The 46,383-nt window shown below is 33.5% G+C and carries 42 protein-coding genes and 1 other RNA gene (1 of these 43 only partly in view); 18 read left to right on the top strand and 25 right to left on the bottom strand.

From position 1 onward, the window contains the following. The 3 genes from IR010_RS12415 to IR010_RS12405 form a co-directional block, all read left to right on the top strand. Positions 1-3,360, top strand: a 3,360-nt coding sequence (locus IR010_RS12415; RefSeq protein ID WP_194604213.1) for an Ig-like domain-containing protein, incomplete at its 5' end; no start/stop codon positions are given. Between the two features lie 58 nt (positions 3,361-3,418). Next, the gene (locus IR010_RS12410) at positions 3,419-4,330 is read left to right on the top strand and encodes a type IX secretion system membrane protein PorP/SprF (RefSeq protein WP_194569338.1); all 912 of its coding nucleotides are present in this window, start codon (positions 3,419-3,421) and stop codon (positions 4,328-4,330) included. A 2-nt stretch (positions 4,331-4,332) separates the two neighbouring features. Then, entirely contained in the window at positions 4,333-6,273 is a 1,941-nt protein-coding gene (locus tag IR010_RS12405) for an OmpA family protein (RefSeq protein ID WP_194604210.1), read from the top strand. A gap of 132 nt (positions 6,274-6,405) precedes the next feature. Here the strand turns inward: IR010_RS12405 and IR010_RS12400 are convergent, their stop codons facing one another. Further along, complete coding sequence (locus tag IR010_RS12400) at positions 6,406-7,476, bottom strand: serine hydrolase domain-containing protein (RefSeq protein ID WP_194604207.1); 1,071 nt, start codon at positions 7,474-7,476, stop codon at positions 6,406-6,408. A 212-nt stretch (positions 7,477-7,688) separates the two neighbouring features. Between IR010_RS12400 and IR010_RS12395 the strand changes: the two genes are divergently transcribed. Continuing rightward, a complete protein-coding gene (locus IR010_RS12395; protein WP_228515153.1) occupies positions 7,689-8,135 on the top strand; it encodes a YybH family protein in 447 nt (148 codons plus the stop codon). Positions 8,136-8,137: 2 nt separating this feature from the next. Here the strand turns inward: IR010_RS12395 and IR010_RS12390 are convergent, their stop codons facing one another. The 3 genes from IR010_RS12390 to IR010_RS12380 form a co-directional block, all read right to left on the bottom strand. Beyond that, positions 8,138-8,956 carry a helix-turn-helix transcriptional regulator gene (locus IR010_RS12390; RefSeq protein WP_194604189.1) on the bottom strand — a complete coding sequence of 273 codons (819 nt, stop codon included), beginning with the start codon at positions 8,954-8,956 and terminating at the stop codon, positions 8,138-8,140. A gap of 194 nt (positions 8,957-9,150) precedes the next feature. Next, positions 9,151-9,546, bottom strand: a transfer-messenger RNA (tmRNA) gene (gene ssrA / locus IR010_RS12385). Between the two features lie 67 nt (positions 9,547-9,613). Then, on the bottom strand, positions 9,614-10,816 hold the full coding sequence (locus tag IR010_RS12380) for a serine hydrolase domain-containing protein (protein ID WP_194604186.1): 1,203 nt from the start codon (positions 10,814-10,816) through the stop codon (positions 9,614-9,616). Positions 10,817-11,057: 241 nt separating this feature from the next. Between IR010_RS12380 and IR010_RS12375 the strand changes: the two genes are divergently transcribed. Next, a complete protein-coding gene (locus IR010_RS12375; protein WP_194604184.1) occupies positions 11,058-12,260 on the top strand; it encodes an NAD(P)-dependent oxidoreductase in 1,203 nt (400 codons plus the stop codon). A 145-nt stretch (positions 12,261-12,405) separates the two neighbouring features. Here the strand turns inward: IR010_RS12375 and fumC are convergent, their stop codons facing one another. The 3 genes from fumC to IR010_RS12360 form a co-directional block, all read right to left on the bottom strand. Further along, entirely contained in the window at positions 12,406-13,791 is a 1,386-nt protein-coding gene (gene fumC / locus IR010_RS12370) for a class II fumarate hydratase (RefSeq protein WP_194604181.1), read from the bottom strand. A gap of 662 nt (positions 13,792-14,453) precedes the next feature. Beyond that, positions 14,454-16,916: an outer membrane beta-barrel family protein gene (locus tag IR010_RS12365; protein ID WP_029272910.1), complete on the bottom strand. Its 2,463-nt coding sequence runs from the start codon at positions 16,914-16,916 to the stop codon at positions 14,454-14,456. A 94-nt stretch (positions 16,917-17,010) separates the two neighbouring features. Further along, on the bottom strand, positions 17,011-17,355 hold the full coding sequence (locus tag IR010_RS12360) for an arsenate reductase family protein (protein ID WP_194604178.1): 345 nt from the start codon (positions 17,353-17,355) through the stop codon (positions 17,011-17,013). A 113-nt stretch (positions 17,356-17,468) separates the two neighbouring features. Here IR010_RS12360 and IR010_RS12355 point away from each other — a divergent pair, with 113 nt between their 5' ends. Then, the gene (locus tag IR010_RS12355; protein ID WP_194604175.1) at positions 17,469-18,401 is read left to right on the top strand and encodes a CPBP family intramembrane glutamic endopeptidase; all 933 of its coding nucleotides are present in this window, start codon (positions 17,469-17,471) and stop codon (positions 18,399-18,401) included. A 7-nt stretch (positions 18,402-18,408) separates the two neighbouring features. Further along, entirely contained in the window at positions 18,409-19,449 is a 1,041-nt protein-coding gene (locus IR010_RS12350; RefSeq protein ID WP_194604172.1) for an AMP-binding protein, read from the top strand. A 94-nt stretch (positions 19,450-19,543) separates the two neighbouring features. On the opposite strand, the gene IR010_RS12345 is transcribed toward IR010_RS12350, so the two are convergent. From IR010_RS12345 to IR010_RS12330, 4 genes are all read right to left on the bottom strand, one after another. Next, positions 19,544-20,758, bottom strand: coding sequence for an RsmB/NOP family class I SAM-dependent RNA methyltransferase (locus tag IR010_RS12345; RefSeq protein ID WP_029272914.1), 1,215 nt, complete (start codon positions 20,756-20,758; stop codon positions 19,544-19,546). A 145-nt stretch (positions 20,759-20,903) separates the two neighbouring features. Continuing rightward, positions 20,904-22,877, bottom strand: a complete 1,974-nt coding sequence (locus tag IR010_RS12340) for a KUP/HAK/KT family potassium transporter (RefSeq protein WP_029272915.1) — start codon at positions 22,875-22,877, stop codon at positions 20,904-20,906. A gap of 134 nt (positions 22,878-23,011) precedes the next feature. Further along, positions 23,012-24,247, bottom strand: a complete 1,236-nt coding sequence (locus IR010_RS12335; RefSeq protein WP_194604169.1) for a hypothetical protein — start codon at positions 24,245-24,247, stop codon at positions 23,012-23,014. Positions 24,248-24,338: 91 nt separating this feature from the next. Further along, complete coding sequence (locus IR010_RS12330; protein WP_194604166.1) at positions 24,339-24,797, bottom strand: hypothetical protein; 459 nt, start codon at positions 24,795-24,797, stop codon at positions 24,339-24,341. A 116-nt stretch (positions 24,798-24,913) separates the two neighbouring features. On the opposite strand from IR010_RS12330, the gene IR010_RS12325 reads away from it, so the two are divergent. After that, positions 24,914-25,975 carry a WD40/YVTN/BNR-like repeat-containing protein gene (locus IR010_RS12325; protein ID WP_194604163.1) on the top strand — a complete coding sequence of 354 codons (1,062 nt, stop codon included), beginning with the start codon at positions 24,914-24,916 and terminating at the stop codon, positions 25,973-25,975. Positions 25,976-26,051: 76 nt separating this feature from the next. Here the strand turns inward: IR010_RS12325 and IR010_RS12320 are convergent, their stop codons facing one another. The 5 genes from IR010_RS12320 to IR010_RS20130 all read right to left on the bottom strand — a co-directional run bounded on the left by IR010_RS12320 (position 26,052) and on the right by IR010_RS20130 (position 29,156). After that, positions 26,052-26,510 (bottom strand): sensor of ECF-type sigma factor, encoded by a 459-nt coding sequence (locus tag IR010_RS12320; RefSeq protein WP_194569319.1) that lies wholly within the window; start codon positions 26,508-26,510, stop codon positions 26,052-26,054. Positions 26,511-26,526: 16 nt separating this feature from the next. Further along, positions 26,527-26,940 (bottom strand): hypothetical protein, encoded by a 414-nt coding sequence (locus IR010_RS12315; RefSeq protein ID WP_194604160.1) that lies wholly within the window; start codon positions 26,938-26,940, stop codon positions 26,527-26,529. A gap of 33 nt (positions 26,941-26,973) precedes the next feature. Continuing rightward, positions 26,974-27,516 carry an RNA polymerase sigma factor gene (locus IR010_RS12310; protein ID WP_029272921.1) on the bottom strand — a complete coding sequence of 181 codons (543 nt, stop codon included), beginning with the start codon at positions 27,514-27,516 and terminating at the stop codon, positions 26,974-26,976. Between the two features lie 56 nt (positions 27,517-27,572). After that, the gene (locus IR010_RS12305; RefSeq protein ID WP_194604158.1) at positions 27,573-28,778 is read right to left on the bottom strand and encodes an SRPBCC family protein; all 1,206 of its coding nucleotides are present in this window, start codon (positions 28,776-28,778) and stop codon (positions 27,573-27,575) included. A gap of 189 nt (positions 28,779-28,967) precedes the next feature. Beyond that, positions 28,968-29,156 (bottom strand): hypothetical protein, encoded by a 189-nt coding sequence (locus IR010_RS20130; RefSeq protein WP_029272923.1) that lies wholly within the window; start codon positions 29,154-29,156, stop codon positions 28,968-28,970. 81 nt (positions 29,157-29,237) lie between these two features. On the opposite strand from IR010_RS20130, the gene IR010_RS12300 reads away from it, so the two are divergent. Then, on the top strand, positions 29,238-29,618 hold the full coding sequence (locus IR010_RS12300; protein ID WP_194604155.1) for a nucleoside triphosphate pyrophosphohydrolase family protein: 381 nt from the start codon (positions 29,238-29,240) through the stop codon (positions 29,616-29,618). Positions 29,619-29,948: 330 nt separating this feature from the next. Here IR010_RS12300 and IR010_RS12295 read toward each other — a convergent pair whose 3' ends face one another. Next, positions 29,949-31,019: a branched-chain amino acid aminotransferase gene (locus IR010_RS12295; protein WP_029272925.1), complete on the bottom strand. Its 1,071-nt coding sequence runs from the start codon at positions 31,017-31,019 to the stop codon at positions 29,949-29,951. 307 nt (positions 31,020-31,326) lie between these two features. On the opposite strand from IR010_RS12295, the gene mnmD reads away from it, so the two are divergent. Continuing rightward, positions 31,327-31,992, top strand: a complete 666-nt coding sequence (gene mnmD / locus IR010_RS12290; protein ID WP_194604233.1) for a tRNA (5-methylaminomethyl-2-thiouridine)(34)-methyltransferase MnmD — start codon at positions 31,327-31,329, stop codon at positions 31,990-31,992. A gap of 166 nt (positions 31,993-32,158) precedes the next feature. Next, a complete protein-coding gene (locus IR010_RS12285) occupies positions 32,159-32,356 on the top strand; it encodes a hypothetical protein (protein WP_017496117.1) in 198 nt (65 codons plus the stop codon). A gap of 31 nt (positions 32,357-32,387) precedes the next feature. On the opposite strand, the gene IR010_RS12280 is transcribed toward IR010_RS12285, so the two are convergent. Beyond that, positions 32,388-33,329: a LysR substrate-binding domain-containing protein gene (locus tag IR010_RS12280; RefSeq protein ID WP_029272927.1), complete on the bottom strand. Its 942-nt coding sequence runs from the start codon at positions 33,327-33,329 to the stop codon at positions 32,388-32,390. Between the two features lie 109 nt (positions 33,330-33,438). Here IR010_RS12280 and IR010_RS12275 point away from each other — a divergent pair, with 109 nt between their 5' ends. The 4 genes from IR010_RS12275 (at position 33,439) to can (ending at position 36,820) form a co-directional block, all read left to right on the top strand. Continuing rightward, the gene (locus IR010_RS12275) at positions 33,439-33,918 is read left to right on the top strand and encodes a Dps family protein (protein WP_029272928.1); all 480 of its coding nucleotides are present in this window, start codon (positions 33,439-33,441) and stop codon (positions 33,916-33,918) included. 122 nt (positions 33,919-34,040) lie between these two features. Continuing rightward, positions 34,041-34,325, top strand: a complete 285-nt coding sequence (locus tag IR010_RS12270) for a hypothetical protein (RefSeq protein ID WP_029272929.1) — start codon at positions 34,041-34,043, stop codon at positions 34,323-34,325. Between the two features lie 81 nt (positions 34,326-34,406). Continuing rightward, the gene (locus IR010_RS12265) at positions 34,407-36,056 is read left to right on the top strand and encodes a SulP family inorganic anion transporter (RefSeq protein ID WP_194569313.1); all 1,650 of its coding nucleotides are present in this window, start codon (positions 34,407-34,409) and stop codon (positions 36,054-36,056) included. A gap of 125 nt (positions 36,057-36,181) precedes the next feature. Next, positions 36,182-36,820: a carbonate dehydratase gene (gene can / locus IR010_RS12260; protein WP_029272931.1), complete on the top strand. Its 639-nt coding sequence runs from the start codon at positions 36,182-36,184 to the stop codon at positions 36,818-36,820. Positions 36,821-36,853: 33 nt separating this feature from the next. Here the strand turns inward: can and IR010_RS12255 are convergent, their stop codons facing one another. Continuing rightward, positions 36,854-38,056 (bottom strand): LETM1-related biofilm-associated protein, encoded by a 1,203-nt coding sequence (locus IR010_RS12255; protein ID WP_029272932.1) that lies wholly within the window; start codon positions 38,054-38,056, stop codon positions 36,854-36,856. Positions 38,057-38,161: 105 nt separating this feature from the next. After that, on the bottom strand, positions 38,162-38,689 hold the full coding sequence (locus IR010_RS12250) for a superoxide dismutase family protein (RefSeq protein ID WP_029272933.1): 528 nt from the start codon (positions 38,687-38,689) through the stop codon (positions 38,162-38,164). Between the two features lie 213 nt (positions 38,690-38,902). Between IR010_RS12250 and IR010_RS12245 the strand changes: the two genes are divergently transcribed. From IR010_RS12245 to IR010_RS12235, 3 genes are read left to right on the top strand one after another with little or no spacing between them, the layout of a single operon-like run. Then, positions 38,903-39,337 (top strand): META domain-containing protein, encoded by a 435-nt coding sequence (locus IR010_RS12245; RefSeq protein WP_317174458.1) that lies wholly within the window; start codon positions 38,903-38,905, stop codon positions 39,335-39,337. A gap of 31 nt (positions 39,338-39,368) precedes the next feature. Then, on the top strand, positions 39,369-39,890 hold the full coding sequence (locus IR010_RS12240; protein ID WP_194604152.1) for a DUF4251 domain-containing protein: 522 nt from the start codon (positions 39,369-39,371) through the stop codon (positions 39,888-39,890). Between the two features lie 47 nt (positions 39,891-39,937). Next, positions 39,938-40,426 carry a hypothetical protein gene (locus IR010_RS12235; protein WP_194604149.1) on the top strand — a complete coding sequence of 163 codons (489 nt, stop codon included), beginning with the start codon at positions 39,938-39,940 and terminating at the stop codon, positions 40,424-40,426. A 69-nt stretch (positions 40,427-40,495) separates the two neighbouring features. Here the strand turns inward: IR010_RS12235 and IR010_RS12230 are convergent, their stop codons facing one another. From IR010_RS12230 to IR010_RS12210, 5 genes are all read right to left on the bottom strand, one after another. Beyond that, the gene (locus tag IR010_RS12230) at positions 40,496-41,590 is read right to left on the bottom strand and encodes a glycoside hydrolase family 18 protein (RefSeq protein ID WP_194604146.1); all 1,095 of its coding nucleotides are present in this window, start codon (positions 41,588-41,590) and stop codon (positions 40,496-40,498) included. A 270-nt stretch (positions 41,591-41,860) separates the two neighbouring features. Further along, positions 41,861-43,666 carry an acyl-CoA dehydrogenase family protein gene (locus IR010_RS12225; RefSeq protein ID WP_194569306.1) on the bottom strand — a complete coding sequence of 602 codons (1,806 nt, stop codon included), beginning with the start codon at positions 43,664-43,666 and terminating at the stop codon, positions 41,861-41,863. Positions 43,667-43,712: 46 nt separating this feature from the next. Continuing rightward, positions 43,713-44,063, bottom strand: a complete 351-nt coding sequence (locus tag IR010_RS12220) for a four helix bundle protein (RefSeq protein ID WP_134139938.1) — start codon at positions 44,061-44,063, stop codon at positions 43,713-43,715. Positions 44,064-44,192: 129 nt separating this feature from the next. Beyond that, positions 44,193-45,374, bottom strand: a complete 1,182-nt coding sequence (locus IR010_RS12215) for a thiolase family protein (RefSeq protein WP_194604143.1) — start codon at positions 45,372-45,374, stop codon at positions 44,193-44,195. Positions 45,375-45,464: 90 nt separating this feature from the next. After that, positions 45,465-46,383, bottom strand: the 3' end of a protein-coding gene (locus IR010_RS12210; protein WP_194569302.1) for a 3-hydroxyacyl-CoA dehydrogenase/enoyl-CoA hydratase family protein. Its footprint extends 1,472 nt past the window's final position; the window shows 919 of its 2,391 coding nt (coding positions 1,473-2,391); the start codon falls outside the window, past its right edge; it ends in the stop codon at positions 45,465-45,467.

The raw sequence follows: 46,383 nt of genomic DNA, 5'->3' as shown, positions 1-46,383 counted from the left end.
TTGGATCCTGCTACGGCTGGCATCCAGACTACTTTTTCAGTGACAGGAGAGGGAACTTATACAGTAAGCGCACTTGGAATTGTAACTTTTACGCCTGTTCTGAATTACAACGGAACAGCGACTCCAGTCAATTACACGGTAAGCGACAATGACGGAGCGGTATCAAATACTGCTGCAATTACCGTAACAGTTACGGCTGTAAATGATAATCCAGTTGCGGCAGCAGATTCTTATACAGCAGCTGAAGGCGGAACACTGAACGTTCCGGCATTGACAGGAGTTCTGGCAAATGACACGGATGCGGAAGGAAATGCGCTTACAGCGATTTTAGTTTCAGGCCCATCAAACGGAACCCTGACCTTAAACGCAGATGGATCATTCAGCTATACGCACGATGGAAGCGAGACCCTGACGGACAGCTTTACTTATAAAGTGAACGACGGAACAGCTGACGGAAACACGGTAACGGTTAATTTGACTGTTGCTCCGGTAAATGATGCTCCGGCTGCGGCAGCAGATTCTTATACAATAGCTGAAGGCGGAACGCTGAACGTTCCGGCATTGACAGGAGTTCTGGCAAATGACACAGATGCAGAAGGAAATGCGCTTACAGCGATTTTAGTTTCAGGCCCGTCAAACGGAACCCTGACTTTGAATGCTGATGGATCATTCAGCTATACGCACAATGGAAGCGAGACCCTGACGGACAGCTTCACTTATAAAGTAAACGACGGAACAGCTGACGGAAATACGGTAACGGTTAATTTGACTGTTGCTCCGGTAAACGATGCTCCGGCTGCGGCAGCAGATTCTTATACAACAGCTGAAGGCGGAACACTGAACGTTCCGGCATTGACAGGAGTTCTGGCAAATGACACGGATGCGGAAGGAAATGCGCTTACAGCGATTTTAGTTTCAGGCCCGTCAAACGGAACCCTGACTTTGAATGCTGACGGATCATTCAGCTATACGCACAATGGAAGCGAGACCCTGACGGACAGCTTCACTTATAAAGTAAACGACGGAACAGCTGACGGAAACACGGTAACGGTTAATTTGACTGTTGCTCCGGTAAACGATGCTCCGGTTGTAAACAATCAAAATAATCCAAATATACCATCAACAGCAGGAGCGACAGCAATAAATGCGCTTACAGCAACAGATGTAGACGGGACTATTGTAAGTTTTACAGTTTTAAGTTTACCTGCTAATGGAATTCTAGCTTTATCAGGAACTCCAATAACAGTAAATCAAATATTGACAGTTGCTGAAGCATCAATGTTAACGTATACTCCAAGTGGTACATTCACAGGAAACGATACTCTCACATTTACAGCGACAGATAATCTTGGAAGTTCAGCTTTAGCTGCTGCTTTCACCATTCCAGTTGGAAATAATGCTCCAATTGTAAATGATGCGACAGGTGGTAATATTCCATCACGATCAGGTGCAACAGCAATCAATGCTCTAACAGCAACGGATACAGATGGAAGTATAGCAAGTTATACTGTTTTAAGTTTGCCGGCTAATGGAATTTTATCACTAGCTGGTGTACCAGTATCAGTTAATCAAATATTGACACCTTTAGAAGCAGGTATGTTAACCTATGACCCTAGTGGAGCATTCTCAGGTAATGATACTTTTACTTTTACTGCAACTGATAATGCTGGTGATACTGATCTTACTCCAGGTACAATTACGATTGTTGTTGAAAAAGCTATTCTTAATCTAGCTGCAGATCAAATTGGCAATGTGGTGGGTATTGATAAGGTTGTAAGTGTTCTAAATGTATTTAGCAACGATACTTTAGATAATAATCCAATTGTGCCTTCTGATGTTAATTTAAATGTACTGACGCCAGACCCGACAGGTGTTTTGACATTAAAACCTGATGGAACTATAGAATTAGCACCAAATGCACCAGCTGGAACTTATACTTTGACATATGAAATTTGCGAAAAAGCGAATAGTTCAAATTGCAGTTCTGCTACAGTTTCGGTTTCAGTTGTAGCTCCAACTATGACAGTTACTGCAAGTGCATATTGCTCTAACAATACACCTTACGTTTCTTATAATGTTGTTGCAGATAACTTTACTCCAACAGGATTATTGACAATTAATTGGATTGACAGTGCAAATAATATTGTTGCAACACAAACAAATTTGCCATTAAGCGGCAATGTATTGTGGCCTGGAGCAACTGTTGATGCCAGCAATAACCCAACAGATTGGCCAGGATGGGGACTTGTAAATGGACAATGGACGCAAGGTAATGATGGGTTTGAGTTAACAAGACCAGCAGTTACAATGCAGTTTACGCTAAACCCAACTCGATCTGTAATAGTGAATTATCCTGCTCCAACAGCTGGTTGTAATGCAATGCCAACATTTGGAATTGCAGCAGGAAATGAAGATGATGTAATTCTTGCGGACGGAATTAATGGCGCATTAGCAATAGTAAATGTTTTAGCTAATGATAGATTAAATGGTGTTCCTGTTAAATCTTCAGATGTTATTTTAACTGGAACAAATATTCCAGCGGGAATGACCTTGAATACAGATGGAACAATTGATGTAGCACCAAATACAAAAGGCGGTAATTATACATTGACTTATCAAATCTGCGAAGTTGCCAATTCAAACAATTGCAGCACTGCAATAGTGAAAATATTTGTTGAAGTTCCTGCACTTGCAATCGTTAAAAAAGTAGTATTAAACGATACTAACGGAAATGGCTATGCAGAAGCAGGAGAGACTTTAACATATAGCTTCTCAATCAAAAATACAGGAAATGTTGACCTCGAAAACATATTGGTTGCAGATCCTTTGCCAGGAATTGTGATGAGCGGAAGCTCAATCAATTTAGCGGTTGGTCAAAACGATGATTCTTCGTTTACTGGAAATTATACATTAACTCAGGCAGATGTAAATGCTGGAAGTATAAGCAATCAGGCTACTGCATCTGGACTATCTAAAAGTGGTATCATAGTTTTTGATAAATCGGATTCTGATGATTTAGGAGGAGACAAACCGACTGTTTTAGAATTAAGCGGTTGTGTAATTAAAGTCTTTAACGCTGTTTCTGCAAATGGAGACAGTAAAAATGAGAGATTTTATATTCAAGGTTTAGAATGTTATCCTGAAAATACGGTTCAAATTTACAATCGTTGGGGTGTTCTAGTTTTCGAAAGAGATCATTACAATAATAATGATGTTGCTTTTAGAGGATTTTCAGAAGGCCGAGTGACCATTAAAGAATCGAACGGATTGCCAGAAGGAACGTATTATTATGTTCTTAAATATAAAGACGCTCAATCTAATCCGCATGAACAGGCCGGTTATTTATACTTGACCAAATAATATTCCACACTAATAAAATGGCTTAGTTACGGCTAAGCCATTATTAAAAATAAAAGAAATGAGAAAATTAGTTTTAGTTTTATTGTTTTGTTCAGCTGCAAGTTTTGCTCAGCAAGATGCGCAGTTTACACAATACATGTATAACACTATCAATATAAATCCTGCTTATGCTGGTTCACGTGGAGTAATGAGTGTTTTCGGATTGTACCGTACCCAATGGGTCGGACTTGACGGCGCACCTGAGACGAGCAGTTTTTCAGTAAATACACCCTTAAATAATAGTAATTTAGGACTTGGAGTTTCATTAGTGAATGACAAAATCGGACCCACAAATGAGAACAATATCTCTGCCGATTTATCATATTCTATTCCAACATCTGCAAATGCGCAACTTTCTTTTGGTATAAAAGGATCGGCCAATATTTTTAAACTGGATCCAACAAAATTATCTCAAGAAGATCAGGGAGATCCACAATTTCAGGATTTCGAAAATAAATTCACACCCAATGTAGGTGCCGGAATTTATTGGCATAGTGATAAAGCGTATGTTGGATTATCAGTTCCGAATTTTATTCAGACCAATCGTTATGATGATAATGATGTTGCTATTTTCAAAGAGCAAATAAATTATTATTTTATTGCAGGTTATGTATTCAATTTAGATCGTTATGAAATGGTAAAATTCAAACCAGCTTTATTGGCAAAAATGGTAGATGGTTCGCCATTGCAGGTTGATGCTTCTGCCAATTTTATGTTTAACGAAAAATTTGTTTTGGGAGTTGCATACAGATGGAGTGCCTCTGTAAGTGCAATGGCAGGATTTCAAATAACTGATGGCTTATATCTTGGTTATGCGTATGATCGTGAAACAACCAAGTTGGTAAACTACAGTTCAGGATCGCATGAAATATTTCTTCGTTTTGAATTCCTAAACAAGTACAGCCGTATCACTTCACCAAGATTCTTCTAACTATGAAAATTAAAAACTTACTATATACCCTCTTTTTTTGTCTTTCATTTTTTAATGCAATTGCTCAAAAAGCTGTATTAAATAAAGCGGAAAAAGATTATAATAAATACGCCTACATTGATGCAATTTCCATTTATGAGAAGGTTGCTGAAAGCGGTTATAAGGATGAGAAAATGTTTCAAAGATTAGGAAACGCTTATTATTTTAATGCTGAATTGACAAAAGCAGTAAAATGGTACGATGAACTTTTTTCTTTAAACAATCAGCAAGATTCTGAGTATTATTATAGATATGCTCAAGCTCTAAAATCTGTTGGCGATTATTCAAAAGCAGATAAAATGCTGGAGATTTTTAATGAAAAAATGAAGTCTGACAGCAGAGGTATCTTATTCGAAAATAATAAAAATTATTTAGAACAGATTAAGTTAAATTCGGGGAGATTTGAAATTTCAAGCGCCGGAATTAACTCTAAAGAATCTGATTACGGCAGTACAATGCTCAATGATAAATTGGTCTTCGCCTCTGCAAGAGATACAGGAAAAGTAAATAAAATAACATTTCGATGGACAAATAAATCTTTTACCAACTTGTATAGTGCGGTAGTGAAATCTGATGGAAGTTTAGAAGCTCCAAAACGATTTGACAAAAAGATCAATTCAAAGTTCAACGAATCGACTCCTGTTTTTACCAAGGACGGAAATACAATGTACTTTACCAGAAATAATTTTTTAGCTGGAAAAAAAGGAAAAAACGATAACAAAATCACCTTGCTGAAATTATACAAAGCAGAATTTGTAAAAGGCAAATGGAGAAATGTTGTCGAATTGCCTTTCAACAGCAATCAATACAGTGTTGCGCATCCTGCTTTGAGTGTTGACGAAAAGAAATTATATTTTGCATCAGATATGCCGGGAGGTCAAGGACAATCTGATTTATACAGCGTGAAGATTAATACTGACGGAACATTTGGAAAACCAGAAAATCTTGGCGTAGCGATTAATACCGAAGGAAGAGAAACTTTTCCTTTTGTTTCAGGTGATAATGAATTGTATTTTGCAACTGATGGCCGTCCGGGATTAGGAGGTCTTGACGTTTTTGTGGCGAAAATTAAAGACGATTCCAGTTTTGATTATGTACAAAATGTTGGAGAGCCGGTTAATACCAAATTCGATGATTTTGCTTTTATAATAAACAGTACAACTAGAAAAGGATTTTTCTCTTCAAACAAAGAAGGCGGCATTGGAAGTGATGATATTTACAGATTTCTTGAAACCAGAAAACTGGATTGCGAGAAAAAATTATCAGGTTTAGTAACAGATTCTCAAACGAATGAAGCATTAAGCGATGCAAAAGTAATTTTGCTTGACGATAAGTTTGCCCAAATTTCAGAAGCTTTAACAAATAAAGACGGAATGTATACTTTTGATGTAAAATGCAAGAAAACCTATCATGTAAGAGTTGGAAAACAAGATTATGAAACTAATGAAAGTGTGATTACCGTTGCACCGTCAAATGATAAATCGGAGCTGAATGTGAAGTTAGAAAAACAGATTAAACCAATTGAGGTTGGAACAGATTTGGCTAAGACATTAGATATTCCGATTATTTATTTTGATTTAGATCAAGCGATTATTCAAAAAGAAGCGGCTTTTGAGTTAGAGAAAGTTTTGGCTGTGATGAAACAATATCCAGAAATGAAAATAGATGTCCGTTCTCATACCGATAGCAGACAGACCGAAAATTACAATATGATTTTGTCTACTAAAAGAGCAAAAGCTACAATCGATTGGTTTGTAAAAAGAGGTATTTCTGCTGAAAGAATTTCAGGTAAAGGATACGGTGAAAGCCAATTAGTAAATAAATGTTCTGATAATGTAAATTGTACAGAAGCAGAGCATCAGTTAAATAGAAGAAGCGAGTTTGTAATTGTTTCAATGAAATAAAATATTGCTTCTTAATGACTGAAATCATTTAGCATGAATTAAACTTCATGTTAAGCAATGACTGAATAATTTAATTTGAAAAGCCTGTAGACTTTATTGTTTACAGGCTTTTGTCATATGCAAAAGTTTTTTTTAGTTTTTAGAATTCGGTAAAATGAATTTGGCTAAAATTTCAAAAGCCTGTTTCGCCTTAAAAGAGCCGTAATTGCCTTGCGTAAAAACAACGGTTAAATTTAAGTTTTCTATTATAAAAATATATTGGCCTCCGTTGCCTGATGCAAAAAGCACATTTTCCTCTAAATCCCTTGTCTTTATTGTTTCGCGATACCAGTAATAACCATAATAGGCAGGTTGTGGAATTCCAATCTTACTTTTACTGGATTTCATATATGAAAAATCAGGAATTGCAATATCGCATACCGTAGATTGTTCAATCCATTTTTTTGAAATAATCTGTTTTCCATTATAAACCCCTTTGTTATTTACCAGCTCTCCAATTTTTAGCATATCAAAAGGTCTTATATAAAACGAACCAGCGGTCATAGCGTTACCGCTCGGATCTACTGTCCATCGATAAGAAGAAATACCAAGAGGTTCAAAAAGGTATTTTTTCGCAAAATCCTTGACAGACATTTTAGTGGATTTTTTTAGAATTCCGCTTAAAATCATTGGATTAACAGAGGTGTAAGCCCAGACTTCACCAGGTTTGTTTTTCATCGGAAGATTCAGAGCATATTTCACCCAGTCTTTGCTTAAACTCATCTTGTCCTCACAATCTTTGGTATCATTAAATTCTTCACAATCAAAACCGGATTTCATCTCCAAAAGATTTTTTATAGTCAAAAGCTTCTTGAGCGGATGTGTTTTCAGCGATGGATATTCTGGAAAGAATTCATAAACTTTCTGGTTGATATCTTTTATAAATCCTTTATCAACCGCAATTCCAACCAAAAGACTGGTGATTGATTTAAAAGAAGAACGGGTGTCATGAAGTGAGTCTTTGGTGTAGCCGTTAAAATAATGTTCATACAGCAATTGATTGTCTTTTGCAATAAGAACACTATGAATTCCGGAGTAATAATTATTTACTATCGAATCTGTCATTTGATCCAAGCGAGAATGATATTTGACTTTCTCAGTCTGTCCAGATATTGTAAAGATGTTGAGTATTATTACTAAATAAGCAAAGTGAATTTTTTTCATATTTAAACCTATTTATTTAAGTGATAAAAATTTAATACTTCGAATTTGGCGAGACTATAATTAGAAATTATAGTTAGAGGATCTTTTTAAAGATTGAAAGTAGTGTAAAAATACTATAAAAAAGTAGATTGATAGAAGAATAAAGTTGTTCGTAATTTTACAATTTCCCGATCCCGATAATAAGTTACTTTGTTTGTATAAAAAAAATCAAAATGAAAAAAGTACTTATTTTAAACGGATTAATGATGTTTACCTTTTGGTGTAATGCTCAAACCGAATCTTCTGAATTAAAGGTTGCTAGAAACGCTATAGAAGCTAGCAATGAGATTTATGCAGATCTTGCCAATAAAAAAGACGGCTCTATTCTTACGAGGTATACTGAAGATGCCTGCCTGCTTCCTCCTAATACTGCACCAGTATGCGGAAGTGCGCAAATTGCCTCATTTTTTAAATCGGGACCTAAAGTACATGTTAAGTTTACTATTCAAAACTTGTATGGAGATGGAAAAACGTTTGTAACAGAAGAAAGTTATTACGAGATGACTGATCTAGAAGGTAAAAAACTCGACGATGGAAAAGTGATTGTCATCTGGAAGAATACAAAAGACGGCTGGAAGATGCACCGTGATATGTTTAGCAGCAACCATTCTGCAAAATAAATCTAAAAACCAATATTGACAGCCTGTTGAAAATCAGTATCATTTTTTATAAGCGAACTTCTGGAAGAAGAAGGAGTGATGCCTGTAAATTTTCTGAACTCTTTAATAAAATGTGCCTGGTCGTAATATCCGCAGTCGTAAGCAATCTCGGTCAAAGACTTTGAGGTATTAAGTACCAGTTGCAGACTCTTATTAAATCGCACTACAGAAGTAAAAGCTGCAGGGCTAATACCAACATTTGAAAGGTAAAGTTTTTGAATATATCTTTCTGATAGTCCCGAATGCTTTGCCAGTGCAGGTAAATTTAATTGTTCTTGCTCGAATAAAATCTGCTGATTGATTGCCTTAACTATTAATACTTTCTTTAATTGGCTTTCATTTTTTTTCAGTTGTTGGAGAAAGTAGGTTTCTAAGATATTGATTTTAGAATTGAGTTCTTTGCTCTCCATGATGCGACTGTACAATTCCCTGTTTTCATTCAATGCGACATCGTACATATCGGTGGCGTAGTTCGTAAATTCTGAAACGTGATCAGAGAAAAACAAGGCACTGGCATGAGAATAAATTCGCGCTATAAGTACCGAAGTGCCTTTTGCTACCGTAAGTCGGGTCGGAAGAGTAAGATGCCCAAGAAGTTCTATTTCTGGTGTGTCTTTTCGTTTTCCGTTGATAATAGTGGCAGCTGCGCCTTCAGAGATGTTGATGATAAAGTCTACATATCCGCTTGGATAAAATACTTCATTGTCAAGATTTTGGTTAATCGTAACAATAGTATAATTCTTGATATAAGGCGCTAAGCTGGCGCAAGGCAAAATTTCCATATAATTATATTTTATCGTAATTTGGAAATGAATCTACTGATTTTTAGCTCATTCTAAATTAAAAAAAAATGTAATAGAAATGGATATAAAATGAAAGCATTAGTTTAACGCCAATATCTCACAAGATTTATTGATAAAATGTCAACTAAATTAAAAAATAAAAAAGCCTGTAAACAATAAGTTTACAGGCTTTTTTGTGGAGTCGCCGGGAATCGAACCCGGGTCCAAACAAGCAACTAAAGAGCTTTCTACGCGTTTATTTCCTGATTGGATTTTCGATGTTAAGCTAGGTCAGGAACAACCACTCAACACTTATCTTCTTAATTTCGATATCCACCCGAAGCTCATGGAAATCTAGGTCTATTTTTACGGTTCTCCTGGACTGACCGCCACAAACCAAGGCTTTCAAGGAGAATCCAGCTTCCCTATCTGATAGGGACGTGGCTAATCTTACTATAATTCAGATTATGCAGCTAAAGCGTAGTTATTTTCGCCGTGTAAAATTGTAAGATCTTATATTTACGAGCAAGGTCTCAATGCTCGACGTGCTTACTTTTCAATTCGACTTGCTGTCAAAACCAGTCGACCCCAAAAATGAGTTTGCAAATTTATACTATTTGAAGTTAGTTTGGTAATAAAATTTTCAGAAAAATTTTGTTATTCCTCATCTTTAAAATTAAAAGGATAATCACCAAAAATTGGAGCCAATTTTCTAACTGCATAAGTCTTTGTAGTCATTTTATTTGATAAGGCAATAATGGTAACGTGTTCTTTCATCAATGGAATATAAGATGAAGTATTGCCGTGCCACCAGCCGTTATGGAAATAGTAATTTTGTCCAGTTTCCCAATTGATCATTCTAATTCCTAAACCGTAATTTTTTGTTCCCTTGCGTTCATTGCTGTAACCTGTATAAACTTGTTTTAGCAAAGCCGGTTTTAAAAAGTCAGGCGAATTTCTGGCTCTGTCAAATTTTAAAAGATCTCGAACAGTCGAAAAAACGTTTTTATCGCCGTAAACATTATCAAGATAATCAAAACCAATTTCTGCGCCATTTCCTTTGTATGAAGGAACGATTTTTTTTCTGTCTTTATCATCATCAAAAACATAGGTATGCGTCATTCCCAATGGTTTAAAAATCATTTGAGACATTGCTTCCTTATACGTCAAACCCGTAATTTTTTCAATGATAAGGGCAAGCATTGCATAATTGGTATTGCAGTAACCAAAACGAGTTCCGGTTGTAGACTCTAATCCAACATTTTTTGTGGCTAAAATTTCTAGAATGTCTTTATTAGTAAGCTGATTGTGTCTGTCCCAAACCGATTTGTCGTGATCTGTAAAATAAGCATAATTACGCATACCACTTCGATGACTTAACAGCATTCTAACCGTGCATTCTTCGTATGGGAATGTTTTTAAAATGGTATTTACTTTTTGATCTAGATCTAGTTTACCGGCATTAACCAATTTTAAAACTGCCGTAGCAGTTAAAACTTTACTGACAGAAGCAATTTGCACTGGAGTGTCAGCTGTTATTTTAGTGCCTTCATTTTTATTAGCATAACCATTGTAGCGTTCAAAAATAATTTGGCCGTTTCTAGCAACCAAAAAACTTCCGTTCATGCTGTTGTTTGGCCAGTTTTTATTATAAAAATGATTTATCCTGCCTATCACTGAATTTTTATAAGCTTCTGAAATTTTCTTTTCAGGACCTAAAGGTTTCATTTTAGGTAAAGTATCTTCGACTGTTGGAGCAGCAGCTGTTTTTGTTGTTTTGTCTTTGCCACATGAACTTAAAACTAGTAGAGTAAAAAGTATTTGTGGTATCTTTGTTTTTTTAAGGAAAATCATTTGCATCGTTCTTTAAAAACAAATATATCGAATTCAATTTTGTTGTTTTGTCAATTTTTAGTGACTTAAAAAGGTTGCTTTAACAAAATTTTAACTACTGTTTTTTTTATTTGGTTGTTTTTCAGCTTTTAACGGTTTTTAAAGATTCTAAAATGAAATTTAACAACAAAAATTTAACAAAATTTGTTATATTTGAAACAAATACGATTCAAAAAGTTATATTAATAATTGCTTTAAACTTATTTAAATGAAATTTGGAATTATAAAAGAAAGAAAAAATCCACCAGATCGACGCGTTGTATTTTCTCCAAATGAATTGGCTAAACTGAAACAACTTTATAATGATGCAGTTGTAGAAGTAGAAAGTTCAGATATCAGAATTTTTTCGGACACACAATATCAAAGTATGGGAATTACCGTTACCGAAGATGTTTCTGACTGTGATGTTTTATTTGGTGTGAAAGAAGTGCCAATTGAAAATTTAATTCCAAATAAAGCTTATTTTTTCTTTTCTCATACGATCAAAGAACAGCCTTATAACCGAAAATTACTTCAGGCAATTTTAGAAAAAAACATCGAGTTATACGATCATGAAACTATTGTTGATGCTGAAAATCGACGCTTAATAGGTTTTGGAAAATATGCTGGAATGGTTGGTGTTTATAACGGAATTCGTGCTTTCGGAATCAAATTTGAATTGTTTAAGTTGCCAAAAGCAGAAACTTTAGCAGGAAAAGATGCTATGATTATGCACTTAAAACGCATAACAATGCCAGCCTTAAAATTTGTTATTACAGGTACTGGAAAAGTAGGAAGCGGTGCCAAAGAAATTCTGGATGCTATTAAAATAAAAGAAATTACAGTAGACAATTATCTGACTAAAAAATATGCTCAAGCGGTTTATGTGCAGTTAGATGTTTTAGAATACAATAAAAGAACTGACGGACAAATTCTTGATTTTAAAGATTTTGTATCACATCCTGAAGAATATGTTTCGGATTTTGAAAAGTTTACCAAAGTTACAGATATTTATTTTGCAGGTCATTTTCATGCCAATGGCGCGCCGATGATTTTGACGAAAGAGATGTTGAATGCGGGCGACTGTAGGCTAAAAGTAGTAGCTGATATTTCTTGCGATGTAAACGGGCCAATTGCCTGTACTTTGCGTGCTTCGACAATTGCAGAACCTATATACGGTTATTTTCCTTTAGAAGATAGAGAAGTAGATGTTTTTCATCCGGCAGCGGTTGTGGTCATGGCAGTAGATAATTTGCCATGTGAAATTCCAAAAGATGCCAGCGAAGGTTTTGGAGAACAGTTTATGGAACATGTAATTCCAGCTTTCTTTAACGACGATAAAGATGGAATTCTGCAACGTGCAAAAATGACACAAAACGGAAAATTAACGGAAAGATTTAGTTATTTACAGGACTATGTAGACGGGAAATAAGAGTTTTTGTTTCAGGTTTCAAGTTTCACGTTATTAAAAAAGGGAGAAAAGTTTAAATTTTTTCCCTTTTTTACTAATAGTTCATTTCTATTCATTCAGTACCTCAAACCTGAAACCTGAAACCTGAAACCTGAAACCAAAAAAACTAAACCATTTCCTCCGGTTTCACCCAAGCATCAAAATCTTCTGGGGTTACGTATCCTAAACGAACGGCCTCCTCTTTAAGAGTTGTTCCGTTTTTGTGAGCGGTTTGGGCAATTTCAGCAGCTTTGTAATAGCCAATTTTTGTGTTTAAAGCCGTAACCAGCATTAACGAATTGTCTACTAACTCTTTGATGCGTTTATAGTTTGGTTCGATTCCTTGAGCACAATGTTCATCGAAAGAAACACAAGCATCGCCCAACAATCGAGCCGACTGCAAAAAGTTAGCCGCCATAACAGGTTTAAAAACGTTAAGTTCATAATGTCCCTGCATTCCTCCAACGGCAATTGCCATATCGTTTCCAATTACCTGCGCGCAAACCATTGTTAAGGCTTCACATTGTGTAGGATTTACTTTTCCGGGCATGATAGAAGATCCTGGTTCGTTTTCAGGAATGTGAATTTCACCAATTCCAGAACGCGGTCCAGAGGCTAACATTCTGATGTCATTCGCAATTTTATTTAAAGAAACCGCTAATTGTTTTAAAGCACCGTGTGTTTCTACGATGGCATCGTGTGCGGCTAAAGCTTCAAATTTGTTTTCAGCCGTTACAAACGGATGGTTGGTAAATTGAGCAATATATGCTGCAACTTTTACATCATAACCTTTAGGAGTATTAAGTCCGGTTCCAACAGCAGTTCCTCCTAAAGCAATTTCAGATAAATGTGCTAACGTATTTTTTAATGCTTTTAATCCGTATGCTAACTGCGCAACGTAACCTGAAATTTCTTGTCCTAAAGTCAAAGGTGTTGCATCCATAAGATGCGTGCGTCCAATTTTTACGACAGAAGCAAATTCAGTTGCTTTTGCAGTTAAGGTTGCGTGTAGTTTTTCGACTCCAGGAATTGTGGTTTCAACAATCATTTTGTAAGCTGCAATATGCATTCCGGTTGGGAAGGTATCGTTTGATGACTGAGATTTATTGACATCGTCATTTGCTTTAATAAATTGTTCGCCCTCGCCAATTTCAAAACCTTTAAGAACTTGAGCGCGATTTGCAATTACTTCATTTACATTCATGTTGCTTTGCGTACCTGAACCAGTTTGCCAGATTACAAGCGGAAATTGATCTGCTAGCTTTCCTTCTAAAATTTCGTCACAGACAGCAGCGATAGCATCTCTTTTTTCTATTGGCAAAACACCTAAATCATAATTTGCATAAGCAGCTGCTTTTTTTAGATAAGCAAAACCTTCAATGATTTCTTGTGGCATTGATCCCGAAGCACCAATTTTAAAATTATTTCTAGAACGTTCTGTTTGTGCACCCCAATATTTATCAGCTGGGACTTGAACTTCGCCCATGGTGTCTTTTTCTATTCTGTATTTCATTTTGTTGTTTGTAAAATGTTATTTGTAAAATGTAATGTTCTTTAAAATCGAAACTTCTTTTGAAAATGAATTCTAGCCCTGATGGAAGCGGCATCCTTTTTGTTTTTTCTTTAAAAACAAAAAGATACAGCGGACAGCAGGAATAAGCTCCTGAAAATTATTATTGTTTTCTGTGAGCTCTTTATTTAAAAGCATTTCAGCTTCTAAAAAAGCTTATTTAAAATGAGTATAAATATACGGATAAATGTTATTTAACGAAAATTGATTTGGATTTTATTGCTAAGAAAAAATATAAAACATACATTTGTGCTTACATTCAAAAATTCCGGAAAACATGTTTGAATTTTCACAGTACTTAGGCTTTTTACTTTTCTTGACCATACTAACTATAGGGTTTTGGTTGATGTTTTTCTTAGTAGGTTTCGTATCTTATTGGGTTACGGGTGCTAGCTGGGAAATGTTCAAAGAGAAAAGAGCAAAAAAGAGACAAGAAGAACAATCGATTTAATTTTAAATTGACTTCATAAAAAAAGGACCCGTGAAAACGAGTCCTTTTTTTTATTTCAAAATCTATAATCATATAAAGTCCAATAAAAAAAATCCAAATTCCAATTTGATTAAAAATTAGAATTTGGATTTTTGAAACTGATTTTTAGATTGTATTATCCAGGAAATTCTCCTCCGCCTTCATTATCATTTTTAGGCTGTGCATTTTTGTCTCTTTCGTTTTTAGCTTTATTGAAACGGTAAGTAAACGATAAATTGAATTGACGTTTACGGAACTGCATTTCACCGTAAGAAGTTTGGCTCTCAAGTGTTGTATCATTTTGAAGATATGTATATGATCTCATGATTCTTGAGTTGAAAATGTCACTGATGTTGAAAGCAATTGTTCCTTTGTCTTTCAATACATCTTTGCTTAATGCTGTATTCATACCAAACTGACCCAAGTTTTTACCTTGTGCGGTTTTTTGTTCCCCATTATAAACACCGCTTAACTGCCAATCGATTTTGTATGGTAAAGTTACTTTTGAGCTGATTCTGGCAAACCAAGAATTAGCTTGGTTGTCAAGATTTTGTACTACTAAATTACCATTTGTATCAGTGTAAGTGTTTTCTCCGGTAGTTTTTACGTTGTAAAGGTTGAAGTTACTGTTTAATTTCCACCATTTAAACGGTGTGTAGTTCAATGTAAATTCGAAACCAAATTTTTGCTCTTTTCCTAAGTTAATAGGTCTGCTCAAAATAACCGGAATTCCGTTTACTTCTTGGCCGTTTGGAGTTCTCACAAAACTGAAAACATCTTTTGTATCTTCAAAATAAGCCGAAGTTGTAAAAGTTACTTTGTCCCAACGTTTGATGTATCCGATATCGTATTTATCAGTTAAAGAAGGATCTAAGTCTGGATTTCCTTGAAAAATATTGACATTACTAGAATAGTTTACCGCAGGATTCATAAAACGTCCTCTTGGTCTTGTTAAACGCTTGCTGTAACTCGCTGTAAAATTGCTTTGATCTGAAATTTCATAACTAATAAAAGCGCTTGGAAACAAGTTGTTGTATTTTTTAGTATTGAAATCGTTAGTATCTAATAAATTAACTTGAATATTAGTGTCTTCCCAACGCAAACCAAATAAGTAAGAGAATTTGTTTACTTTAAAACCGTAAGAAGCGTAAAGTGCATTGATATTTTCTTTGTACTCTAAAGTATTAGATAAATTTGGATCTATTGCACCTTGTTCATCAGTAACAAAATATTCGTTATTTAAATCTCCAAAACTTCCTTTATACCCAGCTTCAAATTGGCTTCCTTTTCCTAAAGGCAACACATAATCAGCTTGCAATTGTACTTGTTTTTGTACTTGATTGTTTAAAGTAGTATTAAAGTTTGGCGAAGCCGTAATAATACTGTTGCTGTCGTCTGTATTTCTTGAAACCGATAAATCAGCAGTAAGTTTATGGCCCTTATCGTTGAAGTTTTTAATTAAGTTTGATGTATATTCTACATTTTCACTTCCTGTATCTCCATCATTTAAACGATATGAAGTTCCAGTTAAAGCATGAGCAGCATCAAAATTAGTATAATTAATTAAGTCTGTAGTATTCCCTGAATTTTTTTGGTAATTGATCGCATTTGTCCAAAAAGTAGTTGGAGTAATGGACCACTCTATACCAGCTCTTCCGTTAAATCCGTCAGATGTTCTTTTTGTATCACGATCTTCATCTAAATAACCTTTTGGAGAACCATCTGCATTAAAGTATGAAGTATTTGTTTTTCCACCGCCTTCATTAGTTCTGTAATTATAACCTGCAGTCGTAAAATAGTTTAGCTTTTCAGTTTTATAATTTAAATTGGCACTTAATCCGTAAGTTTCAGGAATACCTGTCGAAGCAATAAAAGTTCCGTTAATACCTTGATTTTTACCTTTTTTAAGAATAATATTGATTAATCCTGAACCTCCTTCAGCATCATAACGAGCTGATGGATTCGTAATAACTTCTACTTTATCAATTGCATCTGCAGGGAGCTGACGCAATGCTTCAGCAACATTAATCGCGTTTGAAGGTCTTCCGTCAATTAAAATTCGGATGTTATCACTTCCTCTTAAACTAACATTTCCTTCAGTATCAACAGAAACAGATGGAACGTTATCTAAAACATCGCTCACAGTTCCTCCTTTTACCATCATATCCTGACCAACGTTGTAAACTTTTTTATCAAGTTTTATTTCTACAGTCGATTTTTCTGCACGAACTACAACTTCGTTTAATTGTGCAGCATCTTCTGATAAATTTACAACTCCTAAATTAGTATCTTCAGAAATAGCTTTACCTTTAATTTCTGTTGCCTTAAAAGAAATAAATTCAACTTTTATATCATAAGTTCCTGGAGCAACAGCTACTTCAAATTCACCTTTTGGATTGGTGATGCCGCCCGCAATAACTTTAGTGTCATTTGGAGCCATTATCGAAATTGTAGCGTATTCAAGAGGTTGTTTAGTAACCTTTTCAAAAACTTTTCCTGTAACTTTAACCTTGTTTTTAGCAGGAGGTACTTGTTGTGCATAGTTGTAAAAACTTGTCAAAAAAAGTACAAGCAATACAGCAAATTTAATTTTTTTCATTGTTATTTTTGGTTTCATTTCTCTTTAGACGGCAAATGTAGCTTTTGGTTTAAAGAATGAAATCACAAAAAAATGTTAATTTACCTTTTTGTAATCAATCTAAGAAGGAAGAAACAAGATCTAAATCTCTTCCAATGATTGCTTTTCCGTCTTTTATAACAATAGGGCGCTCTATCAAAATGGGGTTATCTATCATAGCCTTAATGATTTGCTCATTAGTCAAAGTTTTTTCTTTGTATTTTTCGATCCAGATTTTTTCTTTAGTTCTAACTAATTGAATTGGTTCCAAATTTAATTTACCAAGTAAAGTTTTTAACTCTTCAAAAGTTGGTGTTTCTGTCAAATACGGAATAATTTCATATTCTTGTTTGGTCTGATCAATAAAAGCCAGACAATTTCTTGATTTTCCGCAACGAGGATTATGGTAAATTTGTATCATTTTATTATATTTAAGGTGTTATAAGATTGCTAAAATAAAAATTAGGTATTTTAGCAAGACCAAAAGTAAGATTTACTTATTAAACTGAATTCTCATTTTTAAATTTTATGTCTATGTTTTTAGAACAAGGAATTAAACCTCAAAATAAATTTTGGCTGTATCTTGTTGGATCTGTCTTAATAATACTTGCTTCTTTTATTGGTCAAATTCCTTTTTCCGGCGCTGTACTTTATTCTAGCTTTATAAGTAAAAAAGAAATTCCAACAAATAACGAAGCTGTTATGAAAATGTTCGAATCAAATCTAACTTTGTTTTTAGTTATGATTTCGTTTGCTTTTGCTTTTGCGGGTATTTATTTTGTTTTAAAATATCTTCATAATCAAACTCTTCTATCGGTTACTACGTCTAGAAAAAAAGTAGACTGGAATCGTATTTTATTTTCATTTGTTCTTTGGTCTATTTTTTCAGCTTTAAGCTTTGCAGCGGTTTATTTTAAATCTCCTGAAAATTTCATTTGGAATTTTAAATTAATCCCATTCTTGATTTTAGTCTTGATTGGATCAGTATTAATTCCGATACAAACCAGTACAGAAGAATATATTTTTAGAGGATATTTAATGCAGGGCTTCGCTAATTTGGCTAAAAACAGATGGTTTCCATTGTTAATGACTTCTCTAATATTTGGATCAATGCATATTTTTAACCCAGAAGTTGCTAAAATGGGCTATATCATTATGGTTTATTATATCGGAACAGGCTTGTTTTTGGGAGTTATTACCCTTATGGATGAAGGACTCGAATTGGCTTTAGGTTTTCATGCTGCCAATAATTTGGTCGGAGCTCTATTGGTTACTTCAGATTGGTCTGTTTTTCAAACACATTCGATTTTTAAAGATATGTCTGAACCTTCAGCGGGCTTAGATGTAATATTGCCTATTGTAGTCGTTTATCCTATTTTACTTTTTATTTTTAGTAAAAAATACAATTGGACCAATTGGAAAGAAAAATTAACTGGTGATATAAAAGTTTTAGAACCATTAAATTAATATGCTCATGTCTCAATTAACACATAAAAATGTACACAATTATTTTAAGCTAAATGGTTATCATTTAAATGCAGATGATTTATGCAGAGTAGGCTATAGCTTTATCAAAGAAGGGGATGTTTACGAGAGGGCAATTGGAGAGTTTTTCTTAGATTGGTTTGACGAGAAAGATTATATTGAAATGACAACTTCAGGAACAACGGGGCTTCCAAAATTAGTCAGGTTAGAAAAAAAAGCTATGATCCAGTCGGCACTGGCCACGGGAGATTTTTTTGGATTAGAGCCTGGCAATAAAGCTTTGTTGTGTTTGCCAACTCAATTTATCGCTGGTAAGATGATGCTGGTTCGAAGCTTAATTTTAGGATTAGATATTGATGTAGTGTCGCCTAGCACAGAACCTTTAGCTTTAAATACAACACAATATGATTTTGTTGCAATGGTTCCCTTGCAAGTTCAAAATTCGATTGAAAAATTAAAAAATGTAAAGAAATTAATTATCGGCGGAGCCAAAATAGATAGTGCTCTTGAAGAAAAACTTTTACCGTTAAAAACTGAGATTTACGAAACGTATGGCATGACTGAAACTATTACACATATCGCCGCTAAAAAAGTAGGGGAGCGTGCCTTTTCGATTTTGCCAAATGTGAGAATTACGAAAGACGACCGCGATTGTCTGGTAATTTTTGTTTCTTCAATTTCAGAAGAGGCCATTGTAACCAATGATTTAGTTGAACTAATTAATGACAATCAATTTGTATTTTTAGGAAGAATCGATAATGTGATTAATAGTGGAGGGGTAAAGCTGATTCCAGAACAAATAGAATCTAAATTGATAGGCAAAATAGCCAATAGATTTTTTGTTACTGGCGTTCCAGATTCTATTTTAGGAGAAAAACTGATTTTGGTTATTGAAGGCGAAAAACAAGATTTCGCACCTGATTTTTTTGACGTTTTAGGTAAATTCGAAAAGCCAAAAGAAATTGTTTTTGTTCCTAAATTTAAAGAAAATGAAAACGGAAAGTTACTCCGTAAATCGAGTTTAGTTTAACAAAAGCTCAAAATAAAAAATCCAAATTCCAACTGTAAAATTGGAATTTGGAATTTTTATTTTAATCCCGAAACTTCGGGATTGGAATTTATTTTTAAGCTTTTCTCTCCATAAGTGCCATATAAAATCCGTCGAAACCAGATTCAGAAGCTAATATTTTACGATCTTTTACAAAAGTAAATTGTTGTCCGATCTCAGTTTTTAAGAATTTTTCTACTTGCTCTTGATTTTCAGATGGTAAGACAGAACAAGTTGCGTATACTAATTTTCCGCCTGGTTTTACAATTTTAGAATAGCTCTCTAAAACTTCAGACTGAACTTTACGAATGTTGTCGATAAACTCAGGCTGTAATTTCCATTTAGCATCTGGATTTCTTTTTAGAACTCCCAAACCGCTGCATGGTGCGTCAATTAAAACTCTGTCTGCTTTTTCGTGTAATTTTTTGATCACTTTTGTTGTGTCAATAATACGATATTCAATATTAAAAGCGCCATTTCTTTTCGCTCTTAATTTTAATTGTTTCAGCTTGCTTTCGTATAAATCCATTGCGATCAATTGTCCTTTGTTTTCCATTAAAGAAGCAATATGCAATGTTTTTCCTCCAGCTCCGGCGCAAGTATCTACAACACGCATTCCTGGTTTTACATCAAGAAAACCTGCAACCAATTGTGAGTTTGCATCCTGAACTTCAAAAAGTCCTTGTTTAAAAGCATCTGTCAAAAACACATTTGCTCTTTCTTTTAAAACTAAAGCTTCAGGCTGATCTTTTAAATATTCTGTTTCAATATTCAAATCCATCAAAGTGTTTCTCAAGCTTTCTTTAGTTCCTTTAAGAGTATTCGTTCTTAAAATAACTTTTGCAGGCTGGTTTTGAGCTGCAATTTCTGTAGACCAAACTTTTTCTCCTAATTCTTTAACGCCTAATTCATCCATCCAGTCTGGAATAGATTCTTTTAGTGCTCTAATTTTTGAAAGCTCGTCAAAACGGCCTTTTATTTTTCTTTCTGGAGTTCCTTCCAATTGTCTCCAATCCGGAATAGGATATCCTCTTAAAACTGCCCAAACTGCGAACATTCTCCATAAATTATCTCTGTCGAAAGGTTCTTTAACTTCGGCAATTTCTGCGTATAATCGTTTCCAACGAACAATTTCGTATATGGTTTCAGCAACAAACTTCCTGTCAGAACTTCCCCAACGTTTGTCTTTTTTTAAGGCTCTAGCTACCACTTTGTCTGCATATTCGCCTTCATTGAAAATTGCGTTCAAAGAATCGATGGTAGTATAAACTAAATTTCTGTGTAATCTCATTTTAAATATTTGAGTTGCAAAGGTACTATTAATTGATTGAAAGTTAAATTTTTAATTTTGAATGTTATTTTGACTTTCGTTTAAAAAGAAAAAAAACACTCTGATAAAGTTAAAAGAGTGTTTTTTGAATGTATTTTGTAAAGGTTTATTTTATAATTCTGGTCAAACCAATATTTTCAGGAGCGTGAAGCACCATTGGGAATTTCTCGATTTTAACCGAACTGCTATCTAAACCAAAAGCTCTTTCTTCAGATAAGCTTAATTTTTTAATGAAGAAATAAGAGTTCATGATGATGTTTTCGTGCCATCTTAAGTCATTATCATTTGATAAGAATTTTTCAGACAATACAAATTTAAAGTCACCAATAATATTGTTTTTGTTTAATGATTCGTAACGGCTGGTAATATCTACTTCGCCACGTTTTACCATGTCGCGAATTACTTCTCTAAACATCAAATTGATTTTGGTTGGTTCTCTAAAACCTAAATTAAAATCGATTCTATAAATGTCGTCTTTCGCGATTTCTGTAACTTTATATTGTGTCTTATAAGGTTCAGTAAGAATGTTTACGTGAACAAACCAATAAATATCAGCTCTTTTTGGGCGTTTTTGTAAAATCGAATAAATTACTTTTTCCTCTAATTCATCAACACGATTTGCATTCGTCATATAAACCAAATGCGTTGCGTATTTAGGAATCGATAAATCTTCACTCAATTCCATCAATACCTTTTTATAGTCGTCAATTTTGATGATTTTAGTATAGCTCTTGTTGATTTTCTTAGCCAAATACCAGATCGTCATTATTGAAATTAAAAGCATTGCAATAATTAAGGTTACAAAACCACCGTCAATAAATTTTGTGATATTAGCAATAAGGAAACTAAATTCAATCAACAAATAAATAGTGATAAGCGGCACCATGAAATATAATTTCACGCGTTTCATAATCAAATAATAATTCAGCAAAATGGTTGTCATGATCATACACAAAATAATGGCAAGACCATAGGCATGTTCCATATTTCCGGATTCTTTGAAGTGTAATACAATCCCAACACAACCAAAAAATAATAACCAATTGATTGAAGGAATGTATAATTGCCCTTTTACTTCAGTAGGATATTTAATTTTTACTTTCGGCCAGAAATTCAAACGCATCGCTTCATTAATCAATGTAAATGAACCGCTGATAAGTGCTTGAGAAGCAATTACAGCTGCTAAAGTTGCTACGACAATTCCGAATGGCAAAAACCAATGAGGCATAATCAAATAGAATGGATTTCCGTTTTCACCGCCTAATTGCTGTAATGTGCTTCCTACGTGATGTGTTAAATAAGCGGCCTGACCAAAATAGTTTAAAACTAAAGTGGCTTTAACAAATATCCAGCTGATTCTGATGTTTTTTCTACCGCAGTGCCCCATATCAGAGTACAAAGCTTCAGCTCCAGTAGTACATAAAAATACTAATCCAAGAACAAAAAAGCCTTCAGGGTGAATTTGTAGTAAATGATATGCATAGTAAGGATTAATCGCCTTGATAACTTCAGGATGATGTGAAATCTGTATAGCTCCCAGTGTTCCTAACATGGCGAACCAAATTAACATCATTGGAGCAAAAAACTTCCCAACCAGTTTAGTTCCAAATTGTTGAATAGTGAATAAAACGAACAGAATTCCGATAACAATGCCGACGATTGTGTCAGTTTTCATTGTTGGATAAAAAGCTCTAATTCCTTCTACTGCAGATGATATTGAAATGGGAGGTGTTATAATTCCGTCGGCAAGAAGTGCACTTCCTCCAATAATGGCGGGCACAATGAGCCACTGAATCTTAGTTTTTTTAACTAAGGCGTATAAAGCAAAAATTCCACCCTCACCATGATTATCAGCACTTAGGGTAATAAGAACATATTTTATAGTGGTTTGTAATGTTAAAGTCCAGAAAACACACGAAATGCCTCCTAAAACAATGTCAGCATTAATGATATGTTCACCAAGTATGGCTTTCATTACATATAATGGGGAAGTACCTATATCTCCATAAATTATCCCTAATGTGATCAATAAACCCCCTATAGACAACTTACTATGTAAGTTTTTATGCGATGCGCTCATGTATATTTTTATAAAAGACGGTTGCAAATTTACTGTTTTAAAACAAATTAGCATCAATTATAATTAAAAAGATAAAAAAAAGCACAATCGTTAAATTGTGCTTTCGATTTTTATAAAGAAATGCGATTTTGATATTAACCTCTTCTTCCACCACCTCTTGAACCAGAACCGCTTTCTCTTTGTGGCTGACCGCCTCTAGATTCTTGGCTTGCTCTCGAAGCTTCAGATCTTTGTGTGTTCTGAGTGCTTTGTGGTCTCGAAGCAGAAGCTCTGTTTTCACTATTTCCTCTATTTTCAGAATACGTTCTTGATGGTTCTTGTCTAGTTGCAGCAGGTCTCTCTGTATTTGGTCTGTTTTCAGAATTTCCTCTTGAAGCATTTCCATTATTTTGGCTGTAATCTCTTCTAGGCTCTGTTCTAGGAGTGTTTTCAACTCTCACAGGATTACTTGCTGTAACACTATTATCTCTGCTTGCAGGACGATTTGTGTTATAGTTTCTATCGCCAGAAGAAGGTCTGTTTTCAGCATAATTTCTGTTAGATGTTCTGCCTTCTGTATTAGAAATTCTAGAATTGTTAGGTCTGTTTACGTTATAATTGTTTTGATTTCTGTTTGATTCTCTGCTGGCAACACGTCTCTGATCTAATTCGTATCTGTTGTTAACACTAGAATTTCTTTGAGCAAAACTATTGTTAGGACGCATTCTTTCATAACCATATGTACGTCTTGTTTCGTATAAAGCCGGAGCTCTGTAACTTCTTCTATGATCTACATAGTTGTAACGGTTGTTTACATTGATACAAACATTAATGTTGTTTCTATATCTGTAAATTGGGTAAGGTCTCCATGCATAATAATATGTCGGATAGTAATTCCAAGTCCAGCTAGAATAGTAAGGTCTGTAATTGGTGATCCAGAATGATGTGTAAATTACTGGAGTTACATTGTAAACAGGTTCATAGATATAATTAGCTCCGTATAAATATGTGTTTCCTACCACCTGAACATTTACTTTATTGTAGTTGTCTCTTTCAACATCTATTGTAGCAATGTCTTGATAAACATCTCTATCTAAAACAGCCTGAATAATTACTACGTGAGTTCTGTCTTCTACAGATTCAATTACACGTAGATAATCAACTTGATCATCACCGTTTAAATCAAGGTTAGAAATTTGAAATTTTGGATCATTTAAGCGTCTTTCAAAATCTTGAAGATTTGCAGATTCTCCAAAAATGGAAGCCACAGCTCTTAAATCTAAATTATCGCTTATGTCTGAATTTTTTGCGTATACTGTTGCTCCTGCTTGAGCTTGAGAAGAACTTATACCTAATGTTAATAGTGCGAGTAAAAGTAATTTCGTTTTCATGATATCTTTTATTAAGATTTGTATTTTGAATTATCCAATTATTGTGCCACAAAAAATAACTAATGATCTGTATTTTTTAATTTGTTGTATATCAATGATATAAAGGTTGTAATTCGTTTTTTATTATCACTATTTTATATATTATGTCTAAAATAGAAGATAGTACGGGTATGACGGCAACAGGATTAGATCTTTTTTTCTTAGGCTGAATCAGCAAATTCATACTTGCTACATCTTCATAAGTATTGGGTTCGATTTCAGATTGTATGATAACTTTAATCATGTTGCCTTCCATTTTTTGACTTACCCTTAAATAATCGACTTTTTCGTCATTGTTTAAATCTAAATTTGAAATTCGATATCCCGGATTATTTAATCTATTTTCAAAATCTTGAAGATTAGATGATTCTTCATAAATATTAGAAACTGCATCTAAATCTAAATTTTCTCTAACGTATGAATTTTTAGGAGATACAACGACTTTCGTTTGAGCATTGGCTTGAATTATACTTAAGAAAAATAAGCTTACAAAACCTATAATTATTTTCATATTTTACTTGTTAAAATTTATTTCAATTGTTCAAAAATCATACCATAAAAAAGAACAAAACTTGCATATATTTTATAATTAATTGTAATTTAGCACCGAATAAATTTTAACCTACTATGAGAAAAATAATGTTGTTTTTTGGTGCTGTTGTTTTATTTATGTCTTTTAAAACACTGAAAAACAGTGACAAGGCAAATATTGGTAATTGGTTTTCAACAGTGCAAATAGATACTTTATTTAAGGATAAAATCAGTATTCGCGCCATTTCAATTGATAAAAATAAAGTTTGGTATGGTGGGGATAATTCTCGCTTTGGCAGCTATGATTTAGATAAAAATCAGAAATTCGAAGAGCATATTTACCGTGATACGCTTAAATTAGAATTTAGAAGTATTGCTCAAACTTCAAATGATGTATTTTTATTAAGTGTAGGAAACCCTGCATTACTGTATCAAGTTTCTAAAAAAACGCAAAAAGTAAAATTAGTTTACAAAGAGATTAATTCAAAAGTTTTTTATGACAGCATGCAATTCTGGAATGATAAAGAAGGAATAGCAATAGGTGATCCTACAGAAGATACTTTTTCGATTATTGTTACAAGAGATGGAGGAGAGACTTGGACAAAATTATTATCAGACAAACTGCCTACAAATGCAACAGGCGAATCTGCTTTTGCAGCAAGTAACACCAATATCGTAATTAAAGGTAATGATACATGGCTAGTTTCTGGCGGAAAAAAAGCACGTGTTTTTTATTCTCCAGACAAAGCTAAAACTTGGAAAGTTATTGATACTCCAATAACGCAGGGCAAAAGCATGACCGGAATTTTTACAGCTGACTTTTTTGATGAAAAAAATGGATTTATAGCAGGAGGAGATTACGAACTTCCGGATAAAAAATCTGACAATAAAGCGGTTACAATCGACGGAGGAAAAACTTGGAAATTAGTAGGACAAGAACAAGGTTTTGGATATGCTTCATGCGTACAATATGTTCCTGGCGGTGAAGGAAAAGAGCTAGTATGCGTAGGAGCTTCAGGTATTTATTATTCTACTGATAATGGTGCTTCTTGGGTGCAATTATCTCCTGAGCCTAAGTTTTTTACTATCCGTTTTATAAATAAGAATACCGCAATTGCAGCGGGTTACAATATCATGGCAAAACTTAACTTTAAGTAATTTAAAAATAATAAGACCCCTAAATAATAAAGTAAGCATTATTATATAGGGGTCTTATCGCTGTTGTTTCTTGTTTTTAATCTTTGCCAGCTTTATCTCGATATTGTTTTAGCAATTTTCGGTTAAAATCATCTTCTGATTTTTTAAGCTTAAGTATCTTTTTTGCTGAAAGTATCTTTTTTAAACTTGTATTATATTTTTCTCTCAAAAGATATAATTCTTTATCAGTGCTTTCGATTTGGCTTAGAAGTGTTCCAGCTTCTTTTTCTGAAAGCGAATTGATATTGTCATCATCTAATTTGCTTAAATACGTTTTCATCTTTAAATGTCTTAATTCGAATTGTTTATCGTCATAAGCATTGTATACTGGCCAGAATTTTTCAGCTTCTGTTGGAGTTAATTCCAATTCAGTCGTCAAAAAAGAAACTTTATAAGCTTTAACCTTTTCGCGCTTTTCATCTATTCTGCCGTTTTGTGCATAAAATGAAAAACTTACTAGGAATAGAATTATCGGTAGTATGTTTTTGATTTTCATCTTTTAAGTTTTATTTTTATTCGGAAATTAAGTGTTCAATGTTTGGGTTTGATGCTAAAATATCTTCAAGCGTTTCATCTTCAATAGCAACATTTTTATTCAGTTTCTGAATATCTGTCGTGTCTAAATTCTGAATCAGATCGTATTGATTTAAATTCGATTGATACGATAAATACGTTTCTAAAGTATCTTCGTCCAGTTCTTTTGATGTTGCGTTATAATTGTTTACTATAGGAATCATTAATGCAATAACGACTACCGCTGCTGCCAGCATCGATATTACGTTTTTACGTTTGTAAAACGGAATTACTTTAACTTCTCTTTTGTCTATTTGCTGTAAAACTTTTGCCGATAAATCATCAAAATAATGGTCCGGAGTTTTAAATCCAGATTTGATTTTCGGTTCGTTTTCTAATTTAAATGCTTTCATAATATCTATAAGATAGGTTTTGTTACAAAAGGTTTAATTTGATGTAACATATAATTCAATTTTTTTTACTGCATGATGATAAGATGCTTTTAATGCTCCTACTGATGTACCTAAAATTTCTGCTATTTCTTCATATTTTAATTCTTCAAAATACTTCATCTTAAATACCAATTGCTGTTTTTCTGGCAAGGCGACAATTGCTTTTTGAAGTTTTATCTGAATTTCATCTCCATCAAAATAGACATCGGCTTTTAAATTATCGATAGTTTTATTCTGTAAAGCTTCTGATGTCAAGCCGCTTAATTTTGCTTTTTGATTCAAAAAAGTCAAAGCTTCATTGGTTGCAATACGATACATCCAAGAAAAAAGCTTGCTTTCGCCTTTAAAATTTTTTAAGTATTGAAATACTTTCACAAAAGTATTTTGCAAAACATCATCTGCATCATCATGATTCAGAACAATGTTTCGAATATGAGAATACAACGGTTTTTGATAATCAGACAAGAGTTTTTGAAACGCTGTATTTTGCGTTTTAGGATCTAATAGTTGTTGTATAAATTCCTTCTCGTCTGTCAAATTTCTTGATTTATTATTAGAATGAATTTCGAACAAAAGGTTTAATTTGCCCTATTTTAGAATTCAGACTGTTCTTCTTCTGGAGTTTTGGCTGGAGTTGTAACAGGTTTTGGTGTAACCGGTTTTTTTACTGCAGGTTTTACCTGTGCAGGTTTTACGGCTGCAGGATCAGCAGGCGATGCTTCTGTTTCGGCTTGGTTTTCAGTTCCGTATGATTGAATAGGTTCAGTAACGGGAACAATTTTTGGTTTAACTGGATAATATATTTCTGTCACTAATTTTGACGGACTTTTTACATCTAGTTTGCTGAGCGTTAAAATCTCAAGATGCGACCAGCTTAATTCTGGAGTTATTTTTTGATTATTTATAAAAGCACTTGTTTTTGCCATTGCTTCGTTCAGGTGTGTATAATCGCCTGTCAGAGTCGTTTTTACTGCTTCAAAACCATTTAGCTTCCCGCCTAAAATATCACTTCCTGGAGTTGTGGTAATTTCTTTGTTTGTTGGCAGACAAATAGAGATTTTTGCTAATCCAGTCGTAGTGTTGTAAGTGTGATAAATAATAAAAGGTTTTCCGTTTGTGCCTAAACCATTGGTTTCGCTAAAGTGAATAAGTTTCGGTATTACGATTCTAGCGTTTTTATTAACCTTTTGAATTTCGCTTGTAAAGGTTTGTTTAATATAAGCTGTTTCGACTTTGTTTACAACGCCGTTCACTTTTATATTAAAAGTTTTAGTTTCGTAATCTAAATTTTTGTCAATGTTTGCAAGGCTTTTTTCGTAAATAGTTCCAATTACTTTATCAGACCCTCCGTTTAAGGCAGTGTATATTTTAAACAAAAAGCTCATTGTTCCTTTCGCTTTCCAAGTTACTTTTGTTTTTCCGTTCAAAGTATCTTTTAAGGTCCAGTTCACATCAGCTTCTGTTCCATCATATTTCATTTTTTGCTGAATGCTTTCTCCTTCTTTAGTTTTAAGCGTTATTGCATTTCCTGCACCTTCTTCACCATTCCAGTAGTATGAACCACCGCTTCCAATCGTTTTATTTGGATACGTCATTTGAATTGAAGGATCTTCTGCAGACCAAGATTCAAAATCTTCGTAGTTTCTAAAATCATTTAAATAGCTGTAAACAGTAGCTTTTGGCGAATTAATCACTTTGCTTCTTTCGACAGAAAAAATCCCTTTTTGGGTAGCGACAAAAACGGTTAGGGCAACTAAGCTTAATAACGATAAAAGAAATAAATATTTTAGAATCTTCATTGGAGTAGGTTGTTTGGTGTCGTAAAGTTATAAATTTTATTACTAGTCACACTAATAGCTTCAAAAAATAAAAGTATAGTATTTAATTGTATTTTGATCAAAAATATGTTCAAATAAAACGATTTTGAAATGGTTTAATTGTAGTTTTTTGAAATTTATTTTACTTCTAATACTAAATAATTTTTTGATCTATCGTTTGAAGAAAAATTTAATTACAAATAGTAGTGCTATAAAAAGTAAAAACACAAGCAGTACTTTGTAATTTCCTTTGTAGAAAATTTTATGAAGAGCAAGATCTTTTCGATAGGCGAATATCATAACGATTACAAATGCGATAAAAAAACAGACTGCGAATATTAATTGTCCTTGACTAAACATACTTTAAATTATTTTTCACAAATTTAGAGAATTGTATACGAATAGTTGCTAATTTGCCACTTCATTTAATCAATTAAAATCATGAAGAAACAACTTGATGCAGTGACTGAATTTCATACTGCTTTTAAAATAGGTCACAGCCAAACTCCAATTGCTGATTTGGGTGAAACTAAAAAACTGCTCCGCTATAATTTAATGAAGGAAGAAAATGAAGAATATCTAGAAGCGGTTCAGAATAATGATTTGGTTGAAATTGCCGATGCGCTTGGTGATATGATGTATATTTTGTGCGGTACCATTATCGAACATGGATTGCAAGATAAAATTGAAGCTGTTTTTGATGAAATTCAGCGCAGTAATATGAGTAAATTGGGAGAAGACGGCCAGCCAATTTATCGTGAAGACGGAAAAGTAATGAAAGGCCCGAATTATTTTAAACCTGATTTTTCGAAGCTTTTGTAAAATAAAATTTCAAATTGAATTTACTTATTTTCTAATTCTTTTATCAGTTGCGTTAATTTTTGTTCCCAATAAATAGTGTCAAAAATGACGTTATAAGATTTTTTAAAAGTTGTGTTTATTTCATATTTTTAATAATGAGCAATTTCAAGAATATCAATCTGAATATTTAAGTAGATTGGATTTTCATTGTCTTCTTCAATCCAGATAGACGAGCAGAAATATTATAGTTATATTTTAAATTTACCATAATGAAAATCTGATAATTTTTATTACAAATAAAAAACCCGATAAAACTAAATTTATCGGGTTGCTTTTTAATATGGTTTTGGATTATTGAACTTTAACTGTCCATCCATAAGTGTCTTCAGAAAGTTTATTTTGAAGACTTGTCAGTTTTTCTTTTAAGAATGAGGCATATGAGTTCTCAATAGGAGCCATTTCGTAATAAACATCTTGATAAGAGAAACCTTTAATAACACTGATAACTGCAGCAGTTCCAGCTCCAAAAATTTCTTTTAGAGATCCGTTTTTAGCGGCTTCAACTAATTCAGAAACAATCACAGGACGTACTTCTACATCTAATCCTTCTTTTTCTGCCATGGCAATTAAACTTTTTCTGGTAACACCATCTAAAATTCTCTCGCTTGTTGGTGCCGTTAATAAAGTATCATTGATTCTGAAGAAAACATTCATTGTTCCTGCTTCTTCTAGTTTTGTATGCGTTGCATCATCTGTCCAGATAACTTGTTGAAAGCCGTCTTTGTTTGCAAGATTAGTTGGGTAGAATTGCGCAGCGTAGTTTCCAGCCGCTTTTGCAGCACCAATCCCGCCATTTGCAGCTCTACTGTAATGTTCAGCAATAATAACTTTTACTTCACCGCCATAATATGATTTTGCAGGAGAAAGTAAAATCATAAATTTATATTCGTCAGATGGATTTGCAATAACACCAGGACCAGTCGCTATCATAAAAGGGCGAATGTACATACTGCTTCCGTTTCCTCTCTGAATCCATTCTTGATCTATTTTTAATAATTCATTTAAACCTTCCATGAAAATATCTTCTGGAATTTCTGGCATTGCCATACGCACAGCAGAATTGTTAAAACGTTTGTAGTTTTCATCAGGTCTAAACAACCAAACATCATTATTTTCATCTTTATAAGCTTTCATTCCTTCAAAAATAGCTTGTCCATAATGAAAGACTTTTGATGAAGGATCCATTAAAATCGGTGCATAAGGCTTAATGACCGGAGTCTGCCATTGTCCGTTTTTATAATCACATTCAAATAAATGGTCTGTAAAAACAGCACCAAAGCTTAAGTTTTCGAAGTCTACTCCGCTTATTTTAGACGAAGTGGCTTTTCTGATTTCAATTTTGCTGGTTTGAGTTGTACTCATAATAATGTAAGTTTTTAGGTAATTTTCATCTCAATAGAAAATATCTAAAGTAATGATATAGTATAAAATAGAATTTATTAAATGCAAAATTAAATAAAAATATATAAAATACTTAGTAAAACTGCATTATTTACTGCCTTTAACTGAGATTTATTTATCTTATAATAAACTCAAAAAATAGGCTTTGTTTTATAAAGAATTTATGAAAAAACTGCCGATTTTTAAGGCTTTACGCATTTGTTTTGACTAAATTTGACTCATGAAAAGGCTGAAATGCCAAGACTATCAGACTATAAATTACGAAAAAGTGAAAAGAGAAATAATAAAAACGCTAGATGGTTCTACTACAATTCATTTAGAAGAATGGAATGAAAGTTATCATTCAAAACACGGTGCCATACAAGAAGCAAAACATGTCTTTATAAAAAATGGACTTTCGTTGTTTGAAAATAATCCTGTTTCTGTTCTTGAAATTGGTTTCGGAACTGGCTTAAATGCCTTTATCACTTTTTTAGAGTCTGAAGAAAAACAGCAGAAGATTGATTATGTAGGAGTAGAGGCTTATCCTGTAAATGCAGAAGAAGTTTTAGCTATGAATTATGTTGTGGAATTAAAGGCATTGGAATTTGAGAACATTTTTCAGAAAATGCATAAATCTGAATGGAATAAGAAAACCGAAATTAGCACTCTCTTTTCGTTAACCAAAAGGAAACAATTTTTTGATGAAATAAACGATTATGAAATTTTTGATTTGATTTACTTTGACGCCTTCGGATATCGCGTTCAGCCGGAGCTTTGGAGTACTGAAATCTTTCAGAAAATGTATAATAGTTTAAAACCAAATGGAGTTTTGGTAACATATGCCGCCCGTGGCGTTGTTAAAAGAAGCATGATTTCAGTTGGCTTTACAGTCGAAAAATTAGCAGGTCCTCCGGGAAAACGTGAGATGTTTCGCGCCTTTAAAAAGGTATAAATTATTAATTTAGAATAATTCTTAATTGATTTATATTTACTAAGAAAACGGTTTCGTTGATAAATATTTTAAAAAAATTAGTTAAAATTAGTCGTTATATGGGTTATTTGTTTAAATTTGGTGCGAGTTTAAAAATATAGATAACCCCCCAAAATCTTATTTTATTATGTCAAAAATGATGTTTGATTACACGAAATCAATACTTGAGAGAGTAAGTTTCGATCCGATACTTTTCTGCAAAGAGTTAGAAAAAGCTATCAAAACGCTGTTACCGTATGAAATGGAACAATTGCAAGAATGGTTATTAAATTTCATTATTGAAAAACCAGAATTAAAACAAAGTTTACTGCTAATTAAAGTATAAAAAAAGGAGCCAATTGGCTCCTTTTTTATTTTTATTTCTTTTGCAGCGGACTAATGATTTGAACATTTTGAAAAACAATTGCTCCCTTTACAACTCCGGCGATTGTAGATCGCAATGCGTCAATGATTTGCATTTTTAATTCGCTTTTTGGGTAAATTAAACTTACCTCACGAGCAGGTTTTGGTTCCTTAAAATTACGCAGTTTCAGCTTATCGGAATCTTTTAAATCCAAGGTGTGCAAGTACGGAAGTAACGTTGTACCAAGGCCTTCATCTGCTAATTTTATAAGTGTTTCAAAACTGCCGCTCTGAATCTGAAAATTGTTTTGATCAATATCCGAACCGTTTTTGCACAAGTTCAGAATTCCGTCTCTAAAACAATGTCCATCTTGTAAAAGTAAAATTTCGTTGATATTTAAATCAGCAACTTCAATTTCTTCTTTTTGAAAACTAGCGTGATGTTCTGGTATATAAGCTACAAATGGCTCAAAATATAAAACAATCTCTTTTATTTTTTCATCTTCTAAAGGGGTAGCAGCAATTGCAGCATCTAAATGACCATTTTTTAATTTTAAGATAATTTCATCTGTGTTCAGTTCCTCAATTAAAAGCTTAACTTTTGGATATTTTTTGATGAAATTATTAAGGAACATTGGTAAAAGCGTTGGCATAATAGTAGGGATAATTCCCAAACGAAATTCTCCTCCAATAAAACCTTTCTGTTGCTCTACAATATCTTTTATTCTGTCGGCTTCATTAACAATGTTTTTGGCTTGATTTACAATCTTCTGGCCAATATCGGTAAGCTGAATAGGTTTTTTGCTTCTGTCGAATATTAATATATTAAGTTCTTCTTCAATTTTTTGAATCTGCATGCTTAATGTCGGCTGTGTTACAAAACATTTTTCAGCAGCGAGTGTAAAATTTTTATGTTCGGCAACAGCTAACACATATTGTAATTGAGTTATCGTCATTTTGATAGTATTTTTTGATGCAAAAATAAGTAAATATAATTTTTTTTTATAACTTTTTTCGAGAACTTCCTTTAGATTTGTAGTAAACTTAGTGTAAAAAATGAAAACCATGAAAACAAATATTTTAGGATTGCCTGTAAAAGAATCAGCCTTAGTAGTAAAAGAATTGAATATTTTATTATCCAATTTTCAGGTATATTATCAAAATTTAAGAGGAATTCATTGGAATATCCGTGGAAAGCGTTTCTTTGACCTGCATGTAAAATTTGAAGAATTATATACAGATTCTCAGCTAAAAATAGACATGATAGCCGAAAGAGTTTTGACAATTGGAGGTACTCCTTTGCATACATTTGAAGATTATCTTAAAAACAATAAATTAACTGTTGGAAAAAATATTTCGAATGATGAAAAAGCAGTTCAATTGATTGTTCATTCATTATCTGATTTATTAAAAATTGAAAGAGAAATCTTGAATAAAGCAGCAGAAATTAATGATGAAGGAACAAATTCTATGATGAGTGACTTTATCGCTGAGCAGGAAAAAACAATCTGGATGATGAATGCATGGCTTGAAGAAGAGCTTTAATGTATTGGCTATAAAAGATTTAAAAGTAGAATGATCTCTTTAGATTGTGCTGCTTTTTTGTTATTGTTAAATTTCTATAAAAATCTCTTTGATTTTATTTCTTTAACACTATTTTTGCTCCAATGAAATTAATCGCTCGCATATTATTATTCATATTTATTGCTTTCTTGGCAACGCCTACTGTTGTAACGTTGATGAAGAAAAGCAATGATACTTCTATGTTTTTCAGTTTTTCTGAAGAAGAGCATTCGCATAAAGAACTTAAGGCTGCTGTTTATCCAGCAATACTTCAGCATGAAGTTATATTGCCAGTCTATATTGAAAAAAAGACCATTGTGTCTGAAAATATTGTAAAGTTAGACAATATTTCACCGAGCATATTTGCTCCACCTCCCAACTTGGCATAATACTTCCGATTATTTTGAACTATACTGCATTTAGAATAAGTGCGGTTAATCTTTAATGAATAATTTTTTTAGTATTGTGTTATGACAAAAAAAATCAATCTTTTTGCTAACCTTAAATCTGATTTTGCTTCAGGTTTGGTGGTTTTCTTGGTGGCTCTTCCATTGTGTTTAGGTATTGCAATGGCTTCTGGAGCTCCTTTATTTTCTGGAATTATCGCGGGTGTTATTGGTGGTATAGTAGTAGGATACTTGAGCCAGTCGCATATTAGCGTTTCAGGCCCTGCCGCTGGATTAACAGCGATTATTTTAACCGCTATTAGTGATTTGGGTGCTTTTGATGTGTTTTTGCTGTCTGTTTTTATTGCTGGATTAATTCAATTAGCATTAGGATTTTTAAAAGCCGGAAGTATATCAAATTATTTTCCTACCAATGTAATTGAGGGAATGTTAGCCGGTATCGGAATCATTATCATCTTAAAACAATTGCCTCACGCTTTTGGTTACGATGCAGATTTTGAAGGCGATCAGGCATTCATTCAAAATGACGGAAGCAATTCATTTTCATTTTTATTCGATGTTATCAATCATATAAAATTAGGAGCGGTAGTAATTTCATTAGTTTCACTTGTGATCTTAATTTCTTGGGAAAAAGTACCGTTTTTAAAACGCTTAAAATTAATTCCGGGTGCACTAGTTGCGGTTATTGTTGGAATAGTTTTAAATGAAATTTTTGTTTCTTCAGGAAGTTCATTGGCAATTGCAAAGGACCATTTGGTTTCTCTGCCAGTTCCAAAATCCTTTGAGGAATTAAAATCTATTGTGATTGTCCCAGATTTTACAGCAGTTGCAAATCCGAAAGTTTGGGTAGTTGCCCTTACCATTGCTATTGTAGCTTCTATTGAAACGTTATTGTGTATTGAAGCTTCTGATAGAATGGATGTTCAAAAACGTTATACAGATACAAATGTTGAACTTAGAGCACAAGGTATTGGAAATATTGTAAGTTCACTTTTAGGAGGTTTGCCAATGACATCAGTTGTCGTTCGATCATCTGCTAATAACAATGCAGGTGCAAAATCTAAAATGTCGGCAATTATTCACGGCGTACTTTTGCTGATAAGCGTTTTGGCTATACCAGCAGTTTTAAATAAAATTCCATTAGCAACTTTAGCTACTGTTTTAATTTTAGTTGGATATAAATTAGCCAAACCAGCGACTTTCTTTCATTTTTGGGAAAAAGGAAAATACCAATTCGTGCCTTTTATCGCAACCTTAGTATTTGTTGTAGCAACAGATTTACTTAAAGGAGTTGCATTAGGAATCATCATCAGTATTATTTTTGTATTAAGAGGTAACTTAAAAAGAGCCTATGTTTTCAAAAAAGAAGAATATGAAGATGGAGATGTAATTCATATCGATTTAGCACAAGAAGTTTCGTTTTTGAATAAAGCCGCAATTAAACAGACTTTGAATGATATTCCAGAAAATTCAAAAGTGATTATCAATGCGCATGATACTGAGTATATTGCTCATGATGTTTTAGATTTGATTCGTGAGTTTAAAGAAACACGGGCTGTTGATGCAAATATCAAAGTAAAACTAAAAGGTTTCAAAAAGGCTTACGAGTTAGAAAATACTCCAGATAACAATAATCACGTTTCGATAGAGCATTATTATGATGTAGCAAAGAGAGCATTGGTAAAAAAAGAAATAACAAAAGAAAATTTTTAAACAAATTATATAAATTAAAGGTATTTCTAACGATGATGAAATATCAAAATTTAGGTAACTTTACATGAGTTTCTTTTTGATATCTTTAATCACCTAGTAATATCAATCAAAAAAAATAAAAAATAATGAAAGAGTTTTATAAGCAAATATTAGAAAACAATAAACAGTGGGTTGAACAGTCATTAGCAAAAGACCCTAATTATTTTGCAGATTTAGCTAAAGGACAAACACCGCCATTATTATGGATTGGATGTTCTGACAGCCGTGTTCCGGCAAACGAAATTATTGGAGCTAAGCCAGGAGAAGTTTTTGTTCACAGAAATATTGCCAACATGGTGGTTCACTCTGATATGAATATGTTGAGTGTTCTTGATTATGCTGTTAATGTTTTGAAAGTAAAACACGTTATTGTTTGCGGACACTATGGTTGTGGTGGTGTAAAAGCGGCAATGGGGAATTTATCTGTTGGAATTATCGACAACTGGATTCGTCACATTAAAGATGAATACCGCTTGCATGATAAATATCTAAATTCAATTGAAGATGAAACAGAGCGTTTTAATGCTTTCGTTGAAATCAATGCTAAAGAGCAAGTTTACAATTTAGCTAAAACTTCTATTGTACAAAGTGCTTGGAAAAATGGTCAGGATTTAATGCTTCACGGATGGGTTTACGGTTTAAATTCTGGTTTTGTAACCGATTTAAATGTAACAATTGCTTCGAATGATGAACTTGATGATGTTTACCAGCTGAGTAATCTATAATAAAAAAAAATCGCCTCAAAAGGGCGATTTTTTTTATTCGTTTTCGTCTAAATTTTCATTAAAAGCAGATGGCAATAAGGTTGGAATAAACTTTATTAAAATCGGCAACAGTAAACTTCCGCCGGGAAGCAAAAATATTGTCAGGGACGGAATCGTTTTACAAATATCTAAGAGCTGTTTTTTAACTTTCTTTTTTTCTTTGGCGTCCAGATCTCTGGTTGTAGAATAAGCCAAAAGAATCATTAATTCTTTACTTTGAACTATTTCCTTAACCAGTCTGTTTTTATTTCTTACAATTAGTTTTACGACCGTATGCGTCATCTGATCGTAAAAGTGTTTTACAGGATTAGAATAATTAAAGTATGGAATTTTCTTTTTATGAGTTGTAATAAAAGTATTTGTTGTTGCAATGCTTTTAGCTACAAAAGCATCAGAAACATTCATAGAAGATCCTAATGAATATAGAAAATAAGCTTCTTCATTTTCTACAACACCATCACTCCATAAAGCCATTCCGGCCATATCGATCAAATAATAATGTTCGAGCGTATTTTTGAAATAGTCTAATTGCAAGGTTTCTAAAGTTTCAACCGTAACTTTAGAGAATTTTGAATATCTTATTGAAGCTTCAAAAAGTTTGATTAGTAAATCGTCATGCTGCGATTTTACCGTTTTAGTTTTTAGTGCTAAACCTACAATACCCAAAACAGTTTCTTCAATTCTTTTCAAATATTTATCCGGAATTGCACCGTGTTCTAAATATTGTCTAAAAGCTAAAACATCAATAAACAACAAGGCGTTAGTTACTAAATGCGAAAAGTTTTTACTGATAATACTGTCATTCGTCTGTACTCGCTGATCGATTATATTTTCTAAAGAAAATGACGGACTGTCTTTTGGAAGTAAGATTTTGAACAAATTAAATCCTTCAGGATTCATTTGGTTGTAGAATTTTAAAACTTCTGAAATAAAGTTATTAGGTTCAGAACTTCTTTTTTCTAAACAAAAAACATGATATAATGTATTTAGTAAAGCAACTTTAGAGATTTCTGTTTTAAACCATCCTTTGATCGGAATTGGAACTTGAGAATCAATAGAGATAATATGACCGTAAATAAAACCAGTTTCTCTTACTTTATAGTAAAACGAATCTGTAGTCTCAAAAGGAATCGCTTCTGAAAACTTTTGTTCACTAAAAAACTTATCTATCCAGCCTGATGCCGATGGGTTAATCATTAACTTTTATTTGAGGATACAAAGCTAATTTTTTTTATTGTTTTAGTATTCATTTTAAATGAAATAACCACTAGATTTTATAAAAATAGTGGTTATTGCTTTTTTTTATTTGATGATTCCCGCACAGGCAACTCGACCTCCTGCATTTCCAGTAGGCTGTGTCGTAAAGTCATCTGTTCCTTGATGCACGATTAAACCTTTTCCTAGAACATCTTTGGTTTCGTCTCCACAGCCAACACACCATTCGTCAGTCGTTAATGTGATGGTTCCGTTTCCTTTTGCATCAGCAGTAAAGTTTCCTATATCACCTTTGTGATATTCAGCTGAACCCCATTTTCCGTGTTTTTTAAAAGTAGGATTCCAGTGTCCGCCGGCTGAACTTCCATCGGCAGCTGTACAATCTGATTTCTCATGAATGTGAATTGCATGAACTCCAGGCTGTAAACCTGCCACTTTTGCTACAAAAGTTACTTTTCCATTTTTCTCAGTAAAAGTTGCAGTACCACTAACGGTACTGTTGCTTTTTGGTTCTAAATTAACGGTTAAAGTTTTGGCGTCATTTGATTTTGTATTAGTCTTACAGCCAATAATTAAGGCTGTAATTATAGCGAAAGAAATAATTGCTTTTTTCATATGTATGGCTTTTAAATTAAAGATTAAGTAAATTTAACATAAAAAAACCGATATACTGGAAGCTAAAAGTTAAAAAAATCTAAAACTATTACCCATAATTTAATAGCTGCTTGCCATGTAAAGACGAAAATATTGCTTAAATTCGTATACGTTTTTAACGAAAAATTTCCGAATACATTTTTCTAATTCATTAATATTTTAATACTTAAAGTTATGATGAAGAAGTTTTTTATCCTTGTTTTTCTAAGTACGATGCTGTTATCTTGTGCTATTTTTAAATGCAAAAAAAGCGATTCAGTTTCTAAGCTTGAAGGAAGCTGGGAACTTAATTATATTACAGGTCCAAGAATTGCTTTTGATGGTTTATATCCAAATAAAAAGCCTGCCATTAATTTCAATATCAAGGAAAATCAAGTTTCAGGAAACAACAGCTGTAATTCGTTTACCGGAAAATTGAGTGTAACTCAAAATAAAATAGATTTTAAGCAACCCATGGCCGTAACAAAAATGATGTGTATGGACGGACAGGGAGAACAGGTTTTTATGGCTGCACTTCAAAAAATAACATCGTATAATATTACAGATGACGGAAAAACATTAAATCTTATTTCTGGAGATATTGCAATGATGCGATTTACCAAAAAATAGAAATTATTTTAACTCTATTAAATTATAATTTATGAAAACTAAAATATCCATTTTATTAGTGTTAGTATTGCTTTTAAGTTTTCCAGTTTTGGCACAGGAAAAAACAAAAAAAGAACTTAAAGCAGAAAGAGAACTGCAGAAACAAAAAGAAATAGAAGCATTAATTGATTCGAAAAATTTTGTTTTTGAAGCCCAGAAAGCCACACCACAGGGAGGAAGATTTCTTAATTTAGATTACAATACTTATTTTCTAAAATTTAATGAAGTAAAAACAACCTGCGATCTTCCTTTTTTTGGCAGAGCATATAATGTTGCTTATGGCGGAGACGGCGGTATTAAGTTTGAAGGCGTGCCGGAAAATATCAAAATTGAAAAAAATAAGAAAAACTACATTGTTCGAGCTACTGTTAAAGGAAAGAATGATGTATATAATCTTTTATTTTCAATATTTTTTAATGGTAATGCCACGCTTTCCGTAAATAGCAACAACAGAGCTGCGATTTCGTATGACGGTGAAATTGAAGCACCAAAAGCAGAAGAAAAAAAGCAATAAAGAATCAATTTGTTTTTTAGAAGATTAACTAATTTAAAATTAAAACTATGAAAAAAGTAATTGTTGTTCTAGTTCTGGCTGTAGCCTCGTTTTCATCATATGCTCAATCTACGTTTAAAGAAGATGTAGAAATTGTGCAAAGTGTTTATGGAAAATCTAAAAGTGATCTGGTAAAAGAATACATGAATCTGTCTGATGCGCAGGCAACGGCTTTTACAAAAGTCTACGAAAATTACGAAACAGAACGTAAAGCGCTGGGACAGACAAAGTTTCAATTGATCAATGATTATGCAGCCAATTATAATACGCTTACTGATGCTAAAGCCGATGAACTTGCAAAAGCAACTTTAAAAAACAATATGGCTTATGAAAAGTTATATACCAAAACGTATGGCAAGGCAAAAAAAGCTGTGGGAGCAATAAATGCAGCAAAATTTATTCAATTAGAAGTGTATCTGCAGACTACAATTCGTAATGAAATTCAAAATTCAATTCCATTTATTGGAGAATTAGACAAATCAAAAGTAAAAATTTAGTTTCAGCTTTAATAGAAACGGCTGTCATTGTAAAATGACAGCCGTTTTTATTATTGATCTTCAAGTAATTTATTTTCCTGTTTTTACTTCGTAAATAGCATTAACCATTCCGTTTTTCGGACTGTCTAGTGTCAGTTCCCAAAACATGATACCGCCTAATTTTTTAGACTTCACATATTCTGTTTTTGCTTTTATAGATTTCAGGTCGTCAGATGTTGCAAATGTTTTTGTCCCGGCATTATACCAGTATGGCGCTTGTGCCTTTTCATCATAAAAATATTTCCAGCCATTAGCTTCTGTATAAGTTGAAGCAAAGTTTTTAAAATCAGCACCTTGAATATGTTCTCCAGGCTGATAAAGACCGTTGTTTACGTTTTCTACATTTTTCCATGTTCTAGAATAAAAAGCACCGCCAATAATCAATTTTTCAGCAGGTACTCCGTGTTTTATCAAATAAGTAACAGCTCTGTCTGTAGATTCTTCTTTTGGATTTGTACTATATAAAGGCGTATGATGACCTGTAACTTTAGAATATCCATTTACTAAATCATAGCTCATAATATTAATGCGATTAACTAACGGTGAAACAGTTTTCCAATCGATAGATTCATCTAAATATTTTTGAAAACCACCTGCAGCGAAACTCAATTCGTATTTTTTGCCTAAAGTAGAACGTAATATTTTAATTAATTCAGTAAAGTTAGGTTTGTCAGCTGGTTGAAATAAATGTCCAGGCAGTCCCTCAATTGCCGGATATTCCCAGTCTAAATCTAGACCGTCAACTTTAAAATAATCGCTTACTTCTTTTACTGATTTTGCAAACTTTAATCTTCCTTCTGCAGTTGAAAATGCAGCAGAACAAGGTTCACAGCCTCCCCAGCCACCAAGTGATAATACGATTTTTAATTGTGGATTTTTAACTTTCAAAGAAACCAAATGCTTAATTGTAATAGAATCTTTTGGAGAATCAACACTTAGTTTTCCGTCTTTTAAGTGGCAGAAACTAAAAATAATTTGATCTAATTTATTGATTTCGTATTCGTCAATTAGTTTCGAATCACCTGTATAATAAGCGATAATGTCCATTTTTTTGTTTTTCTGCGCAAATGTAGCTGTAGAAAATATACAGCAAAATAAAAGGGTAATTACGGTAATCTGTTTCATTATATGTTTTTTGAAGTTTTAGAACGCTAAATATAAAACATTAGAATTTAAATTTTGCTATCAATCTTGTATCAAAAACGCAATTTTAATAAAGATTTGTGAAATGTTTTTTTAAAACCATATAAGTTATATAAGATCATAAAAGTAATTTATATCTAATGCCTTTATTTAAATGAACTTATATGGTTCAAAAAAAAGCAAAAAATAAACCCGCACAGTTTCGGACATGTGCGGGTTTAAACAAATTAAAAGCTAAAAACTATTTTTGTATTAGTAGCAGTATTCGTTTTCTGCAACTAATTTAGAAGTAATCGTTTCTCTTAATGCCACTACATTTGGCATGTTTGTGTATTTTGTAAAACGTTTTAATCCCATTAACATCATACGTTGTTCGTCACCTTCAGCAAAAGAAACAATTCCTTCTTTTCCTTTTTGGTTCACGATATCTACAGCTTTGTATAAGTATAATTTTGCCATAGCAATTTGCTCTTGTACTTTAGCTTCTCCTTGATTTTTTGCTAATTTTTCAGTTCTTAAAATAGTACTTTCAGCCATGTAGATTTCGATTAAGATATCAGAAGCCGCCATTAACAATTGTTGGTGAGCATCTAAATCTGCACCGTATTTTTGAACAGCACTTCCAGCAACCATTAAGAAAACTTTTTTCAAGTTTGCGATGATTCCTTTTTCTTCAGCAAATAATTCAGAAAAATCTGGAGTATCAAAAGATGGAATTCCCATTAATTCTTCTTGAACTTTCATAGCTGGTCCAAGTAAATCAACGTGACCTTTCATTGCTTTTTTAATCAGCATACCTACAGAAAGCATTCTGTTGATTTCGTTTGTTCCTTCGTAAATACGAGCGATACGGGCATCTCTCCAAGCACTTTCCATTGGAGTATCTTCAGAGAATCCCATTCCACCAAAAATCTGAATTCCTTCGTCAGCACAAGATTGTACGTCTTCAGAAACTGCAACTTTTAAAATAGAACATTCGATAGCGTATTCTTCAACACCTTTTAATTCAGCTTCTTGATGAGAAGTTCCTTCAGCTTCACGAGCAGCAATTCTGTCTTCGATATCTTTTGCAGCTCTGTAAGAAGCGCTTTCTCCAGCGTAAGCATTCGTTGCCATTTCAGCTAATTTAGAACGGATAGCTCCAAAAGATGAAATTGCAGTGTTAAACTGAATTCTTTCATTAGCATATTTTACTGCATTTGAAGTAACTCTACGTTGTGCATCTAAACAAGCAGCAGCCAATTTAATACGACCTACGTTCAAGGCATTCATTGCAATTTTGAAACCGTTTCCTCTTTCAGATAACATGTTTTCGACAGGAACTTTTGTATCGTTGAAGAAAACCTGACGAGTAGAAGAAGCACGAATTCCTAATTTATGCTCTTCTTCATTCATAGAAATTCCGTTTGATGGATCATTTTCTACGATGAAACCTGTAATGTTTTTATCATCTCCAATACGAGCAAAAACGATGAAAACGCTGCAGAAACCTGCATTCGAAATCCACATTTTTTGTCCTGTAATTTTATAGTGAGTTCCGTCTTCAGATAAAACAGCTTTTGTTTTTCCTGAGTTAGCATCAGATCCTGCGCCTGGTTCTGTTAAGCAATAAGCTCCAAACCATTCTCCAGAAGCCAATTTAGGAACGTATTTTTTCTTTTGCTCTTCTGATCCATAAAGTGTAATTGGCATTGTACCAATTCCTGTATGAGCACCAAAAGCAGTTGAGAACGAACCTGTAGCACCAGAAATGTAGTCGCAAACTAACATCGTAGATACAAATCCCATTCCTAATCCGCCGTACTCTTCAGGAACTGCAACTCCAAGAAGTCCAAGTTCACCAGCTTTACGCATAGAAGCTTCTGTATATGCATAATCTTTTTTCTCAAAACGATCTTTATGCGCCCATAATTCTTTGTCTACGAACTCTTTTACAGAGTCACGCATCATTAACTGTTCTTCAGAGAAATCTTCTGGTGTGAAGATGTCCTCGCATTTTGTTTCTTTAACTAAAAACTGACCACCACGAGTCACGTTTTTTTCGATTGTATCTGCCATTGCTTATGTTTTTAGGTAAAAGATGAAAGAAGCAAGAAGCAAGATTTTAATTTAACTTGCTTATGAACCCCGTGGTCATCTTTTGAAATTCAATTATTTTGTTTTCTAATTTTTCTGTTTTTTCTTTTGTTACATAGTCATTTTGACAAGCTATTAACAATTGTGTCTGCAATTCAAATGACGAACCTAAACTGATATTCAAATAATGTTGAAAATGTTTATTTCCTCTGTTTGATCCCTCAGCAATATTTGAAGGCATTGAAACAGAACATCGATTCATTTGATTGACTAAACTATAAATTTCTGATTTTGGAAAAGTGGCCGTTAATCTATAGATGTCATTAGTAATTTCCATAGCTAAAATCCAAATTTTCAAATTCTTAAAATTGTGTCTCATGTTTTTTTTTGAGGCAAGATAAGAAAGAATAATTAAAGTAAGTTTTTTACTACTTTTATAAGCCTTTATCTTCAGAATATTTTCATTCCAAAAATCAAGTCTTGCATCTTGCTTCTTTCCTCTTAAAAACTACAATACTTCGTAAATCCCTGCAGAACCTTGTCCAGTCCCCACACACATAGAAACAATTCCGTATTTACTTCCTCTGCGTTTCATCTCGTCAAATAACTGAACAGAAAGTTTAGCTCCAGTACAGCCTAGAGGATGACCTAATGCTATAGCTCCTCCGTTTACGTTTACGATATCTGGATTTAAACCTAATTCGCGAATTACAGCCAAAGACTGAGAAGCAAAAGCCTCGTTTAATTCAACTAAGTCAATGTCTTTCAATTCTAAACCAGCTTGTTTCAATGCTTTCGGAATTGCTTTTACTGGACCAATACCCATAATTCTTGGTTCAACACCAGAAGAAGCAAAGTTTACAAGTCGTGCAATTGGCTCAAGGTTTAATTCTTTTACCATTTCTTCGCTCATGATTAAAACAAATGCAGCACCGTCGCTCATTTGAGAAGAGTTACCTGCAGTTACACTTCCGTCAGCAGCAAAAACCGGTTTTAAACCTGCTAATGCAGCAACAGATGTTCCAGCTCTCGGTCCTTCGTCTTGTTTTACAACATAAGATTTAGTTTCTTTTTTTCCATTTTCATTAATGAAAGTCTGTTCAACAGTAATCGGAACGATTTGTTTGTCGAATTTTCCTTCTGCCTGAGCTTTCAAAGCTTTCATGTGAGAATTGTACGCAAACTCATCTTGATCTTCTCTTGAAATTTTATATTGGTTGGCAACCGCTTCAGCCGTTAAACCCATTCCCCAATAGTAATCTTCGTGACCTGCAGCAGCAACTTTATAATCCGGAGTTGGCTTGTAACCTCCCATCGGAATAAAACTCATACTTTCTGCACCACCAGCAATGATACAATCTGCCATTCCTGATTGGATTTTAGCAGTCGCCATTCCGATAGTTTCTAATCCAGATGCGCAGTAACGGTTAACAGTAACTCCGGGAACGTCTTCAACTTTTAATCCCATAAGAGAAATCAAACGTCCAACGTTCAAACCTTGTTCTGCTTCCGGCATGGCATTTCCTACCATAACGTCATCAATACGTTTTTTGTCAAAATCAGGCAGTTCATCCATCATAAACTGAATGGTTTCTGCTGCTAATTCATCAGGTCTTTTAAATCTAAAAACACCTTTTGGAGCTTTTCCAACTGCTGTTCTATATGCTTTTACTATATATGCTGTTTTCATTTGTTTTGTTTTTTTAAAGATTTATTAGAAGAAAGAGGCAAGAGGCAAGATTCTCTAAAGTCTTGCTTCTTGTTTCTTGCATCTTATTATCTAATTACGAAGCGGTTTTCCTTTAGTTAACATATATTGAATTCTCTCTAAAGTCTTACGCTCAGTACAAAGAGATAAGAAAGCTTCACGTTCGATATCTAATAAATATTGTTCAGAAACTAAAGTTGCTTCAGATAAATCACCTCCGGCCATTACATAAGCCAGTTTGTTAGCGATTTTTTTGTCGTGCTCAGAAATGTATTTTCCAGCTTCCATTTGATCCGTTCCAACTAAGAACATTCCAAGTGCTTGTTTTCCTAAAACCTTAACATCAGTTCTTCTGATTGGCTGTGTATAACCTGCTTCTGCTAATAACAATGCATGTTTTTTAGCTTCAGCAATCTGACGATCTTTGTTTACTACAATAACGTCTTTTCCGTGCTGTAAAAGTCCTGTGTCAAAAGCTTCGTAACCAGAAGTAGATACTTTTGCCATAGCGATTGTTAAGAAATACTCTTGAAGAACATTCAATTCCACATCGTTTTTGCGGAATAAATCTGAAGCTCTCAAAGCCATTTCTTTAGATCCACCTCCGCCAGGAAGTACACCAACACCAAATTCAACCAATCCCATATAAGTTTCAGCAGCAGCCACAACTTTATCAGCGTGTAAGCTCATTTCGCATCCACCGCCAAAAGTCATTCCGTGAGGTGCTACTACAACTGGAATTCCAGAGTAGCGAACACGCATCATAGTATCTTGGAACATTTTGATTGCCATATTCAATTCATCGTATTCCTGTTCAACTGCCATCATGAAAATCATTCCGATGTTAGCACCTACAGAGAAATTCGCTGCCTGGTTTCCAATAACTAAACCTTGATATTCTTTTTCAGATAAGTCGATTGCTTTATTGATAGCTTGAAGTACATCACCGCCAATTGTATTCATTTTAGACTGGAATTCTAAGTTCAAAATT

Source organism: Flavobacterium sp. MR2016-29 (genome assembly GCF_015350695.1).
Lineage (GTDB): Bacteria > Bacteroidota > Bacteroidia > Flavobacteriales > Flavobacteriaceae > Flavobacterium.
Note: the sequence above shows the minus strand (reverse complement) of the source record. Positions and strands in the feature narration are given on the sequence as shown.

Coding starts and splice junctions, on each gene's coding strand:
- fumC (WP_194604181.1), bottom strand. CDS start 13,791: ATGAAATACAGAATAGAAAAAGACACCATGGGCGAAGTTCAAGTCCCA.
- IR010_RS20130 (WP_029272923.1), bottom strand. CDS start 29,156: ATGTTTAGTCAAGGACAATTAATATTCGCAGTCTGTTTTTTTATCGCA.
- IR010_RS12305 (WP_194604158.1), bottom strand. CDS start 28,778: ATGAAGATTCTAAAATATTTATTTCTTTTATCGTTATTAAGCTTAGTT.
- IR010_RS12255 (WP_029272932.1), bottom strand. CDS start 38,056: ATGATTAACCCATCGGCATCAGGCTGGATAGATAAGTTTTTTAGTGAA.
- IR010_RS12360 (WP_194604178.1), bottom strand. CDS start 17,355: ATGATACAAATTTACCATAATCCTCGTTGCGGAAAATCAAGAAATTGT.
- IR010_RS12350 (WP_194604172.1), top strand. CDS start 18,409: ATGTCTCAATTAACACATAAAAATGTACACAATTATTTTAAGCTAAAT.
- IR010_RS12245 (WP_317174458.1), top strand. CDS start 38,903: ATGATGAAGAAGTTTTTTATCCTTGTTTTTCTAAGTACGATGCTGTTA.
- IR010_RS12315 (WP_194604160.1), bottom strand. CDS start 26,940: ATGAAAGCATTTAAATTAGAAAACGAACCGAAAATCAAATCTGGATTT.
- can (WP_029272931.1), top strand. CDS start 36,182: ATGAAAGAGTTTTATAAGCAAATATTAGAAAACAATAAACAGTGGGTT.
- IR010_RS12335 (WP_194604169.1), bottom strand. CDS start 24,247: ATGAAAACGAAATTACTTTTACTCGCACTATTAACATTAGGTATAAGT.
- IR010_RS12330 (WP_194604166.1), bottom strand. CDS start 24,797: ATGAAAATAATTATAGGTTTTGTAAGCTTATTTTTCTTAAGTATAATT.
- IR010_RS12405 (WP_194604210.1), top strand. CDS start 4,333: ATGAAAATTAAAAACTTACTATATACCCTCTTTTTTTGTCTTTCATTT.
- IR010_RS12235 (WP_194604149.1), top strand. CDS start 39,938: ATGAAAAAAGTAATTGTTGTTCTAGTTCTGGCTGTAGCCTCGTTTTCA.
- IR010_RS12400 (WP_194604207.1), bottom strand. CDS start 7,476: ATGAAAAAAATTCACTTTGCTTATTTAGTAATAATACTCAACATCTTT.
- IR010_RS12215 (WP_194604143.1), bottom strand. CDS start 45,374: ATGAAAACAGCATATATAGTAAAAGCATATAGAACAGCAGTTGGAAAA.
- IR010_RS12225 (WP_194569306.1), bottom strand. CDS start 43,666: ATGGCAGATACAATCGAAAAAAACGTGACTCGTGGTGGTCAGTTTTTA.
- IR010_RS12280 (WP_029272927.1), bottom strand. CDS start 33,329: ATGACGATAACTCAATTACAATATGTGTTAGCTGTTGCCGAACATAAA.
- IR010_RS12320 (WP_194569319.1), bottom strand. CDS start 26,510: ATGAAAATCAAAAACATACTACCGATAATTCTATTCCTAGTAAGTTTT.
- IR010_RS12285 (WP_017496117.1), top strand. CDS start 32,159: ATGTCAAAAATGATGTTTGATTACACGAAATCAATACTTGAGAGAGTA.
- IR010_RS12390 (WP_194604189.1), bottom strand. CDS start 8,956: ATGGAAATTTTGCCTTGCGCCAGCTTAGCGCCTTATATCAAGAATTAT.
- IR010_RS12365 (WP_029272910.1), bottom strand. CDS start 16,916: ATGAAAAAAATTAAATTTGCTGTATTGCTTGTACTTTTTTTGACAAGT.
- IR010_RS12375 (WP_194604184.1), top strand. CDS start 11,058: ATGAAATTTGGAATTATAAAAGAAAGAAAAAATCCACCAGATCGACGC.
- IR010_RS12240 (WP_194604152.1), top strand. CDS start 39,369: ATGAAAACTAAAATATCCATTTTATTAGTGTTAGTATTGCTTTTAAGT.
- IR010_RS12270 (WP_029272929.1), top strand. CDS start 34,041: ATGAAATTAATCGCTCGCATATTATTATTCATATTTATTGCTTTCTTG.
- IR010_RS12380 (WP_194604186.1), bottom strand. CDS start 10,816: ATGCAAATGATTTTCCTTAAAAAAACAAAGATACCACAAATACTTTTT.
- IR010_RS12275 (WP_029272928.1), top strand. CDS start 33,439: ATGAAAACAAATATTTTAGGATTGCCTGTAAAAGAATCAGCCTTAGTA.
- IR010_RS12345 (WP_029272914.1), bottom strand. CDS start 20,758: ATGAGATTACACAGAAATTTAGTTTATACTACCATCGATTCTTTGAAC.
- IR010_RS12230 (WP_194604146.1), bottom strand. CDS start 41,590: ATGAAACAGATTACCGTAATTACCCTTTTATTTTGCTGTATATTTTCT.
- IR010_RS12340 (WP_029272915.1), bottom strand. CDS start 22,877: ATGAGCGCATCGCATAAAAACTTACATAGTAAGTTGTCTATAGGGGGT.
- IR010_RS12325 (WP_194604163.1), top strand. CDS start 24,914: ATGAGAAAAATAATGTTGTTTTTTGGTGCTGTTGTTTTATTTATGTCT.
- IR010_RS12220 (WP_134139938.1), bottom strand. CDS start 44,063: ATGAGACACAATTTTAAGAATTTGAAAATTTGGATTTTAGCTATGGAA.
- IR010_RS12295 (WP_029272925.1), bottom strand. CDS start 31,019: ATGAGTACAACTCAAACCAGCAAAATTGAAATCAGAAAAGCCACTTCG.
- IR010_RS12300 (WP_194604155.1), top strand. CDS start 29,238: ATGAAGAAACAACTTGATGCAGTGACTGAATTTCATACTGCTTTTAAA.
- IR010_RS12355 (WP_194604175.1), top strand. CDS start 17,469: ATGTTTTTAGAACAAGGAATTAAACCTCAAAATAAATTTTGGCTGTAT.
- IR010_RS12410 (WP_194569338.1), top strand. CDS start 3,419: ATGAGAAAATTAGTTTTAGTTTTATTGTTTTGTTCAGCTGCAAGTTTT.
- IR010_RS12265 (WP_194569313.1), top strand. CDS start 34,407: ATGACAAAAAAAATCAATCTTTTTGCTAACCTTAAATCTGATTTTGCT.
- IR010_RS12250 (WP_029272933.1), bottom strand. CDS start 38,689: ATGAAAAAAGCAATTATTTCTTTCGCTATAATTACAGCCTTAATTATT.
- IR010_RS12395 (WP_228515153.1), top strand. CDS start 7,689: ATGAAAAAAGTACTTATTTTAAACGGATTAATGATGTTTACCTTTTGG.